Source organism: Thiocystis violascens DSM 198 (genome assembly GCF_000227745.2).
GTDB classification, from domain to species: domain Bacteria; phylum Pseudomonadota; class Gammaproteobacteria; order Chromatiales; family Chromatiaceae; genus Chromatium; species Chromatium violascens.
This window is the reverse complement of the sequence record NC_018012.1, coordinates 629,848-687,518: the sequence shown is the minus strand read 5'-3', so window position 1 is coordinate 687,518 and position 57,671 is coordinate 629,848. Positions and strand designations below refer to the sequence as shown.

Annotated in this window: 47 protein-coding genes and 2 tRNA genes (2 of these 49 only partly in view); 9 read left to right on the top strand and 40 right to left on the bottom strand. The window is 61.7% G+C overall.

Annotated features, from left to right (window positions below; translation table 11 throughout):
• On the bottom strand, positions 1-701 hold the 5' portion of the coding sequence (locus THIVI_RS03150) for a response regulator (RefSeq protein WP_245537363.1). The gene continues 442 nt to the left of window position 1, outside the view; the window shows 701 of its 1,143 coding nt (coding positions 1-701); its start codon is at positions 699-701; its stop codon lies off the left edge, out of view.
• 250 nt (positions 702-951) lie between these two features.
• On the opposite strand from THIVI_RS03150, the gene THIVI_RS03145 reads away from it, so the two are divergent.
• Together THIVI_RS03145 and THIVI_RS22490 are read left to right on the top strand one after the other, a co-directional pair.
• Entirely contained in the window at positions 952-1,791 is an 840-nt protein-coding gene (locus tag THIVI_RS03145; RefSeq protein WP_245537362.1) for a transporter substrate-binding domain-containing protein, read from the top strand.
• A gap of 35 nt (positions 1,792-1,826) precedes the next feature.
• On the top strand, positions 1,827-4,550 hold the full coding sequence (locus THIVI_RS22490) for a response regulator (RefSeq protein ID WP_014777193.1): 2,724 nt from the start codon (positions 1,827-1,829) through the stop codon (positions 4,548-4,550).
• Here THIVI_RS22490 and THIVI_RS03135 read toward each other — a convergent pair.
• Complete coding sequence (locus tag THIVI_RS03135; RefSeq protein WP_014777192.1) at positions 4,547-6,220, bottom strand: methyl-accepting chemotaxis protein; 1,674 nt, start codon at positions 6,218-6,220, stop codon at positions 4,547-4,549. The genes THIVI_RS22490 and THIVI_RS03135 overlap by 4 nt on opposite strands.
• A gap of 293 nt (positions 6,221-6,513) precedes the next feature.
• Positions 6,514-7,461 (bottom strand): GGDEF domain-containing protein, encoded by a 948-nt coding sequence (locus tag THIVI_RS03130; protein ID WP_014777191.1) that lies wholly within the window; start codon positions 7,459-7,461, stop codon positions 6,514-6,516.
• A gap of 251 nt (positions 7,462-7,712) precedes the next feature.
• On the opposite strand from THIVI_RS03130, the gene THIVI_RS03125 reads away from it, so the two are divergent.
• Positions 7,713-8,921: an ATP-grasp domain-containing protein gene (locus tag THIVI_RS03125; RefSeq protein WP_014777190.1), complete on the top strand. Its 1,209-nt coding sequence runs from the start codon at positions 7,713-7,715 to the stop codon at positions 8,919-8,921.
• Positions 8,918-10,021 (top strand): phosphoserine transaminase, encoded by a 1,104-nt coding sequence (locus THIVI_RS03120; RefSeq protein ID WP_014777189.1) that lies wholly within the window; start codon positions 8,918-8,920, stop codon positions 10,019-10,021. Before THIVI_RS03125 ends, THIVI_RS03120 begins: the two co-directional genes overlap by 4 nt.
• 27 nt (positions 10,022-10,048) lie before the next feature.
• On the opposite strand, the gene THIVI_RS03115 is transcribed toward THIVI_RS03120, so the two are convergent.
• The 21 genes from THIVI_RS03115 to htpG all read right to left on the bottom strand — a co-directional run bounded on the left by THIVI_RS03115 (position 10,049) and on the right by htpG (position 33,040).
• A complete protein-coding gene (locus tag THIVI_RS03115; protein WP_041447215.1) occupies positions 10,049-11,158 on the bottom strand; it encodes an IS5 family transposase in 1,110 nt (369 codons plus the stop codon).
• A gap of 68 nt (positions 11,159-11,226) precedes the next feature.
• Complete coding sequence (locus THIVI_RS03110) at positions 11,227-12,210, bottom strand: VWA domain-containing protein (protein WP_014777188.1); 984 nt, start codon at positions 12,208-12,210, stop codon at positions 11,227-11,229.
• A gap of 261 nt (positions 12,211-12,471) precedes the next feature.
• Complete coding sequence (locus THIVI_RS03105) at positions 12,472-14,193, bottom strand: acyl-CoA dehydrogenase family protein (protein ID WP_014777187.1); 1,722 nt, start codon at positions 14,191-14,193, stop codon at positions 12,472-12,474.
• A 7-nt stretch (positions 14,194-14,200) separates the two neighbouring features.
• Entirely contained in the window at positions 14,201-15,220 is a 1,020-nt protein-coding gene (locus tag THIVI_RS03100; RefSeq protein ID WP_014777186.1) for an electron transfer flavoprotein subunit alpha/FixB family protein, read from the bottom strand.
• 6 nt (positions 15,221-15,226) lie between these two features.
• Positions 15,227-16,117, bottom strand: coding sequence for an electron transfer flavoprotein subunit beta/FixA family protein (locus THIVI_RS03095; protein WP_014777185.1), 891 nt, complete (start codon positions 16,115-16,117; stop codon positions 15,227-15,229).
• 406 nt (positions 16,118-16,523) lie between these two features.
• Positions 16,524-18,446: a SurA N-terminal domain-containing protein gene (locus tag THIVI_RS03090; protein WP_014777184.1), complete on the bottom strand. Its 1,923-nt coding sequence runs from the start codon at positions 18,444-18,446 to the stop codon at positions 16,524-16,526.
• Positions 18,447-18,522: 76 nt separating this feature from the next.
• Positions 18,523-18,599: transfer RNA gene (locus THIVI_RS03085), tRNA-Asp, on the bottom strand.
• Positions 18,600-18,630: 31 nt separating this feature from the next.
• A tRNA-Val gene (locus THIVI_RS03080) sits at positions 18,631-18,706 on the bottom strand.
• A 13-nt stretch (positions 18,707-18,719) separates the two neighbouring features.
• Positions 18,720-18,992, bottom strand: coding sequence for an HU family DNA-binding protein (locus tag THIVI_RS03075; RefSeq protein ID WP_014777183.1), 273 nt, complete (start codon positions 18,990-18,992; stop codon positions 18,720-18,722).
• Between the two features lie 214 nt (positions 18,993-19,206).
• Entirely contained in the window at positions 19,207-21,660 is a 2,454-nt protein-coding gene (gene lon / locus THIVI_RS03070) for an endopeptidase La (protein WP_014777182.1), read from the bottom strand.
• Between the two features lie 208 nt (positions 21,661-21,868).
• Complete coding sequence (gene clpX, locus THIVI_RS03065; RefSeq protein WP_014777181.1) at positions 21,869-23,143, bottom strand: ATP-dependent Clp protease ATP-binding subunit ClpX; 1,275 nt, start codon at positions 23,141-23,143, stop codon at positions 21,869-21,871.
• Between the two features lie 188 nt (positions 23,144-23,331).
• The gene (gene clpP / locus THIVI_RS03060; RefSeq protein ID WP_014777180.1) at positions 23,332-23,976 is read right to left on the bottom strand and encodes an ATP-dependent Clp endopeptidase proteolytic subunit ClpP; all 645 of its coding nucleotides are present in this window, start codon (positions 23,974-23,976) and stop codon (positions 23,332-23,334) included.
• A gap of 88 nt (positions 23,977-24,064) precedes the next feature.
• Positions 24,065-25,360: a trigger factor gene (tig, locus tag THIVI_RS03055; protein ID WP_014777179.1), complete on the bottom strand. Its 1,296-nt coding sequence runs from the start codon at positions 25,358-25,360 to the stop codon at positions 24,065-24,067.
• A gap of 128 nt (positions 25,361-25,488) precedes the next feature.
• Complete coding sequence (hemN, locus tag THIVI_RS03050; RefSeq protein ID WP_014777178.1) at positions 25,489-26,874, bottom strand: oxygen-independent coproporphyrinogen III oxidase; 1,386 nt, start codon at positions 26,872-26,874, stop codon at positions 25,489-25,491.
• Between the two features lie 64 nt (positions 26,875-26,938).
• Entirely contained in the window at positions 26,939-27,262 is a 324-nt protein-coding gene (locus THIVI_RS03045; RefSeq protein WP_014777177.1) for a hypothetical protein, read from the bottom strand.
• Positions 27,259-28,182, bottom strand: coding sequence for a 50S ribosomal protein L3 N(5)-glutamine methyltransferase (gene prmB, locus THIVI_RS03040; protein ID WP_014777176.1), 924 nt, complete (start codon positions 28,180-28,182; stop codon positions 27,259-27,261). The genes THIVI_RS03045 and prmB overlap by 4 nt, the downstream gene beginning before the upstream one ends.
• Before the next feature lie 187 nt (positions 28,183-28,369).
• Positions 28,370-28,855 carry an Rrf2 family transcriptional regulator gene (locus THIVI_RS03035; protein WP_014777175.1) on the bottom strand — a complete coding sequence of 162 codons (486 nt, stop codon included), beginning with the start codon at positions 28,853-28,855 and terminating at the stop codon, positions 28,370-28,372.
• 166 nt (positions 28,856-29,021) lie between these two features.
• Complete coding sequence (locus THIVI_RS03030; protein ID WP_014777174.1) at positions 29,022-29,471, bottom strand: DUF1249 domain-containing protein; 450 nt, start codon at positions 29,469-29,471, stop codon at positions 29,022-29,024.
• 190 nt (positions 29,472-29,661) lie between these two features.
• On the bottom strand, positions 29,662-30,033 hold the full coding sequence (gene trxA / locus THIVI_RS03025; protein WP_014777173.1) for a thioredoxin: 372 nt from the start codon (positions 30,031-30,033) through the stop codon (positions 29,662-29,664).
• A 255-nt stretch (positions 30,034-30,288) separates the two neighbouring features.
• The gene (gene adk, locus THIVI_RS03020) at positions 30,289-30,948 is read right to left on the bottom strand and encodes an adenylate kinase (protein ID WP_014777172.1); all 660 of its coding nucleotides are present in this window, start codon (positions 30,946-30,948) and stop codon (positions 30,289-30,291) included.
• Positions 30,949-31,120: 172 nt separating this feature from the next.
• The gene (gene htpG / locus THIVI_RS03015) at positions 31,121-33,040 is read right to left on the bottom strand and encodes a molecular chaperone HtpG (protein ID WP_014777171.1); all 1,920 of its coding nucleotides are present in this window, start codon (positions 33,038-33,040) and stop codon (positions 31,121-31,123) included.
• 300 nt (positions 33,041-33,340) lie between these two features.
• Between htpG and THIVI_RS03010 the strand changes: the two genes are divergently transcribed.
• Positions 33,341-34,975, top strand: coding sequence for an alpha-D-glucose phosphate-specific phosphoglucomutase (locus THIVI_RS03010; RefSeq protein ID WP_014777170.1), 1,635 nt, complete (start codon positions 33,341-33,343; stop codon positions 34,973-34,975).
• Between the two features lie 158 nt (positions 34,976-35,133).
• On the top strand, positions 35,134-35,436 hold the full coding sequence (locus tag THIVI_RS03005) for a YhbY family RNA-binding protein (RefSeq protein WP_014777169.1): 303 nt from the start codon (positions 35,134-35,136) through the stop codon (positions 35,434-35,436).
• A gap of 78 nt (positions 35,437-35,514) precedes the next feature.
• Here the strand turns inward: THIVI_RS03005 and THIVI_RS03000 are convergent, their stop codons facing one another.
• Both THIVI_RS03000 and THIVI_RS02995 read right to left on the bottom strand, forming a co-directional pair.
• The gene (locus THIVI_RS03000) at positions 35,515-36,366 is read right to left on the bottom strand and encodes an ATP-grasp domain-containing protein (protein ID WP_014777168.1); all 852 of its coding nucleotides are present in this window, start codon (positions 36,364-36,366) and stop codon (positions 35,515-35,517) included.
• A 5-nt stretch (positions 36,367-36,371) separates the two neighbouring features.
• A complete protein-coding gene (locus THIVI_RS02995) occupies positions 36,372-38,447 on the bottom strand; it encodes a molybdopterin-containing oxidoreductase family protein (protein ID WP_014777167.1) in 2,076 nt (691 codons plus the stop codon).
• A gap of 190 nt (positions 38,448-38,637) precedes the next feature.
• Here THIVI_RS02995 and THIVI_RS02990 point away from each other — a divergent pair, with 190 nt between their 5' ends.
• The gene (locus tag THIVI_RS02990; RefSeq protein WP_014777166.1) at positions 38,638-40,395 is read left to right on the top strand and encodes a S8 family peptidase; all 1,758 of its coding nucleotides are present in this window, start codon (positions 38,638-38,640) and stop codon (positions 40,393-40,395) included.
• Positions 40,396-40,466: 71 nt separating this feature from the next.
• On the top strand, positions 40,467-41,606 hold the full coding sequence (locus tag THIVI_RS02985; protein WP_245537361.1) for an alkaline phosphatase family protein: 1,140 nt from the start codon (positions 40,467-40,469) through the stop codon (positions 41,604-41,606).
• 128 nt (positions 41,607-41,734) lie between these two features.
• On the opposite strand, the gene pdxJ is transcribed toward THIVI_RS02985, so the two are convergent.
• The 12 genes from pdxJ to rpoE all read right to left on the bottom strand — a co-directional run bounded on the left by pdxJ (position 41,735) and on the right by rpoE (position 52,616).
• The gene (pdxJ, locus tag THIVI_RS02980; RefSeq protein WP_014777164.1) at positions 41,735-42,499 is read right to left on the bottom strand and encodes a pyridoxine 5'-phosphate synthase; all 765 of its coding nucleotides are present in this window, start codon (positions 42,497-42,499) and stop codon (positions 41,735-41,737) included.
• Between the two features lie 70 nt (positions 42,500-42,569).
• Complete coding sequence (gene recO, locus THIVI_RS02975) at positions 42,570-43,328, bottom strand: DNA repair protein RecO (RefSeq protein WP_014777163.1); 759 nt, start codon at positions 43,326-43,328, stop codon at positions 42,570-42,572.
• A 14-nt stretch (positions 43,329-43,342) separates the two neighbouring features.
• Entirely contained in the window at positions 43,343-44,278 is a 936-nt protein-coding gene (gene era / locus THIVI_RS02970) for a GTPase Era (protein WP_014777162.1), read from the bottom strand.
• Positions 44,275-44,949 carry a ribonuclease III gene (rnc, locus tag THIVI_RS02965; RefSeq protein WP_014777161.1) on the bottom strand — a complete coding sequence of 225 codons (675 nt, stop codon included), beginning with the start codon at positions 44,947-44,949 and terminating at the stop codon, positions 44,275-44,277. Before rnc ends, era begins: the two co-directional genes overlap by 4 nt.
• Positions 44,946-45,335 (bottom strand): DUF4845 domain-containing protein, encoded by a 390-nt coding sequence (locus THIVI_RS02960; RefSeq protein ID WP_014777160.1) that lies wholly within the window; start codon positions 45,333-45,335, stop codon positions 44,946-44,948. The genes rnc and THIVI_RS02960 overlap by 4 nt, the downstream gene beginning before the upstream one ends.
• A gap of 69 nt (positions 45,336-45,404) precedes the next feature.
• Positions 45,405-46,256, bottom strand: a complete 852-nt coding sequence (gene lepB / locus THIVI_RS02955) for a signal peptidase I (protein WP_014777159.1) — start codon at positions 46,254-46,256, stop codon at positions 45,405-45,407.
• A gap of 224 nt (positions 46,257-46,480) precedes the next feature.
• Positions 46,481-48,283: a translation elongation factor 4 gene (lepA, locus tag THIVI_RS02950; RefSeq protein WP_014777158.1), complete on the bottom strand. Its 1,803-nt coding sequence runs from the start codon at positions 48,281-48,283 to the stop codon at positions 46,481-46,483.
• 302 nt (positions 48,284-48,585) lie between these two features.
• Entirely contained in the window at positions 48,586-50,016 is a 1,431-nt protein-coding gene (locus tag THIVI_RS02945; protein ID WP_157174347.1) for a DegQ family serine endoprotease, read from the bottom strand.
• 12 nt (positions 50,017-50,028) lie between these two features.
• On the bottom strand, positions 50,029-50,460 hold the full coding sequence (locus THIVI_RS02940) for a SoxR reducing system RseC family protein (RefSeq protein ID WP_014777156.1): 432 nt from the start codon (positions 50,458-50,460) through the stop codon (positions 50,029-50,031).
• Positions 50,457-51,440 (bottom strand): MucB/RseB C-terminal domain-containing protein, encoded by a 984-nt coding sequence (locus tag THIVI_RS02935; protein ID WP_014777155.1) that lies wholly within the window; start codon positions 51,438-51,440, stop codon positions 50,457-50,459. Before THIVI_RS02935 ends, THIVI_RS02940 begins: the two co-directional genes overlap by 4 nt.
• A complete protein-coding gene (locus THIVI_RS22485) occupies positions 51,424-52,005 on the bottom strand; it encodes a sigma-E factor negative regulatory protein (protein WP_052314943.1) in 582 nt (193 codons plus the stop codon). The genes THIVI_RS02935 and THIVI_RS22485 overlap by 17 nt, the downstream gene beginning before the upstream one ends.
• Before the next feature lie 32 nt (positions 52,006-52,037).
• Entirely contained in the window at positions 52,038-52,616 is a 579-nt protein-coding gene (gene rpoE, locus THIVI_RS02925) for an RNA polymerase sigma factor RpoE (protein WP_014777153.1), read from the bottom strand.
• A 238-nt stretch (positions 52,617-52,854) separates the two neighbouring features.
• Between rpoE and nadB the strand changes: the two genes are divergently transcribed.
• Entirely contained in the window at positions 52,855-54,480 is a 1,626-nt protein-coding gene (gene nadB / locus THIVI_RS02920; protein ID WP_014777152.1) for an L-aspartate oxidase, read from the top strand.
• A gap of 105 nt (positions 54,481-54,585) precedes the next feature.
• Here the strand turns inward: nadB and THIVI_RS02915 are convergent, their stop codons facing one another.
• Positions 54,586-54,813 (bottom strand): hypothetical protein, encoded by a 228-nt coding sequence (locus THIVI_RS02915; RefSeq protein WP_041446797.1) that lies wholly within the window; start codon positions 54,811-54,813, stop codon positions 54,586-54,588.
• Between the two features lie 269 nt (positions 54,814-55,082).
• Positions 55,083-57,671: the 3' portion of a bifunctional acetate--CoA ligase family protein/GNAT family N-acetyltransferase gene (locus THIVI_RS02910; RefSeq protein WP_014777151.1), read on the bottom strand. 90 nt of this gene lie beyond the right edge of the window; only the last 2,589 of its 2,679 coding nucleotides appear in the window; its start codon lies beyond the right edge, outside the window — the gene reads right to left on this strand; its stop codon occupies positions 55,083-55,085.

Genomic DNA, 57,671 nt, shown 5'->3' with positions numbered 1-57,671 from the left:
AGTTCGCTTCCCGGATGCAGCGACATCTCCACGGCGAGATTGATGAAACCAGCCAGGCCAACCTGATGGATGGCCCCCTCGAAGGTTTCGACCGAGTCCCTGCCTTGAATGTACTGTCCGCTATTGACCAGACTCAACACGCGAAAGACCAGCGCGGGATGAAACTGACATTGGCGCAATAATTTGGTTCTTGCTCCCGCGTCCAGCTCGCGAATCCCCTCGATCGCGCCAGCCAGCTCAGGGTCGATCGGCAACCCGAGGATACCCTGCGTCATTTGATACCCGACGAAATCCTCAATGGAGTCAACGGGCGCCTGCTGCTGCGCATCCGCGCTCGGCAGCGCCATAATCTCGGACAGACGCGCCATCACCTGCTTCGCGGCGAACGGCTTGACGATAAAGGCGTCGACCTGATGGGTGCGGGCCGCGAGAATCACCTCACGGTCGGCGTTGCCTGAAATCATCACGCAAACCGTCTTTGTTTCGGATCGTCGAATCTGTTTCAAAACGTCGATGCCGCTCATCCCCGGCAGCCCCCAATCGAGCAGCACCAGATCCGCGCCAGCGCTTTTCCATTGATCGAGCGCCGACAGCGCATCGGACGCGAGCACCACGGACGCCCTCGGCCACAGCCGCTTGACCAGTTGCACCAGCAATGCGCCCGTTGACGCATCGTCCTCGACGACCATCACGCGAATCACGAATCGCCCCCAGGGTTCAATTGTTTCATTATCAACTCATGATCATCATCCCAGACTTCACGGATTTTGACCAAACCCACGAAGAGGTTTAATTTGCTCATCGTCCTGGTTCCCGCCGCGCGCCGATGGAAATCAGCCCATTCCCCGCCAGCCATTTTTCCAGGCTCGCCCGGATTTCCGATGCAACTCTTCGAGGACGAACATGACCAGTGTGAACCGCTCGTTTTTAGCCGGATTGTTATTGATTGCGATGGCGTTCCCAACCTGGGCGGCCGATCTGAAGGACATCCAGGAACGGGGCGAATTACGTCATCTCGGCATCCGTTACGCCAATTTCGTCACCGGCGCGGGGGATGGCTTCGACGTGGAATTGATCCAGGGCTTTGCCCGGGAGATCGGCGTCGACTATACCCTCGTCTATTCGGATTTTTATAATGTGATCCGCGACCTCCTCGGCAAGGACGTGGTCCGCCAGGGCGACGCGGTCACGCTGGAAGGCGACTACCCCGTGAAAGGCGACATGATCGCCACGGGGTTCACTGTCCTGCCCTGGCGCGAGGCGGTCTTACTGTATTCCGAACCCACCTTTCCCTCCCAGGTGCTGCTGGTCGCCCGCTCCAACTCCAATTTCACCCCGATCAAGGGCAGCGACGACCTCGCCGAGGACATTGGCGAGACCAAGTCGCTCATCGGCAAAAACAGTCTGCTGGTGATGGAGCGCACCTGCCTGGACCCCGGAAATTATGGACTGAAAGGATCGGGGATCGATCTCAAGTCCTATACCAAGAGCACCAATCTGAACGAAATGGTCCCCGCCCTGCTCAACGAGGAAGCGGAACTGACCCTGCTCGACGTGCCCGACGCCATCCTCGACCTGCGCAAATGGGCCGGTCGGATCAAGGTCATCGGCCCGATTTCCGAACATCAGGAGTTGGCCGCCGCCTTCCCCAAGGACGCGCCCGAGTTGCGGGCCGCGTTCGACGCGTACCTGGTCAAGATCAAGGCCGATGGCCTCTACGATCAACTGGTCGACAAATATTACCCCGGCATTCGCCGTTATTTCCCTGACTTTTTCGCCCGCCAGGATTGAGGCCAAGCCCTGTTCATCCGCGGACGGATCAGGCAATGACCCTTCTTGGCCGACTCGCGCCACGCTGGCCGCTGATTCTGGCGGCCATCTTTTGCGTTTACACTTTTATCCTGCTCTGGAATGTCCACACGTCCCAGAGTCTGCTGCGCTCCGCGGCGGATGCCCGGCTGGTGGCGGACAGCCAGCGGCGGGCGGCGGCGATCGGCGATTTTATCGCCGCGCGGCGCGATGGCATCGCCGAACTGGCCGAACACCAGGATCTCGAAGCCTACCTGATCAACCGCGCCCTGGGCATGTCGCTGCAATACGGACTCAATGCCAATCTGGATGCCATCGAACAGCGTTTTCGCCAGAAGGTCGCCCAAAAGACGCTCCGCGGCGCGCCCATTTATAGCCGCATTCTGTATCTCGACGAACACGGCGAGGTGCTCGCCGACCTCAACCCCTCGGCGCCTCCCGTCATCCTGCCGTCCGGATTCGAGACTGCGGTCAAGGTCTTGATCGACTCCGAACACAGCCAGATCGTCACCAGCTCGCCGGTGTTTCACAAAGGCGTTTACAGCGGCGTGGTCGTCGCCGTGGGCGATCTGAAACAGCTCGCCTGGCTGTTGATTTCCAGCGGGACGGACGACCAAGAGGACGTACCCTATCAGGAACTGCTCCTGTCCGCCGATGGACAGGACATCACGGCACCCGGCAGCCGCCTGACGCTCGGGCGCGACGTCGCACGGATGCTGGCCCGATTGCCGGAGAACACCCTGGCGCCCGTGAGCACACTGACCAAGACCAGCGCCACCTTGACCGACAAACTGGCCCTGCGCACGGTCGTGGCGGAGACGCCGCTCTCGCTGGTGACTCTGATCGCCGAGGACAGTGTCTATGGACACATCAGTTCCCGCCTCTTTCTCTCTTCGCTCAGCGCGGTTCCGTTCATCCTGCTGTTCGCCGCCATTGCGATCGACCGCCTGCGTCGGCGCGCCCTTCAATTACAGGCCGAATACGCCGAATCCGACCGGCTGCGCGACGAGTTCCAGCGTCACAATCAGGTGCTGTCGGCTGAAATCGCCCGCCGCGAGGCGTTGGAAAGCGAGCTTCGCGACAATGCCAACCGCCTGGAACAGATGGCGGCCGAACTGCAAGCCAGTGTGCTGAGAGCCGAGGACGCCAGCCGCGCCAAGTCCGATTTCATGGCCACCATGAGTCATGAAATCCGCACCCCCATGAACGGCATCATCGGCATGACCGAACTGACGCTGGACACGGAATTGACGGACGAACAGCGCGATTGCCTCAACATCGTGAGAATGTCCGCCGACGGTCTTCTGACCATCATCAACGACATCCTCGATTTCTCGAAGATCGAGGCCGGCAAGCTCAACGTAGAATCCATCGATTTCGATCTCCATCGCTTGATCAATGAGGTGATGAAGACCCTGGCGGTCAAGGCGGACGAAAAGCATCTGGAGCTCCTGTGCGAGATCGACTCCAAAGTGCCGCGGGCGGTATTCGGCGATCCTGGGCGTCTGCGCCAGATCCTCACCAATCTCCTCAATAACGCGATCAAATTCACCGAAACAGGCGAAGTGGCGCTACGGGTCGTGCTGCAGGAGACCGTCGTCGATCGGCTCAACCTGCATTTCGCCCTGCGCGATACCGGAATCGGTATCCCGCCCGAACACCAGGCACGCATCTTCGAGGCTTTCTCGCAGCAGGACACCTCCACCACCCGGCGTTTTGGCGGAACCGGATTGGGACTCACCATTTCCAGGCGACTGGCGGAACTGATGGGCGGCCGCATCTGGGTGGACAGCCGTCCCGGCGAGGGCAGCACCTTCCATGTGGTCCTCTGGCTGGGTCTGAGCACACGCGAGGCGCTCTCGCCCCCGCCCCAGGATCTGCGGGACAAGCGCGTCCTGCTGGTGGACGACAATGCGACCAACCGCCGCGTGCTGGGGAAACTGGTGGTGCAATGGGAGATGCGACTGACCGAGGCGGCGGATGGACGCGAGGCGCTCCAGGTTCTGGAGGCCAATGCGTCCACCCCCTTCGATGTGCTCTTGATCGATTATCACATGCCGAGGATGGACGGCTTCGAGCTGGCCGCGGCGCTCAAACAGGATGCGCGTTTCCGCGATCTGAAGCTGATCATGCTCTCCTCGGCCTCCGTTCGGGGGCTTGGGATGCGCTGCCGGGAACTCGGCATCGACGCCTTCCTCACCAAGCCAGTGGCGCGCCACGAACTCCTGAAGGCCATCCATGCGCTGCTGGGTCGCACCGATCGTCAACCGGATCCGGCACCCCTGATCACCCGTCACTTGCTACGCGAGGGTGATGGCCCAACCGCGCTGAAAATCCTGCTCGCCGAGGACAATGCCGTGAACCAGAAGCTGATGCTGATGGTTCTGAGCAAATGGGGCCATGAGGCCACGCTCGCCCAGAATGGTCAGGAGGCGGTCGACTGGAGCGCGCGCGCGCCCTTCGATCTCATCCTGATGGACATGCAGATGCCTGTCATGGGCGGACTGGAGGCCACCCGCCGGATCCGCGACCGCGAAGCGACCGCGCCGACCCCGAGTCGCATCCCCATTTACGCCCTCACCGCCGCCGCGCTTCCGGAGGAGCGCGCGGCGGGCCTGGCCGCGGGTCTCGACGGTTATCTCACGAAGCCGCTCAACAAAAAGGAATTGCAGGATCTGCTCTCCGAGGCGATTTCCTGGAAAGTTCATACCAAACCCACACAAGTAGAAATCGCACCCTAAATCCTGAACTGCCCCACCCGCTCCTGTAACTGCGCAGCCAGACCGGCCAGTTGCACGCTGGCCGTGGCGATCTGCGACGAACCGGCCGAGGTTTGATCCACCGTCTCCGAAATCGTATGGATGTTGCGATTAATCTCTTCCGCTACCGCCGTCTGTTCCTCGGCGGCGCTGGCGATCTGCCGGTTCATGTCATTGATGCTGGTAATCGAGGTGCTGATGGTATGCAGCGACTCGCCCGCCCTGCGCGCCTGAGCGACACTTTCGGTTGCCTTGGACCGTCCCTTCTCCATCACCTGCACCGCCCCGGCCGAGCCGCTCTGCACCCGCTCGATCTTCTCCTGAATATCCAGGATCGAGGACTGGGTGCGGCTGGCCAGGGTGCGCACCTCGGCGGCCACCACCGCGAATCCGCGTCCCTGCTCGCCGGCGCGCGCCGCCTCGATCGCGGCATTGAGCGCCAGCAGATTGGTCTGCTCGGCCACGCCCCGGATCACATCCAGCACCGCCCCGATCTCCTTGCTATCCTCGGACAGCCGCGCGATCACCTCCCCGGCGGATTCCACCTCGCGAGCCAGCGACTCGATGGCCGCGATCGTCTGCATCACCACCTCGCTCCCCGCATCGGTCTCTGAGTCGGTGTCCTGAGCGGCACGGGCCGCCGCCGCGGCATGGCGCGCCACCTCCTCCACCGTCGCCGTCATCTCGTTCATCGCGGTGGCGACCTGATCGGTCTCGGACTGTTCCAGCTTCACCTGCTCGCGCATTTCCTCGCTGGTCGCCGAGAGTTGCTCGGCCGCCGCCGCCACCTGCGCGCTGGCCGTCGCCACCTCGCGCAGCACGCGCTGCATATTCGCCACCATGCGCGCGAAGGCGGCCAACAGACTGGTCGTGTCATCCTTGCGCAGGTCGATCCGCGCGGTCAGATCGCCTTCCGCGACACGGTTGACCACCTCGACCGCATAGGCGGGTTCCCCGCCAAGCTGAAGCAGCGTGTCGCGCGTCAGATACAAACCAAGAAACACCGCCAGCAGCAGCCCCAGGCCCATCCCGACCGCAGTGAACTTCACCATTCGACCCGCTTCCGCCAGGGCTTTCCCGACTGCGGCATTGGTGGCCTGATTGTTGAACGCCACCATCGTATCGATCAGAACGCCCACGCGATCCGAGATCAACATCATGTCCGTGACCAATCCAACAAATTCCGCGTAAAGGGGGTCATACTCTTCGGGGCCGGTCGCCTGAATCATGCCCGCGAGGAGTTGATCCAACCGCACGTAGCTCGCGCGCCAGGCCGCGTATTCAGTCATGAAGACCTCGTAGACGGTTTTCTCGTCGGCGGACTTCGGCAGTTTTTCATACGCGGCCAGGGCCTCCTCGACATTCTTCCAGGACGCCAGGCGCTGACGCGAGACCAGTTCCAGAACCTTGCGCGTCTCCGGCGACCAGACTGCCTGTCCCTGTACCTCAAGCGTCTGCGTGCGCACCTGCAGGCGCTCGATATTCATGCGATCCAACTCGATAATGGACGGTAGGCGGACCAGGCCGATCGACTCGATGTGCTCCCGCATGTCCAACTCGCCCTTGATCCCGAGCAACCCGACGATCAGCACGAGCATCGCGATCGACAGAAAACCGGCCTGCAACTTCACACTCAGACGAACCTTTCTCATGACAACGTTTTCCTTTCGATAAGGACTGAATCCGATGAATCCTGTGTACCGATGGTTGCGTTTTTCAGACGGACCGAATCAGGACAAGCACCAGCAAAACGCATGCATCCCTTCGTCGATGAGGTAAAGATGCACGAACGTCGCAAGAGATTTCGTCAGCGTCGCGTCAAGATCATCGATTGCCATGAAAAAGCGCCCGACAGGCGCCTTTTCATTCCCCGCACAGGAAGGCTCGAAGCCATCGAGCGTGGTGTGAGTCTACTGCAATTTGACCGGCCACGAGCGACCTCATCCTAGGACACGCAAAAGGAATCGACCTGCTTGCAATCGGGGGTTCCCGAGCCCGCCAGTACCCGATTGCAGCCAGCGCGCTTGGCGGCATAGAGCGCGCTATCCGCCTGATGATAGAGTTGATCGAGATCCATCCCATGGCGATACGTCGCGACCCCAATGCTGACACTGGCATTGACCTGCTCCCCGGTCACGGTCGCGATCGTCAGTTTCGCCACCGCGCACCGGATCCGCTCCGCGCATTCCATCGCGTCGGATAGATCGGTTCCTGGCAGCAGCACCACGAATTCATCGCCGCCGATCCGCACGCACAAATCCGCCGTGCGTGTCACCGCGCGCAGGGTATCGGCAAGGGCGCACAGCAGGCGGTCGCCCACCGGATGGCCATGGTTGTCATTCACGGCCTTGAAGCGGTCGAGATCCATCACCAGCATGGACAGCGGGTGTTTGTGACGGATGTTATCCGCCAGCCACTGCACGCCCTGCAAGGTCAGGGCACGACGATTGCCGAGACCGGTCAGCGGATCGCGCTCCAACTGTTGACTCATGTCATAAAAGCGCAGGGCGTTATGCAGCGATTGAGCCGCCAGCCCCAGCAAACCCTCGATGCGGATCTGATCGGTCTCTGAGAAACGGCGGCCGCGCATCAGTTTCAGCGTCCCCATCTCCTGCCCGTTCAGGGTCAAGGCATATTCCAGCCGATGACGATCAGGCTTCCCGCCCGACAGCTCGAGATCGGATTCCGCATGCCGGTACTCCCAGCCGCTCTGGGCAACCAGATCGTAGAGGAAACCGCTAAGCGTGTTCAGAACCTGGTCAAGATCCAGCGACGCCGTGATCGCCTGTAAAAACCGGATCGGATCGATGGACTCCGACTGTTGACGCACCGTCTGCTCGGCCGAGGTCACGAGGGTCAGATGCGGCGTATCGGCTTGGCTGGTCAGATTCACGGGAGTACCCCAAAGGTGTTGATCCTGCCCTTGGTTTAGCCAAAGCCGTGCCAGACATAAAACAGTCTATTTAATAATGAATTAGCGATTTCGCAAACCAAAAACGACGGAATTCTGACGGTTCGTGATAGAAGGGAGCATCAGCCGAAGCGTCGTCAACCCGTGACCGCCGATATTTTGTCGGTTCTGGCTTGCACCCGCGCGGGGGCCAGCGGACAATCGAACCTTATCCGGAATCGGAGCGCACCGTCATGCAGGCATCCCTTGGCCTTGCCAACTTGATGCGCCGCCATTTGGCGGGCGAGGACTTGACGCCATTCGGCCGATCCCTGCTCGCACGGGCGACGCAAGACCCGAACGATGCAGCCTCACTCTTCGATGCCGCCATCATTTTGCAGTTTCTCGGCAATCCGGCCCTCGCGCTACAACTGCAACGGGAGGCGCTCAAGCTGTGCCGGCACTACGTCATCCCCGCCGCCTTGCCAGCCCGGCTGCGCCTGCTGGCGCTCATGGCGCCCGGCGAACTCATGGCGAATGTCCCCATCGAGTGTCTGCTGGAAAACTCCGATATCGAGCTTCATCTGCATTACGCCATCCCTGGCGAGACCGCTCCGGCGGATCTCCCCGAGCATGACCTGCTGTTCGTCGCGATCGGCGAATCGGAGGCGAATCATCGCCTGCTGACCGACTGGCTGCCCCATCTGGGCATCTGGCCGAAACCCATCCTGAACAACCCGCGACACGTCGCCCGCGTTGCCCGCGATACCGCCGCTCAGCGCTTGCAGGGATTGCCCGGGATCGTCATGCCACCGACCTGGCGCATCGCTCGGGAGACGTTGCGGCAACTGGCCGATCACCGCGCGCCGGACCCCAGCCTGCCCGCCGAACTCGACTTCCCGCTCATTCTCCGCCCGCTCGACTCGCACGCCGGTCACGACCTGAGCAAAACCGACACCCCCACGCAGCTCGCCGAGCAACTCCAGGTACTGCCCGACGACGAATTTTTCGTGGCGCCCTTTATCGACTACCGCAGCCCCGATGGACACTTTCGCAAATACCGCGTGATCCTCATCGCCGGCACGCCCTATGCGTGTCACATGGGCATTTCCAGCCACTGGATGATCCATTATCTCAACGCCGGAATGGCCGAAAGCCCCGCAAAGCGGGCCGAGGAAGCCGCGTTCATGGCCGATTTCGAGCACGCCTTCGCCGTCCGGCATGGACCGGCGCTCGCCGCTATCGATCATGCCATCGGACTGGATTATCTCGGCATCGACTGCGCCGAACTGCCGGACGGACGCCTGCTGATCTTCGAGGTCGACCACGCCATGGTCGTTCATGCCATGGATCCGGTCGAACTCTTCCCCTATAAACAGCCGGCCATGCGGAAAATCTTTATGGCCTTTCGGTCCATGCTGCTCCAGGCAGCCGCGTCCGCGTCATCCGGCACCTGTCGATGAATCATCTGAATTTTTCCGGCGGACCCGGTGTCCTGCCCGCCACGGTGCTTGCCGAAACCCAACAGGCCATCGAGTGCGTCCCCGAGGTCGGATTGTCGATCCTGGGCATCAGCCACCGCTCGGACTGGTTCGCGGGCGTCGTCGACGAAGCCGAGCGCAACATCCGCCAACTGCTCCAACTCCCCGAGAGCCATGCCGTGCTCTTCCTGCAGGGCGGCGCCACGCTCCAGTTCTCCATGATCCCCATGCTGCTGCTGCGCCATCGCCGCCAAACGGCCGACTATCTGCGCACCGGCTACTGGAGCGCCAAGGCGATTCCCGAGGCGCGCCTGGAAGGCGATGTGCGCGTTCTTTGGGATGGCGAGCCCTGGGGCTTCCGGCGACTGCCCCGCCCTGACGAACTCGCCTATTCCGACACGGCGGCCTACCTGCACTACGTCTCCAACGAAACGGTCGAAGGCATCCAGTTTCACGCCATCCCCGGACTCGACCGCGTGACGCGCGTTTGCGATATGTCATCGGATTTTCTGTCGCGTCCCTTCGACCCCGAGCGTTTCGATCTGATTTATGCGCACGCCCAGAAGAACATCGGTCCCGCAGGCGTCACCGTCGTCATCCTCCGGCGCGATCTGCTCCACCGGGCGCCCGACGGACTCCCTACCCTGCTCGACTACCGCACCCATCTCAATGCCCATTCCATCTATAACACTCCGCCAGTCTTCGCCATCTATGTCGTGCTGCTGGTCACCCGCTGGTTGCTGAACGACATCGGCGGACTGGACCGGATGGACGCCATCAACCGTCAAAAAGCCGCCAGTCTCTACGAGGTGATCGACGACAGCGACGGTTTTTATGACGGCTGGGCGGCGCGCGAGGATCGTTCGCTGATGAATGTGGTCTTCCGATTGCCGACCGCCGACTTGGAAGCGGCCTTTCTGCACCAGGCAACCGATCAAGGCTTCAGCGGACTCAAGGGACATCGCTCGCTCGGCGGAATCAGAGCCTCCATCTATAACGCGATGACACCGGAGGCGGTCGACTCGCTCTGTCGTTTCATGTGGGAATTCGCGGACGCCAACCATTCCACCGGAGAATTTTGAGCATTCTCTTAGAGGGTGTAGACAAAATCAAACCGTTGTGGTCAACCGCCGCAGCAGGATGCGCGCCTCCGCCAGCCAAACCCAGGTTTCGGAGACCGCTGGCAGACGGTCATGATGCATGATCAATCGACGGGCACGCTCATTCCACGCATGGGTGCGCTCGACAACCCAGCGCTTCGGCAGCGGAACGAAGCCGTCGGCGTTGGCGATCACCACTCGGTCAGGCGCCCCGTCCACGTGCCAGGAGCCAACGCTTTTGTTGGCTGGATGGCGCACGACTTCCACGCGGATCGCGTGGGTCTGCTCGGTGGTTTGGGCAAATTGACCGGCGTAGGCGCTATCGACAAACAGCGTGTTGATCTGGGGGTACTTGGCGGCCGCGTCAGCGACGGCGCCCGAGGCGGCATCGCGGTCCTGAAGATTGGCCGCGACCACGCTCACCGCCAACACGAACCCCAAGGTATCGACCACCAGGCTGCGCTTGCGCCCCTTGACCTGCTTGCCCGCATCAAAGCCGCTCGGTCCACCCTGCGGCGAGCCGCGGGTCGATTGCGCATCCAGCACCGCCGCCGTCGGCGCGATCTCACGCCCCTCGCGTTCGCGCCATTGCCCCCGCAGTCGATCATGCATCTGCTCAAACTTCCCAGCCGCACTCCAACGGCGAAACGTCTTGTAGACATTCTGCCAAGGCGCGAAATCGTGCGGCAGCATCCGCCACGCGCACCCCGTGCGCACCACGTAGCAACACGCCTCCAGGATGCTCCGGCGCGACACGCGGGGCGGTTGACCCCGCCCGCCCGGCATCTCAAAGAGAGCGGCGACCAAGTCCCACTCCGCATCGGTCAGACAACTTGGGTAGCTTTGGTCGGGGTCGTGGCGACGATGCGCATCCGTATACCCATACCGACGCGGCGTTGCGCGCGCTTGCGCCTCGAGACCACTCTCGCCCCGGAGGCGCGTGACGCCCGCCTCCCGCAAGGACTTGCGAATCGTTGCTTCATGAGCCTCGATTCCCGTCCGTGCCGCGAGTTCCCGGGCAATCTCTGACAGCGTGGAGGTCGGGCGATCCGTGACAATTTGACGCAATACCGCTTGCTCCGCCTCGTGAATCTTGGGGGGACGACCAGCTTTCGACATCAGCGCACACCAGCTCAGTTGTAGACTGGTATACAAATAGCAGCTCAATTATTTTTGTCTACACCCTCTTAGACGCGCCCACGCCGAGCGGACGCGACGGCCAGCCCGACCGTGAGCAACAGGGCGGCGGAGGCAGGCCAGACAAAGAGTGCGCGCTGGGGTCGAAAGGTGCGTTCGTCGCGTTCATTGGGTTCCAGCCGATCCAACTCCGCATACACCGTCTCCAGTTCCTCCCGATTCGTCGCCGAAAAAAACCGGCCGCCGGTGAGCTCGGCGATCTGTTTGAGCGTCGCCGGATCGTAGTCGCTGCCTTGGCGCATCAGGCGGATCCCGAAGGGCGTCCGAATCCCCATCTCGCCGCCGCCAATGCCGATGGTATGGATGCGCACGCCAGCCTGCGCGGCGAGTTGCGCGGCGACCAGCGGATCGAGCGTGCCGGCGGTATTTTGGCCGTCGGTGAGCAGCACCAGAACGCGCTGGCCCTCGGGCTGTTCCCGCAAACGCTTGACCGCCACCGCAATGGCGTCACCGATGGCCGTTTCACGTCCGGCCAGGCCAACCACCGCCTCGTTCAGCAGGGTGTCGACTGTGGCCCCATCGAAGGTCAGCGGGGTCTGAAGATACGCCTGAGTCCCGAACAGGATGAGCCCAAGCCGGTCCTGGTCGCGTCGTTTCACGAAATCCGTCGCCACCGCCTGCACCGCCGCCAGCCGGGTGACCGCCCGGCCATTCAGTTCATAGTCCTCCTGTTCCATGCTGCCGGAGATATCCAGGGCCAACATCAAATCCCGTCCGGCAATGGGCAGACCGATGGGTTCGCCGACCCACTGCGGACGCGCGGCGGCAAGTACAAGCAGGATCCAGACCAGCGCCGCCAGCAGCAGCCGCGGCCAAGACGCGCCCGCCGAGCGCTCGACCGTCACCGCCGGAAGTTCGGCATAGAACGGCAGGCGCAGAGCGGATCCGATGTGAGCGCGGGCACGCGGGAGCCGAGTCGTCAGGAACGGCAGTGGCAATGCGAGCAGCACCCAGGGCCAATCCAGTGTGATCATTGGAGTGTTTTCGGTCTATCCAGGGGGAATGGGTGTGTCGCCCGCCAGACGGGCCAGAGGCCTATCCCCCGCACGTCAGGCGATTGCTGGAAAAGTTCATAGCCACAGATTGCATCCGTCCGTGGTGACATTGAAGCCGTTCGTGGTGAGTTTGTCGAACCACGAACGGCTTCAATGTCGCGCCTCGGAGCGCGATTTTCCGCTCATCTCATTCGACCCTTCGGCTCCCGCCCAGGGCTTAAGGACGAACGGAAACCTGGATCAGATCAGGATTTCGTCGGCGTGGAGCAGGTCGGCGAACTGATCTTTCTTGATCACGTCCCAATTCCGGCGTGCCTTGGCTGACGCGCCGATGATATAGCGGCGGGCGATGAAGACCTTGCGGCTATCCTCTTCCGCCTCGTCCATCAGCAGCCAGCCGGTGTACAGATAGGAATAGATTTCCACCAGTTCCTTGGCGGCGATGCTCTGGAAATGCTTGTCGGTTTTGTCGGTCACATATTTCAGCGCGTCCAGGAACAGCACGCGCATTTCCTTCAGTTCATCGGCCAGACGCGCCAGACTGCCGGACGTCTCCTTTTGCTCGCGGGCGGTGAAATCCTCGGCGAAGATGTCGTTGATCACCCCGCCGGTAGCGGCGACGATCTGAAGTTGCGAGGTGCCCTCGTAGATGTTGGTGATACGCGCGTCGCGGGTCAGTCGCTCGACATTGAATTCCTTCATGTAGCCCGTGCCGCCATGGATCTGCAGAGCGTCATAGGTGACCCGGTTGGCGTTCTCGCTCAACACGTACTTAGCCATCGGGGTGAGCAGCGCGGCGACTCGGGTCGCTTCCTTGAGCTTGGCGCTCTGCGCGCTGGAATCCTTGCCCTCGGCCTTGAGTTCCTCGACCTTCTCTTCGAGTTTGTTGCGCAGGTCGACCCAGTGGCAGGCGGCGTAGAGCAGCGAGCGATCGCTCTCCAGGGTCACGCGCATGTCCATGAGCAGATTGGTGATGACGGGGATCGCGTAGATGCTCTTGCCGAATTGCTCGCGCGCCTTGGCGTAGCGCAGCGCCTCGTCATAAGCCGCCTGAGAGATGCCCAGACCCTGGGCGGCGACGCCGAGGCGCGCACCGTTCATCATGTCCATGACGTACTTGATGAGGCCGAACTTGCGCTTGCCGATGAGCTGCGCCGGGGTATCGTTGAACTGCAACTCGCAGGTCGGCGAGCCATGGATCCCGAGCTTGTTCTCGATGCGCCGCACGACGACGTTATCCTTGCCGTAGCAGGCGAACAGACTCAGGCCGCGGCCATCCTTGGTGCCGGGCTCCGAACGGGCCAGGACCAGCAAGATCTCGGCGTTGCCGTTGGTGATGAAGCGCTTGACGCCCTTCAATCGCCATTGCCCGTCATCGTCCTGATAGGCCAGCATGTTGACGGCCTGCAGGTCGGAACCCGCGTCCGGCTCGGTCAGCGCCATCGCGCCCGTGGCCGCGCCGCTGGCGAACTGCGGCAGGAACTCCTGACGTTGCTCCTCGGTGCCGTATTTGTTGATGGTCTCGGCGATGTCCTGCAAACCGAACAGGTTCATCAGCGACGCCTCGGCACGGGAGACCATTTCGATCGCCATGGTGTAGAGGGTGGTGGGGATGTTCAGACCGCCATAACGCCGGGGCAGCGTGAAGCCCATCAATTCAGCCTGGGTCAGCAGACTTAGCGCCTCCTGAATGCCCTTGGCGTAGGCGACCTTGCCGTCGGCGAAATGGCTCCCCTCCTCGTCCACGGCGGCGGCCTGGGGGGCCACGTTGTTCGCCGTGATGTCGCCGACGATCTCCAGTACCTTGCGATAATTATCCAGGGCGTCCTGATAGTCGACCGGGGCGAAGTTGTAGTCAGTGGACTCGGTGTAGCCGTGCTCGGCGATGTCGACCACCTCCTGAAGCTTCAGGCGGTCGAAATGAAAGAGTAGATCGGTGTTATCGGTGAAATAGTTGGCCATGGCTCGACTACTTTAATTTGTGCTTGTAGGCATCGATGAGCTTCGGAATCACGTCCATCACGTCACCGACGATGCCGTAATGGCAGACACCGAAGATCGGCGCGTCGGGATCGTCATTGATGGCAATGATCTTGTTGGAGTCGCTCATGCCGGCCCGGTGCTGGATCGCGCCGGAGATGCCGCAGGCGATATAGAGTTTGGGCCGCACGGTGACCCCGGTCTGTCCGACCTGCCGGACATGATCGATGAAACCGGCGTCCACCGCCGCGCGCGTGCCGGCGACCTCACCCCCGATGACATGGGCCAACTCATAGAGGATCTGGAAGTTCTGAAAGTTGCCCATGCCGTAGCCGCCGGAGACGATGATCGGGGCGGCCTTGAGATTGACTTTGCTCTCTTCGTGATGCTGCTCGATGATGCGCACGAGCTGGTCGGCAGCGTCGGGCGTATAGGGGACGGGCGTGATGCGTCCGGCGACCGGCTGCGCCAGCGGGATCTTTTCCATCACTCCCTCGCGCACCGTCGCCATCTGGACCGGGGCATCCGGACAGATGATGGTGGCGATGATGTTGCCGCCGAAGGCCGGGCGAATCTGCAGGAGCAGTTGGGAGTAATCCTTCCGCAGATAGGTCACGTCGGAGATCTGCAGATCCGTGCAGTCCGCGGTCAATCCGCTGCGGGTATGGGAGGCGACCCGGGGCGCTAGATCCCGACCGATGAAGGTGCCGCCGAACAGCACGATGCGCGGTTGATGCTGGTCGACCAGCTCGCTCACGAGACGGCTGTAGGGCAGCGTGTTGTAGTGTTTCAGTTCGGGGTGATCCGCCAGCAGAACTTCGGTGGCGCCGTACCGAAAGGTCTCCGCGGCCAGGGCCTGCAGGTCATGACCGATCAGCACCGCCTTCAACTCGCCGTGCAGGCTTTCCGCCAGCTTTCTGCCCTTGGAGAGCAGTTCGAAGCTCACATCGGCGGGCTTGCCCTCGCGCTGCTCGATGAACACCCAGACCTGTTGTTGATTTTCGCTCATAAAGGCTTATCCGAAGATGTGATCTTCCATCAGTTTATCGATCAGCGCGTGCATGCCGTCCTTGGTGGGGGGGATGATTTCATGCGCGCCGCCGCCCAGGATCACCGACTCGATCTTGTGGACCTTGGTCGGCGACCCGCCGAGACCACAACGCTCGGGATCGACATCGAGTTCGTCGGCGGTCAGGGTGGGGATAAACAGGCCCTTGGAGACATACTCTTCCTTGAGCTGATCGAGATAGAGCAACGAATTGCCTTCGATCATCTTTTCGAGTTCGAGCAGGGTATGGGCGTTCTTGTAGGCCATGACCCGCTTGGCCATGAAGGGCCGGGGCGTGGCGGCGTCCTTGATCACGGTGATCAACAGGGGCAGCGTGCCTTCCAGAATCTCGAAGCCGCGGTCCACCTTGCGCTTGACGGTGATCTTTTCGCCATCAGCCTGGAGGATCTCTTCGGCATAGGTGATTTGGGGCAGTCCCAGTTTTTCGGCGGTCTGAGGGCCGACCTGGGCGGTGTCGCCATCGATCGCCTGCCGGCCGGCGAAGACGATATCGTAGGGTGCCAGTTGACGCAGCGCCTCGGACAGCACATAGGAGGTCGCGAGGGTATCGGCGCCGGCGAATTTGCGGTCGCTGATCAGGATGGCCTCATCCGCGCCCATGTAGAGACAGTCGCGCAGCAGGTCCGAGGCTTTCAATGGCCCCATGGTCATCACGCGCACGGTGCCGCCGTAACGGTCCCGCAGTTGTAGTGCCAATTCGAGGGCGACTTTGTCCTCGGGATTGAAAATGGTGGGGAGTTTACTGCGGTTGACGGTTCCGTCCGGCTTCATGACCTGACCGGAGATATTGGCCGTGTCGGGAACCTGTTTAACCATTACGATGGAATGGTAGCTCATGCTCTGCCTTGTCACATTCGTCTGGAAGCGTTGGGGACGCGGTCACGGCAAGGCCCGGCGCTCGGAGAACGCAGGGCTGCGATGACGACATCGCCCGGAAGGTGGTTCGTGTCGAAGTCCAGCCTGACTCAAGACAGCCGACATCGAGAGTCGGCAGTCAAAAGTCGGGGCGGTTGAATTGGGACTCCCTGAGTGTCGACGCTCGCCACCGCCTGAAAAAAGGGGCGCGAAATTCTAACCTTGATCTTGTCGACCGGCGCGATTCGCGCGGGGCATTCAGGGTATGAACTTCAAGGACTCCGAACCCATGTTGACGGATACGGATCCGAAATTCAACCGCATTACGAGGGGTAGGCGAGCTTCCTGCCCTGGCTGGACAGGCCAGGATGGCCTATCCACGACAGAATCAGAGATCTTCCACGGAACTGGCAGCCTTTCGCTCGATCTTCGCGCGACTTTCCATGTCTCTCAGCATGTCGGCATAGAGTTGCCGCGCCATCAATTGAGACAGCATGGAGGCCTCCGGCGCCGTCTGACCGGCATCCTCCGATTCGACCTCTCCATCCTGTACGCGGATCAGTCGCACGACCGCCGCGTCACCATGATCGAGCGCAGCCGTCCCGACGCTGATGGATCCCTCGCTTGGCGCCGGCAATGTGAAGGCCGTGTCGAGGATCGGCGCGGGCACGCTGGTCGTCTGCCGATCCACAAGCCCTGGCTCCTCCAGCTTGAGAGTCCCAAGCGTCGCCGCCCAGTCCGCCCCATCGCGTAACTTTGCGGCGGCGGACTCGGCGGCCATCTCGGCGGCCAGCCGGGCTTTTTCCCTGCCGATCTCGGCCACGATCTCCTCGCGCACCTCGTCCAGCGGTTTGGTTGCCGCGGGACGATGTTCGACAAACCGCAACACGATTGCCTGGAGCGAATCGCGCTCCGGCTCGATCAGGTCGCTGTTGTTGCCCTCGACAAGCACCTCATTGCTGAACGCGGCGGCAAGCACCTTGGGCTGGCCAAGGATTCCCTCGCCGCCCTCGCGACCGATCCAGTCGCTCTGCTGGATGGCAAGACCCAATTCCTCGGCAGCCGGTTCCAGACTGTCCGGCGATTCGTAGACGAGATTCGCCAGTCGTTCGCCCAACTCGTAGAACAGGGCATCGGCGCTTTGCTTGGCGAGTTCCGCGCGTAATTGCTCGCGAACTTCCTCGAACGGCTTGACCACCGAGGGCACGATTTCGTCCACCCGGATCAGGTGATAACCGAATTGGGTCCGCACCGGCTCGCTCAGTTCTCCCGCCGGAAGCGTAAACGCGACCTGCTCGAAGGCAGGGACCATGACGCCCTTCTCGATCATGCCGAGCGAACCGCCCTTCGCGGCACTGCCGGGATCGTCGGACACCTGTTTCGCCAATTCATCGAGGGATTCGCCAGCCAGAAGACGATCACGAACCGCCTTGATCTCGGACAACACCTGGTTGGCCGCGGCCTCATCCGCATCGCTCGGGACACTGAGCAGCAGATGACTGACCTTACGACGCTCCGGTTGAGTGAAACGCGCCGGATCGTCATCGTAATGACGGCGCAGTTCCTCTTCGCCGATCTCGGCTGTGCCTGACAGCGTGCTCGCGTCGAGGATCAGGTAGTCGAGTTTGACTTGTTCGGGCGTCTGAAAGCGTGCCGCATTCGATTCGTAATAGGCCGTGATCGCGGTCTCGTCAATCGGCTCCGCGGACGCAAAATCGGCGACGGGGAAGCGCGCATAGGTCAATTCGCGCTTCTGTTGCGCGAGGCGCTGATACTGCGAGAGTTCGGATCGAGTGACGAATTCGCTGCCGGATACGGCGCGGACCAACTGGGTGCCGGTCATCTGCTGGCGCAATCGAGACTCGAACAAGGCGGGCGTCATTCCCTGGAGTTCAAGGATGCGCTCATAGGCCCCCTGATCGAAGCGCCCATCCTGCTGGAACGCCGGCTCGGAGAGCACCTGAATCTGGATTTCGCGATCCGACACGCGAAGACCCAGGCGCCGCGTCACATCCAGCAACAGTACCTCGCGAACCATCTCGTCGAGCACCTCGGCGCGGAGTTGCTTGTCATCGAGGGCCGCAAGGTCATAGGCCGCGCCGAGACGCTCCCGGAGTTCGATTCTGGCCTCCTGAACCCGCCGATCCAACTCGCGGGCGGGAATCTCCACGCCGTTAATTTTTGCCACGACCGGCTCTCCCCCGACACCCAGATAGGACTGAATCCCCCACAGAGCGAAGGGCACGCTGATCAGAACAACGATGGCCCAGGCAATCCAACCCTGAGCGCGATCCCGGATGGTTTGAAGCATGGCGATAGGTAGAGATAGCGAGTGGGACTTGGAAAAAAGAACGGGGTACCCAATGGGTACCCCGTTCTATCCGAGATGGCGGAGCGGACGGGGCTCGAACCCGCGACCCCCGGCGTGACAGGCCGGTATTCTAACCAACTGAACTACCGCTCCAAAGATCTTATCGATTTCGATCTGAAACTCTTGGTGGGTGCTGCAGGGATCGAACCTGCGACCCTCGCCTTGTAAGGGCGATGCTCTCCCAGCTGAGCTAAGCACCCTTCAAGCGAGCGACTATTGTACGGCGTCCTTCAGCGCTTTGCCAGCTTTAAATGAAGGCGTTTTGGATGCCTTGATTTCAATGGGGTCGCCAGTCTGAGGATTCCGCCCGGTGCGGGCGGCCCGCTCCTTGATCGAAAAAGTCCCAAAGCCGATCAGCGAAACCGTACCGCCCTCCTTCAAGACGATGGCGATTTCATCGGTCATTGCGTCCAGGGCACGCGCCGCAGCGGCCTTGGAGATATCGGCGGCGTCCGCCATTTTTTCGATGAGTTCCGATTTATTCATTTATTTCCCCTATTAACTGACTGAGTGTTCGAGAGTCCAGCGGCGCGCCCAACGTGAGCAGCCCACAAGAGCTTGGCTATCAAGGAGGACCAGGATGCCTTTCAAAGGCATCCTGAAACGATGCCGCATGCTAAGACGGAGACAGCGCGAGGGCAACCGACTTTTTCACCCTTCATCTCGATATCCAAACGAGGCAGGCCATGTCAAACGCGGTTTAATGATGCAGCCGCACGGCTTGATAGCGCGCCAGATCGGCGGTCGACTCATGACTATCGGCATCGACCGTCACCGGATCCTCGCCGTCGATCTTGAACCCAACCGCCTCTGGACGCTCCGTCAGCGCCAATTCAAGCACTTCATCGATCCAGCGCACGGGATGGATTTTTAGATGTTGCTTGATGTTTTTCGGGATTTCAGTCAGATCGCGCTCGTTTTCCAGCGGAATGATCACCGTCTCGATGCCGCCACGGTGCGCGGCCAGCAGTTTTTCCTTCAAACCGCCGATCGGTAAGACTTCTCCACGCAGGGTAATCTCACCGGTCATGGCAACACTCGAACGAACCGGGATCTTGGTCAGGGCGGAGACCAGCGCGGTGCACATCGCCACGCCCGCGCTCGGTCCGTCCTTGGGGGTCGCGCCCTCGGGCACATGGATATGCACATCGAAGTTCGTGTGGAAGTCCGGCGGCACACCGAGCGCGTCGGCGCGCGAGCGCACCACGGTCATGGCAGCCTGGATGGACTCCTGCATCACATCGCCCAGTTGGCCGGTGTAGCTGAACTTGCCCTTGCCAGGAACGAGCGCGGACTCGATCCGCAGCAACTCGCCGCCCACTTCGGTCCAGGCCAATCCGGTGACCTGCCCGACCTGATCGTGCTCGTCGGCGCGACCATAGCGAAAACGCTGGACCCCGAGATATTTTTCGAGCGTTTTGGAAGTCACCGTCGTTGGCGTATCCCGCTTCTTGAGCAAAACCTCCTTCACGACCTTGCGGCATATCTTGGAAATCTCGCGCTCCAGATTCCTGACCCCCGCCTCGCGGGTGTAATGCCGGACGATGTCGCGCAGGGCGCTCTCGCGAATCACAAGCTCGCCCGCCTTGAGACCGTTGTTTTGGGTCTGCTTGGGAACCAGGTAGCGCTCGGCAATCGCGACCTTCTCGTCTTCGGTGTAGCCCGAGAGTCGAATCACCTCCATGCGATCGAGGAGCGCGGGTGGGATATTCAGGGTATTGGCCGTGCCCACGAACATCACCTCGGAGAGATCGAAATCCACCTCCAGATAATGGTCGACGAAGGTATGGTTCTGCTCCGGATCCAGCACTTCGAGCAGCGCGGAAGCCGGATCGCCCCGGAAATCCATCGCCATCTTGTCGATCTCGTCGAGCAGGAAGAAGGCGTTGCGCGATCCGGCCTTGGACAGATTCTGAATGATCTTGCCCGGCAGAGCGCCGATATAGGTCCGGCGATGACCGCGAATCTCGGCCTCGTCGCGCACGCCGCCGAGCGACATGCGCACGAATTTACGATTGGTCGCGCGCGCGATCGACTGCCCCAGCGAGGTCTTGCCAACGCCCGGCGGTCCGACCAGACAGAGGATCGGCCCTTTCAGCTTGCGCACGCGCTGCTGCACCGCCAGATATTCCAGGATGCGTTCCTTCACCCGCTCCAATCCATAGTGATCCTTATCCAGAACCGCCTCGGCGACCTGGATGTCATTGTGAATCCGGGTGCGTTTTTTCCAGGGGACGCCAACCAGGGTATCGATATAGTTGCGTACCACGGTCGCCTCGGCCGACATCGGCGACATCAGCTTGAGTTTATTCAACTCGGCCTGCGCCTTGTTCTTGGCTTCCCGCGGCATGCCGGCGGCCTGAATTCGCTTGGCGAGATCCTCGATCTCGTTGGGCGCGTCCTCAAGTTCGCCAAGCTCTTTCTGAATCGCCTTCATCTGTTCGTTCAGATAGTACTCGCGCTGATTCTTCTCCATCTGGCGCTTGACGCGCCCGCGGATGCGCTTTTCCATCTGCAGGATGTCGTTCTCGGACTCCATCAGGCCCATCAGATGTTCGAGCCGGCCCTGCACGTCGATCATCTCCAGAACGCGCTGTTTCTCGTCGAGCTTGAGCGCCATGTGCGCGGCCATGGTATCGGCGAGCCGGCCGGCGTCCTCGATGCTGGCCAGCGAGGTGAGCACCTCGGGCGGCACCTTTTTGTTGAGCTTGACATACTGATCGAACAGGGTCATCGCCGAGCGCATCAGCACTTCCTGCTCGCGATCATCTGCCTCCAGGGTCTCGTCCATGGGCTTGATGATCGCGGAAAAGGAGTCTTCCGTGGTGACAAACCGGCTGATGAGCGCACGCTGATTGCCTTCCACCAGCACCTTGACGGTTCCATCGGGCAGCTTGAGGAGTTGCAGGATATTCGCCAGGGTTCCGATTTCGTACAGATCCTTGACGCCGGGATCGTCCACATCGGCGCTCTTTTGCGCGATCAGGAGGATCTGCTTGTCAGTCGTCATGGCCCCGTCGAGCGCTCGAATGGATTTATCGCGCCCCACGAAAAGCGGAATCACCATATGGGGATAGACAACGACATCCCGCAACGGAAGCACCGGGACTTCCTGGGAAGAGACGGTCGAGGAAGCAGTATTCTGTAGCGCCATGGATACCTGTACTCGTTCAAACGACCGTCCACGGGGTTGGCGATGCGAGTTGTCTGGGTCAGCGACCGGCGAATCGCCACCGCGGATGTCGGTGTGATGGGAATAAGGAAAGGGTCGGGGCGATAGGCGGTGAGTTCAACGACCGCTCGTGCCCGACCTTGAGTCACGCAAACTGATGCGCTAGACGTTCTGCTGACCGGGAAAACGCTCAATCCGCCACGGCGGCCTGCTTCTCGACGCCTTCATAGATGAGGAAAGGCTTGTTATCGCCGGCAATCACCGAAGCGTCGATCACGACCTTGCTCACATGATCCATGGAGGGAAGGTCATACATAATATCGAGCAGCACCTGTTCCATGATGGTCCGCAAACCGCGGGCACCGGTCTTGCGCTCCATGGCCTTGCGCGCGATCCCGCCCAGCGCGTCGTCGCGGAGTTCCATGACGACGCCTTCCATCTCGAACAACCGCGCGTACTGTTTGACCAAGGCATGCTTGGGCTCGGTCAGAATCCGCATCAGCGCCGGCTCGTCAAGCTCTTCGAGCGTCGCCATGACAGGCAGGCGGCCAACGAATTCCGGAATCAGCCCGTAGCGAATGAGATCCTCGGGCTCCACCGCGCTCAGGAGTTCGCCGATCTGACGGCTGTCGTCCTTGCTGTGAACCTCGGCCGAGAAGCCGATTCCCGTCTTGCGCGAACGGTTCTGGATGACCTTGTCGAGACCGGCGAAGGCGCCGCCCACGATAAAGAGGATGTTGGAGGTATCGACCTGGAGAAATTCCTGCTGCGGATGCTTGCGACCGCCCTGCGGCGGCACCGAGGCGACGGTACCCTCGATCAATTTCAGCAGCGCCTGCTGGACACCTTCGCCCGACACGTCGCGGGTGATCGAGGGGTTGTCCGACTTACGCGAAATCTTGTCGATTTCGTCGATATAGACGATGCCGGTCTGTGCCTTCTCGACATCGTAGTCACACTTTTGCAGCAGCTTCTGGATGATGTTCTCGACATCCTCGCCGACATAGCCCGCTTCGGTCAGGGTGGTCGCATCGGCAATGGTAAAGGGCACATTGAGCAGGCGGGCCAGGGTCTCGGCGAGCAGGGTCTTGCCCGATCCGGTTGGCCCGATCAGCATGATGTTGCTCTTGGCAATCTCGATGTCTTCCTTGGCCTCGGCCACTTCAAGACGCTTGTAATGATTGTAAACGGCAACGGAGAGAACTTTTTTGGCCTTCTCCTGCCCGATCACGAACTCATCCAGACGCGCCTTGATCTCGTGCGGCTTGGGCAGGTGGCTGGTGGTCTCGCCAACGTTTTCCTGCATCTCCTCGCGGATAATGTCGTTACAGAGTTCGACGCATTCGTCGCAGATAAACACTGAAGGTCCGGCGATGAGTTTGCGGACTTCATGCTGGCTCTTGCCGCAGAACGAACAGTAAAGCAGTTTGCCTTCGTCGCTCTTGCCGTGATTGTTTCCACTCATCGAAGATGGGTCTCCAGTGGGTCGTTTGAGGACGCAATACCAGCAGTCCCGATCGATGCCTGCTCAATCATAACCATTTGGACTTATATGGCAAGTTCGTTAATGAACGCTTTGTTGCGCGTCACAAATTCGCACACTTGGCGCGCCTGTACGGGGCGCCAAGCATGCTGTCGTGAAAAAAACTCGAATCAGGCTTTGACCGGCGCGGGTCCACGCTCGTTGATGACCTTATCGATCAATCCGTATTCCTGAGCCACTTCTCCGCTCATGAATCGATCGCGCTCGGTGTCCTCGGCGATCTTTTCGATCGGCTGTCCCGTATGCTCGGACAGGATCTGATTGAGTTTGTCTCGGATATAGAGGATTTCGCGGGCATGGATATCGATATCGGTCGCCTGGCCCTGGAAGCCGCCCAGGGGTTGATGGATCATCATGCGCGAGTGCGGCAGACAATAGCGCTTGCCCTTCGCTCCGCCAGCGAGCAGGAGCGCGCCCATGCTCGCGGCCTGGCCGATACACATGGTGCTGACATCGGGGCGGACGAAGCGCATGGTGTCATAGATGGCGAGACCGGCCGTCACCGAGCCGCCGGGGGAATTGATATAGAGGTGGATATCCTTATCCGGATTCTCTGACTCCAGGAACAGGAGTTGCGCGACCACCAGATTCGACATGTGGTCCTCCACCTGACCGACCAGAAAGATGACGCGCTCTTTCAAGAGCCGGGAATAGATGTCGAACGAACGCTCGCCGCGCGCGGTCTGCTCAACGACGATCGGTACCAGCCCGAGCCCTTGGGGCTGCCAGTCGGTACGGCTCTGAGGATTGGTCATGATAGTGGTCTTCACCTGTAACTGAATGATTGCGTGCGCAACGAACCGTTTGGCGATGCTCGCTCGGTTCGCGCGCGACGCGTGACGATCAGAGTTCCGGCGTCGGGTTCGTCAATTCCGCGAAATCGACGGTCTCGTCTTCGACCGTGAGCTGTTCCATCATCAGCTCGACGATTTGATCCTCAAGGACGACCACCTCGACCGCACCAAGACGTTCGCGATCACTGTAATAGTAGTCGACCACCGCCTGCGGCTGATCGTAGGTGGATGCCATCTGCTCGATGATGTCTCGGACCCGTCCGGCATCGACCTTGAGGCTGTGTTCGTTGACGATCTTGCCGAGAATCAACCCCAGCGCCACGCGCCGGCGCGCACCCGCCTCGAACAGCGAAGGCGGCAGATTCAGCTTCGCGCCTCCGAGCGACTGGGCCATCTTCCCGGCCATGGCGTTCATCTCGTTCTCGACCAGCGCGCTGGGCAGATCGAGCGGATTGGCCTCGACCAGCAGATCCATGACCCGTTCCTTAATGCGGGCATTGAGCCGCTCTTTCAATTCCCGCTCCATATTGGCGCGTACGTCGGCCAAAAAGCGGTCCAGATCGCCGTCCTCGACACCGAACGCCTTCGCGAACTCGGCGTCGACAGCCGGCAAGGCGGGTTCGGTCACGGCATCCAGGGTGACCTCGAAGCGGACCGGCTTGCCGGCCAAGTGGGCGGCCTGATAGTCCTCGGGGAAGGTCAGGTCAAGCGTGCGCTGTTCGCCGACGCTCGCGCCGATCAGCGCCTCCTCGAATCCTGGGATCATCCGGCTGGCGCCAAGCTCGATGGTCAAACCGGTCGCTGATCCGCCATCGAAGGCTTCGCCATCCACGGTGCCGGTAAAGGACAGGGTGACCTGATCGCCGCTCTGACAGGGGCGCTCGACCGGCGTCCAGGTCTTGCGCTGAACGCGCAGCCGCTCGACCATCGCATCCAGATCGGCGTCCGTCAGCTCGCACAGGGGACGCTTCAGGCTCTTGCCCGCCAGGGACGCGAGTTCGAACTCGGGCATCACCTCGAAGACCGCCGTATAGCTCAAGCGTTTTTCGTCCAGATCGATCTCCGGCTCGATCCGCGGCATCCCGGCGGGACGCAGGGACGCCTGAGTCAGCGCATCCTCGTAACTGGACTGCACCATCTCGCCGAAGACTTCCTGATGCACCTGACCCGCAAAGCGCTGCCGCAGCACCTTCATCGGCACCTTGCCCGGACGGAAGCCGGGCAGCCGAACAGTCCGCGCCAATTTCTGCAAACGCTTGTCGACTTCAACCTCGACCTGCTCGAACGGCAGATCGATCTTCATCCGTCGCTCAAGCCCCTCGCCCGCTTCCACCGAAACTTGCATTCATTCTCTCCCGTGGGCACCGGCCGAAGCTCCGGTCCGTACCTTGCTGAATTCTGACGCGGACAACGCGCCCGCACCGTTAAAAGCCGTCCAGTATAGCCCGCGGGCGATCAAGGCTCCAAGCGCCATCAGATCACCCTGGAGAAACCGATCGGCCCCGTTTTGGTCGCCAGATAGGCATCGAAGGCCATGCAGATGTTGCGCACCAGCAGGCGTCCGCGCGACAGGATGCGGATCTGGTCCGCGCCGATCTCCACCAGACCATCCTCGGCCATGCCCTGGAGCTTCGCCAGCGCATCGGCGAAATACTCGGCGAACCGGATGTCCCAAGCGGCCTCGGCGGCACGGATATCCAATTGGAAGTGACAGATCAGCTTGGTGATCATGTCGCGCCGGATCAGATCGTCGCGGTTCAGTTCGATCCCGCGGAACACGGACAGATGCCCGGCGTCAATGTCGGCGTAATACTCTTCGAGTTCGCGGCGGTTCTGGCCGTAGGTGTTGTCGATCATACCGATCGAGGTGACGCCGATGCCGATCAGATCGCAGTCGGCATGGGTCGAATAGCCCTGGAAATTGCGGTACAGCGTCCCCGCCTGCTGGGCCAGCGCAAGTTCGTCGTCGGGACGCGCGAAATGGTCCATGCCGATATAGACATAGCCCGCTTCGGTCAGACGCGCGATGGTCGATTGAAGGATGTCCAGTTTGACCTCGGGGGCCGGAAGATCGTCGTCCTTGATCCGGCGCTGAGGCTTGAAACGCTCCGGCAGATGCGCGTAATTGAAGATTGACAGACGTTGCGGATTGACCTCGATCACCCGGTCCAGGGTCTTGCCGAAACTTGCGACCGACTGGAAGGGCAGACCGTAGATCAGGTCGATACTGGTCGAGCGGAAGCCCTCGGCGAGGGCCGCGTCGAGTACCGTCATGGTCTGCTGCTCGGTCTGGAAGCGGTTGACCGCCGCCTGCACCCGGGGGTCGAAGTCCTGCACGCCCAGACTCATGCGATTGAAACCGATGCGGCGCAGCAGCTTGACCGTTGATGCATCGGCCTCGCGCGGGTCGATCTCGATCGAGAATTCGCCGACATCGTCGCCGGCCAAAGTGAAGTGACGGCGCGTCACGTCCATCAGCTCGGTCATCTGATCGTGGCTGAGGAAGGTCGGCGTGCCGCCGCCCCAGTGCAACTGCTCCACCTGACGCGAGCGGTCGAACAGCGCGGACTGCATCTCCAGCTCACGATAGACGCGCTCCAGATAGGGCGGCGCCAGCGAGCGATCCTTGGTCGCGATCTTGTTGCAGGCGCAATAGAAACAGACCGTATCGCAGAAGGGGATATGGAAATAGATCGACAGCGGGCGTCCGCTCGCGTTACTGCGTGCGCAAGCGGCCTGGTAGGCCGTCTCATCGAAAGACTCGGCGAACTCCACCGCGGTCGGGTACGAGGTATAGCGCGGACCGCTCTGGTCGTAGCGACGAATCAACTCAAGATCAAAGGAAACACCTTGCTCCACCGTTCAATCCTCCAGCCGCGGGGCGCGCGTCTGGCCCCCGAACGGCATCGTTCGTAAAGCCTGTTCAGGCATCATCCCCGCCCACGTCGATTCCCCGCCGATGGGTCTCGTTGATCTGTTTGAGCAGGGTATGGAATGGAATCTCTTCCGCGTACTTGCCGGCCAAGTCCATGAACGGCAGATCCTCGCGTCCGAAGGCGTAACTTCCGTCCTTCATGGCGGTATAAATGGCCTTGATGCCGGCTTCGAGCGGGTCGAGAAAGGCTGGGAAGGTCGCCAGATCCTCGCTTTCGTATTCCAGGCAATCGCGCAGATCGTCCACCTCGAAGACGGCCTGACGCACCCACTCGACATACTCGTCGACGCTCCGCGCCCGTCTCAGGCTCATGTAATGAACGCCTCCTCGAATTGCGGTTGGTACTCGACAAGTTGTTCGCGCAGCAGCAGAAACACGCCCTCCCCGCCACGCTCGAATTCGAGCCAGGTGAAGGGAACCTCCGGCAAACGCTGCTGAAGGGCGGGGGCCGAATTGCCGACCTCGACGATCAGAATGCCGCCCTCGGTCAGATACCGAGCGGCGTCGCTGAGGATGCGGATCACGAGGTCGAGTCCATCCTCGCCGCCTAGCAGCCCCAATTCCGGCTCGTTGTGATATTCGGCGGGGAGTCCCGCGAATTCGAGCCGGGAGACATACGGGGGGTTGGAGACGATGACGTCGTACTGACTGCCCGTCAGCGCGGCGAACAGATCGGATTCCAGCACCCGAATCCGCTCCCCGACGCCAGAACGCTCGACATTGCGGCGAGCGACCTCCAATGCCTCCGGCGAAATATCCACCAGATCCACATCCGCATCCGGAAGATAGGTCGCAGCCGCGATGCCGATGCAACCGCTGCCGGTACAGAGATCCAGGACGCGGCCAACCCGCTCGCTGTCGATCCAGGGGTCGAAACCGGCCTCGACCAACTCGGCGATCGGCGAACGGGGCACCAGCACATGCGGATTGACCGAGAATTCCAAGCCGGCGAACCAGGCGCGTCCGGTCAGGTAGGCGGCGGGAACCCGCTCCACGACCCGCCGCTCGATCAGATCACACACCAGCACCCGTTCGGCGGGCGTCAAACGGCAATCGTAGAACCCCGTGGGCAATCCGGGTTCCAGATGCAGACCGCTCAGAACCAACTGCGCGGCTTCATCGATGGCATTGTCGGTGCCGTGCCCAAAAAAAAGACCTGCCGCATTAAACCGGCTCGCGCCCCAGCGCACGAAGTCTTGAATCGTGATCAAACCGTCCGGCTGTTCTGCCATAGCGAATATCGATCAGGTTGGTCCTTGGCCAGATAAAGAGATGACGCGGCGATGACCGCGACATGCAGATGAGCGGGCAAGCATAACACCGCTGGGGGGATGTTTTCAGCTTGACCTTGATGAGCGAATACTTTTTTGCGGAGGGCGGGCCTTGAGAAACCCGGCGCGGCCAGACCATCGCGGAGATTCACGCAGCCCGGCGTTTTCTGTCCCGCTCCAGACCAGGATCCGGCTCGGTCTTCTCGACCTTCAAGGGTGCCGGGACTTGCCGTTGACCGCGATCAATCAAATCCTGGAGCGTGATCGCGTCCAGGAAACGAAAAATTTCATCGCTCAACTGATCCCAAAGATGATGCGTCAAGCAGCGTTGTCCATCGTGACAATTCTCACGCCCTCCGCAGCGAGTGAATTCGACCCATTCGTCCACGGCGCAGATAATGTTGGCGACGGTAATCTCCCCCGCCGTTTTCCCGAGATAGTATCCCCCACCCGGCCCGCGGACGCCGCGCACGAGTTTTTTCGCGCGCAAGGCCGCAAACAATTGTTCGAGGTACGAAAGCGAAATCCCCTGGCTCACGGAGATGTCCGCCAATGTCACCGGACCTTTGCCTGAATGCAGCGCAAGTTCAAGCATGGCGGTCACCGCATATCGGCCTTTCGTCGAGAGTCTCATAATTCGGGTGCCTGTAGCGTGTCTGTGGTGGTCGAGTCGGTTGGCGTTTCAAACGCCTTGTCTTATCGACTAAATTAGTCAACATTTTTGCCATTTCAAGACGGCGCTTGTGGATTTCAGAGGGGAGAGCATGGGCGCCCGCCACGCATGGCATGCCGAACGGATATCAGGTGCAGAAAGGCGTGGACTCGACAAACCCCAGAGGTGGCACGGAAACTTCGCGATGCTGAAAGCAATGTCCCTGACGAAGGCAAAACGTCAGCCATTTTGCGAGGAAAAGGTTTGCCTGCCACTTGTCCGCGAGCGCGGGATGCTGATAGCCGCCCCGCAGCGGCAACACCGATTGACGCAAATCAAGAACCTCAACCTGCCGCGCATCGTGGTAGACCCGCAGACGTGCGTTGGGTTCGGGGCGTGGATCCGTGGAGCCGGGAAGATGGAAAACGTGGGTCAGACGTAGCTGCGTGGTGTAAGGGGCCTGCTCCTCGACCTCAAGGTGCAGATCGACGCCACCGGAACGACGCGAAGTGAGTCGCCCCGCGGCATCTCGAAGCCCCGGAGCCAGACGCAGCAACCGGCCGTGGTTCTCCTCGCACAAACTCATCAGGGCGCCCACATTCGGACGCTCCAAGAGCAGGCAAGCCGCAGGCGAGAGGTGAGATGAGTTCGGTGTCATCTGGATTCAAGGCACTCGATGGGACGCCGCCGAATCCGTGGCGAACCTGATGACGTCAGTCACCGCGCCATCTAGTGAATTCGGATCCACCCGACGTGAATAATGGACATCCGACCGCGAAATCGCGCGTCTAGGCTTGATTGGCTGCTTGTTCGGCAATCTGGCGTTTCACGTCGACCATGTCGAGTTCCCCGGCCTTCGCGAGAAGATCGCGGAACGACCCCTCCGGCAAGGCGCCAGCCTGGGAGAAGATAATGACCTGCTCACGAAAGATCATCAGGGTCGGAATGGATCGGATCTGAAAGTGCGCCGCAATCTCCTGATGCTCTTCCGTATTCACCTTAGCGAAGATCACGTCGTCGAAATCTTGCGAAACCTTCTCGTAAACCGGCGCGAACGAACGACAGGGTCCGCACCAGGGCGCCCAGAAATCAACGATCACAAAGTCGTTGTCCTGGATGGTCTGTTCAAAGTTGGATGTTTCGAGTTCAACGACGGCCATGAGCGTTTCCCGTAAAAAAAGATGGCGGACATCTTACCAGAATGGGGTGCTCCCTGTGTTTTTCCATGACCGCCCCGCCGTCAACCGCGCCCGGCGCGGTACGCGCCGGGCGGGCAGCGCCAGTCAACGGCCGCCTGAAACAGTCGATGAAACGCCGTTTAAGGTGATTCGCCGAAAACAACCCACCCACGGAGAGGCGGCGAATGGACCGATCGCACCGACGCCGCCGATCATGCCGAACATGCCGAACGCGGTTTAAACGGCATCGAGTTGCCCGAGGATTCCTTCGCGAATCTCCTCGACGGCGCCGATTCCATGCACCTTGATATATTTCGGAGCGCCCTCGCCGCCCCGGTTGGCCCATGAGGAATAGTATTCGATCAGCGGCTCGGTCTGATCGTGGTAAACCTTCAGGCGTGCCTTGACGGTTTCTTCCCGATCGTCCTCGCGCTGGATCAAGGGTTCGCCCGTCTCGTCGTCCAGGCCCTCTTGGCGTGGCGGATTGAAGACGACATGGTAGGTCCGGCCGGAGGAAAGATGCACCCGGCGCCCGGACATCCGGCGAATGATTTCCGCGTCCGGCACATCGATTTCGACCACCGCGTCGACAAATACGCCCGCTTCCTTCAGCGCATCCGCCTGGGGCAAGGTACGCGGGAAGCCGTCGAACAGATAGCCGGTCGCACAATCGTCATCGGTGATGCGTTGCTTGACCATGCCCAGGATAATGTCGTCGGAGACCAGACCGCCCTCGTCCATGATCTTTTTGGCCGCCTGACCAAGTTCGGTGCCCGCCTTGACGTGTGCCCGGAGCATATCGCCGGTGGAGATCTGCGGAATGTTGAAATGTGCCTTGATGAAACCGGCCTGGGTGCCTTTGCCGGCACCGGGGCCACCGAGCAGAATGATGCGCATGCGATATGTTTCCTCATTGGTTGAAAAGGGTCGGTGGCCGGAGTGTGCCACGGGTTCGCTGGCGCGACTACTCGTCACGCATCGCCAAAATTGATCGCCGAAGCGCGGGAGCGGGCTTGAAACCCGCTCCAATGGATGGGCGTTTCGGACATTGCCCAAACGGCAAGGCGTCTCAGCCGCCCGCCATCATCATCTTCATCATCAGACTGTTCAGCCGTGCGACAAACCCGGCCGGATCGTCGAGTTGGCCACCCTCGGCCAGTTGCGCCTGATCGAACAGAATCATCCCGAGATCGCTGAAACGCCCTTCGTCGCTCTCCGACTCCAGCCGTTTGACTAGGGGGTGATCCAGATTGACCTCCAGCGTGGGCTTGCTCTCGGGCGCGTTCTGACCGACTGCCTTGAGGACGCGCGACAGGTTGGCGCTCATGTCGTGCTCGCCGACCACCAGACAGGCGGGAGAGTCGACCAGTCGGGTGCTGGGACGCACCGCCTCGACGCGCTCGCCGAGCGCCGTCTTGAGCCGTTCGAGCAGGGAGCCGTGTTCGGCGGCGGCTTTTTCCTTAGCTTCTTTCTCTTCCTTGTCCGCCAGTTCGCCGAGATCCAGATCGCCCTTGGTCACCGACTGGAAATGTTTTTCCTTGTACTCGGTCAGATGGCTGACCAGCCACTCATCGACCCGATCGGACAACAGCAGCACCTCGACGCCCTTCTTGCGGAAGACCTCCAGATGCGGGCTGTGGCGAGCGGCGGTCGCGCTGTCGGCGGTGATGTAGTAGATCTTGTCTTGACCTTCCTTCATGCGCTCGATATAGGCATCGAGCGATTCGCGCTGGGCGTCGTCCTCGCGGTGGGTACTGGCGAAACGCATCAGACTCGAAAGGCGTTCTTTGTTGGCAAAATCCTCGGCCGGGCCTTCCTTGATGACGCGCCCGAACTCGTCCCAGAACGCGCCATATTTCTCGGCATCGTCAGCCGCCAGGGTCTCCAGCAGACCGAGCACGCGCTTGGTGTTGGCCTGACGGATGGTGTCGATCTTGCGGTTGTGTTGCAGAATCTCGCGCGAGACATTCAGCGGCAGATCATCCGAATCCACCACGCCCTTGACGAAGCGCAGATAGTGCGGCATCAGCTTGTCGGCCTCGTCCATGATGAAGACGCGCTTCACATAGAGCTTGACGCCGTGCTTCTGATCGCGATCCCAGAGATCCCAGGGCGCCTTTTTCGGCAGGTACAGCAGCGCTGTGTATTCGTTGGTGCCCTCGACCCGGTTGTGAGCGTAGGCCAGCGGCGGCTCGAAGTCGTGCGAGACGTGCTTATAGAAGTCGTGATACTCCTCCTCGGTAATCTCCGACTTGTTGCGCATCCAGAGCGCCGTGCCGCGGTTGACCTGCTCGTATTCGGGCGGCTCGTCCTTTTTCGCCTCGGCCTCCTCGCCGTAGAACTCCTTGCGCATCTCCACCGGCAGGGCGATGTGATCGGAGAACTTGCCGATGATGGAACGCAAACGCCAGCTATCCAGAAATTCCTTTTCCTCCTCTTTCAGATGCAGGATAACATCCGTGCCCCGCATGGCCTTCTCGACCGTTTCGAGCGTATAGCTGCCGCGTCCATCGGACTCCCAGCGCACGCCATGCTCGGCGCCCAGGCCCGCCCGGCGCGAGATCAGCGTTACCTTGTCGGCGACGATATAGGCGGAATAGAACCCGACGCCGAACTGGCCGATGAGCTTGCTGTCCTTGGCCTGATCGCCGGACATGCTCTCGATGAAACGGCGGGTGCCCGAACTGGCGATGCTGCCGATGGTCTCCATCACCTCGACACGGCCCAATCCGATGCCATTGTCCGAGATGGTCAGGGTGCCGGCGTCCTTGTCCATTTCGACCCGAATGCGCAATTCGGTATCGCCCTCGTAGAGCCCGTCGTCGCTCAATGCCTCGAAGCGGAGCTTCTCGGCGGCGTCGGAGGCATTCGAGACCAACTCGCGCAGAAAGATTTCCTTGTTTGAATACAGGGATCGAATCACGAGATCCAGCACCTGGCTGACCTCGGCCTTGAATTCCAATGTTTCCTTATGCGCTTCGACGATCATGTTGTGTGGTTACCTTCTGTTTCGATTGAGTTGAATCTTGAAACCAATGGCGCGAAGCGGTCTTCGACGCCAATCCGGTTATTGTCGCACGGGCTTCGGGGGATACAATGTCTGACTTCGATTGCCTCGCCTCACCGGCCGCCGTCGGTTACCGCGAGGCTTGGGCCACCCAAGATATCGCATATCATCACTCGACGCGGTTTTAAGCGATAGGACCGACGCGTTCGCGCATACCGCCTCACGACGCCCGCGCTGCTCCGCTCAGTGTAGGCAATCCGATCACTAATCAAGGGTTTGAAGATGGAACCACAGATCATCGCCACCACGCCTTTCGATGGGCAACGTCCCGGAACATCTGGTCTGCGCAAAAAGGTCAAAGTTTTTCAGCAGCCGCATTACCTGGAGAATTTCGTTCAGGCGATCTTCGACACTCAGCCTGAGTTGAACGGCGGCGTGCTGGCGGTTGGCGGCGATGGACGTTTTTATAACCGCGAGGCGATCCAGGTCATCCTGCGCATGGCCGCAGCGAATGGCGTGCGCAAGACGCTGGTCGGACGCGGCGGCATCTTTTCGACCCCCGCCGTTTCCTGCGTGATCCGCAAGTACAAGACCCAGGGCGGCATCGTGCTGTCGGCGAGCCACAATCCCGGCGGCCCCGACGAGGATTTCGGGATCAAGTTCAATTCCGCCAATGGCGGCCCCGCGCCCGAATCGGTCACCAACGCCATTTTCGAGCGTACCTGCACCCTCGACCGCTATCTCACGCTCGATACGCCGGTGCTCGATCTCGACCACGACGGCAGTTTCATGCTCGGCGCGATGGAGGTCGTGGTCATGGATCCTGTCAGCGACTATGCCGCGCTGATGGAATCGCTGTTCGATTTCAACGCCATCCATCAGATGTTCAACTCCGGCCTGTTCCGGATGCGCTTCGACGCCATGCACGCCGTCACCGGCCCCTATGCCGTCGCCATCCTGGAAAAACGGCTCGGCGCGCCGCCCGGCACGGTGATGAACGCGATCCCGCTGGAGGATTTCGGCGGCGGACATCCGGATCCGAATCTGGCCCATGCCCAGGAACTGGTTGCCCTCACCGAGGGCTCCGACGGACTCGATTTCGGCGCCGCCTCCGATGGCGACGGCGACCGCAACATGATCCTCGGCAAGAATTTTTTCGTCACCCCAAGCGACAGTCTCGCGGTGCTGGCCGCCAATGCCCACCTCACGCCGGGCTATAAGACCGGCATTCGTGGCATTGCCCGCTCCATGCCGACCAGCCAGGCCGCCGACCGCGTCGCCGAGCAGATGGGCGTGGAATGCTTCGAGACCCCGACCGGCTGGAAATTCTTCGGCAATCTGCTCGACGCCGGGCGCATCACGCTCTGCGGCGAGGAGAGCTTCGGCACCGGCTCGGATCATGTCCGCGAAAAGGACGGACTCTGGGCGGTGCTCTTCTGGCTCAATCTGCTCGCCATGCGTCAGCAATCAGTGGCCGACATCGTCAGCGACCACTGGCGCCGTTTTGGGCGCAATTACTACACCCGCCACGACTACGAGGGCGTGGATCTAGCCGGCGCCGAGGGGCTGATGGACCATCTGCGGATTCTGTTGCCCGAGCTGCCCGGCAGACAGCTTGGCGACCAGACCGTCAGCTACGCCGACGATTTCGCCTATACCGACCCCATCGACGGCAGCGTGTCCAGCAAGCAGGGCATCCGGATCGGTTTCGAGAGCGGCGCGCGCATCGTCTTCCGGCTCTCCGGCACCGGCACCGAGGGCGCGACGCTGCGGGTCTATCTCGAATTCTACGAGCCGGACCCGACCCGTCATCACCGCGACACCCAGGAGGCGATGGCGCCGCTGATCCTGATCGCCCGCGAACTGGGACAAATCGAGACGCGGACGGGGCGCAGCGAGCCGGACGTGGTGACTTGATCGAGGATCCGTCCCTTCATTGAAATCGCGACGAAGAGCGACCTATCCTTTCACCGTAACCTGATCCGTCAGACGATTCACCATGCGCGGAGAGACGCGGTTTCCATTGCGAGCGATGGAGACCGCGTCGCCTCCGATCAATAACCGATGAACACCACATGACCATTACCGAAAAACAGAAGCGCTGGCTCAAAAAGCAGGTGCACCATCTCAATCCCGTCGTCCTCGTCGGTCAGCACGGGCTTACCGAGTCCGTCCTGGCCGAGATCGAGATCGCCATGAGCCACCATGAGTTGCTCAAGATCCGCATCAACGCGGGCGACCGCGAGGCACGCGACGCAGCCATTGCAGTCATTCAGGAACGCACTCAGGCCAATCTCATCACCCGCATCGGCAATGTCGCCGCCTTTTACCGTGCAAATCCGGACAAACGCGAGCCGATCGTTTTGCCCAAACTGTAAACCGCGTCTTGAGCACTCTGCGTTGCTTGCGCATCGGCTCGGTCTTACAGGAGCCAGCCGCGCCGGTGCTGGCGCGGTTTACGCCGTCTGATTGTTGCGTGTCAGTCCCAATTGGCCGCACAGAGTCAGACCCAGGGACTTATCCCGACAGCGCAGAATAGCCGACCGATCAGGGGTGTGGAGATCCGGTTGGATCTTCACCCCAAGCGCGGAAATCCGCGCTTGCTGCTCAAGACTGAGTTCCTTGGCGCCAAAGACCGAGATTACCAATCCACCTGGAATCGGCGGCGGCGGCGCGCAAGACTTGTCGTCCACGAGTGCGACCCAGGCGGACAGGAACTCGGGACCGTAGAAGTCGAAAAAGCCGTTGGAGCCGCGCAGATGCGCCTCGATGGGCCGCCCGCCGATCAGTTCCAGATTGCATAGCCCCGTATACCCCCGCAGATGATCCGCCACCCACCGCGCGAGCACGGGCTCCAACTCCGGCAAAGGCACGCCCACGTCCCAATAGATCGGACGTTCGTGGTGTTTCTCGTCCGATCCGCGCGTATGGGCAAACCAGATCGCACGGCCATCACGTACCAGACAATCGCTGCTCGTATGGGTGCCTTGGAGCCGCTCGCACCAGAAACTGCCGGCCTCTGGTGGAACGGCGTCGGCGGCCACCGCCCGGGCGCGCACCGCCATGCCGGCGAGATTGACGATGGGCTTGACGAAGACCAGGGTATCGGGGGCGATGCCGCAGTCGCGCGGATCGACCCCGCAGGGCGCCGCCTTCAGCCCGGCGTCGAGCGCCAGCGTGAGTTTGTCGTACACCTGTCGGTGCTGGGGATTCAGCCGCCAGGCGGCGGCATCGCTGACCGCGACCTCGCGCCGGGGTTGCGGCTGGAACAGAGACTCGCGTTCGGGCAGAACACCGATGAAGGGCATGACGTTTAAAGCCGCTCCACTTCGCATAATCCCGACTTGAACGGCGGAAATCCGCTGATCGGATCGAGATGGCGGTCATCGGTCAGCTCGTTGATATTGGCGCTATTCCAGCCGTGCGCGCAGTGCACCACGCCGGGCTTAATGCGGTCGGTCACGCGGGCGACGAAGCGCACCTCGCCACGCGGCGAGCGCACCCTGACCGACTCGCCATCCGCGATCCCGCGCGGCTCGGCATCCGACGGATGGATTTCGACCAAGGGGTCGGGAACCGCGCGGCGCATGCGTTCCATGCGCTGATGCTGAGAGTGAGTGTCGAACTTGGTCCGCGCCCCGCTGGTCAGGACCAGCGGATAGTCGCGGGCGATCTCGGGGGTCGACAGCGGACTCTCGGCCGGCTCGCGATAGAGGGGCAATCCGTCATGGCCGGCCGCGCGCAATTCGGCCGAATCGAATTCCACCTTGCCGCTGGCGGTCGGGAAACCGCGCAGTCGATAGAGTCGATCCGCGTCCAGAAAGCCATGTTCGACCAGATCCTCGATCGCTTGCGCATAGACCGTCACGCCATCGGGATTCGCGAACACCTCCTCGCGGATCTCCTCCGGGATGCCTTCCGCCGCCTCGCTCCAGGAGGCTTCCAGGTCGCCCTGCCAGAATTGATCGCCCATCCCGAGACGTACGCCGAGTTCCAGAAAGATGGCGCCATCGGGCCGCGCCTCGCCCTTGGGCGCGACCACCGGACGGCGATAGCGCAACTCGCCCTGATAGGCGCAGCCCGGATAGGCGATCAGCGCGGGCCGTTCCAGATTGGTCGCCGCCGGCAGGACGATGTCGGCCTGAAGCGTGGCCGGATTATGGAAGAAATCGGTTACGGCGAAAAAATCCAGCGCGCCCAACGCCTGTTCCATGCGCTTTGAATTCGGCCACATGGCCGTGTTGATGCCCATGGCGAGTAACGCCCGCACCCGCTGCGGCCGACCGTCGAGGATACAGTCCGGCAACAGCATGCTCTGTCCCGCCGGCCAGTATTTCGTCCAGACCGGATAGACCTCGTCGCCGATGCGCGGCGGGAGATGTTTGCGGCAATAGTCGAACAGCTCGATCGGCTTGGGCATGAACTTGTCGTTGAAGAAGCGGTTGCCGCCCTCGCGATCCAGATTGCCAGTCACGGCCGAGAGCAGAATCACCGCCCGATGGTTCTGAAAACCGTTGCTGTGCTGCACGGTCGCGGTCGGCGACAGGGTGATCTGGGCCGGCGCGGTGGTCGCGAAGAGTTCGACCGCCGCGCGCAGATTGGTCTCATCGATGCCGCAGATCGTCGCCACCCGCGCGGGCGTGAAGTCGCGGACATACTCGCGGAAGGACGCGACGCCAGTCGCCCATTCGTCCAGAAAGGCTTGATCCTGCCAGCCGTTCTCGAAGATCAGATGATGGAACCCGAGCGCCAGGGCGCCATCCGTGCCAGGCCGGATGCGCAGATGGATGTCGGCCTGATCGACCATTGGGGTACGACGCGGATCCACCACGATCATCCGCCGACCCGCCTTGAGCGTGACCAGCCCGTGCGTATCGAACGGCGGAATGGAGCCGCGCGGATTGGTCGACCAGATCAGATGACAGCGCGTCTTGGGCGAGATCACGGTCGAGGTGGTTTTGATCTTGTAGCCGAAGGTCACCTTCTCGGCGACCATGGTCGCGGAGAAACAGCAGCCGCTTTCGGTCAGATAATTGGGCGAGCCGAAGGCGTGCGCCAACCGCTGAAGCTGGGGCCGCGCTTCCTTGGTATAACCGGCGAAAAAGGCCACTGCCGGCGCGCCATGCGTGGACTTGACCGCGGCGAGACGCGCGGCGATGGTGTCCAACGCCTCGTCCCAGGAGATTCGCTCGAAGGCGCCGCTGCCGCGCGGTCCGACCCGCTTGAGCGGATACAGCAGGCGCTCGGGATGATTGCGCCGATCGATCTGCACATAACAGCGCGGACAATCCGGACCCTTGACGCCGATCGGCTCGCCCGCCTCGTCGAGTTCGACCTCGATGGCGCAATTGGCGTCGCATTCATAGCAGGTGCTTGGTTTGAATGACATCTTGGCGTTCTCAAATGACGTGCGAGGAAGGCGAATAAAGACGGTTTTTTCTCTTTTTCATTCATGCGGTTCCAGAAAACCGTGACACGGGTCACGCCGCAAGCCGGAAAGGTATGCCATCCTTTGCGGAAAAGTAAGGATGAATGTTGCCATCCCCGTTTCCCGACCAGCAGACATTGGATCCTTGACGATGAAAACCAAGCATCAGCATCGAATTGGACAATTGCTCCTCTCGCTCCTGGGCCTGGTGCTGGTTTTCTCCGCGCTGGCCGGTACGCCATTGGATACCATGGATCCGGCGGTCACCACGCAGGATTGGGAATCTTTCATCGACCCTCTCATGACGACGAACGCGCCTGCCGCCGAACTGGCGCAACGGCGCGATGGATTGCTGGAGCAGGCTTTTGAACGGGGTGCGGTTCCGGTCATCGTGCGCTTGAAAGCGCACTCCAATTCACGTCCCATCTCGCGGACAGCGCTGTCGGAAAGCCAGCAGCGCCTGCTCGACCGACTGGGGCTCCAGGATGGGCGGGATCGCGTCGGATCGCGTGTGAAGCGGTTCGATCGCGCGCAGGGACTCGCCATGCAGGCCGACGCGATCGACGTGCAGGATCTGCTCGACGACCCCGAGGTTCTGGATGTCTTTGAAGACAAAGCCTATTCGCCCGCGCTGATCGAAAGCCTGCCCCTGATCGGCGCGACAGGCAATAGCGTCTTTGCTGGGTATAGCGGTCAGGGGCAGGTCATCGCGATCCTGGATACCGGCGTGGACAAAAACCACCCCTTCCTCGCCGGGAAAGTGGTCTCGGAGGCCTGTTATTCGTCAAGCTACAGTTCTCAAGGCAGCACGTCGCTGTGCCCGGGAGGCGCGAGCGAGTCCACCGCGGTCAATTCCGGACTCAATTGCAATGCCGGCATCGACGGTTGCAGTCACGGCACCCATGTCGCCGGGATCGCGGCGGGCAGGGGCGCGAACTTCTCGGGCGTGGCCAGGGACGCCCAGTTGATCGCCATTCAGATCTACAGCCGATTTCCCGCCCGCGAATGCGGCGGGGCGCGCTGCGTGATGGCCTACACCTCCGACATCATCAAGGGGCTCGAACGGGTTTACGCGCTCCGGAACAGCTATCCGATCGCCGCCGCGAATCTCAGCCTGGGCGGGGATGTCTCCACCACGACCTGCGACCGGGATCCGACCAAACCGATAATCGACGCACTGCGCGGCGTCGGGATCGCCACCGTCATTGCCAGCGGTAACGGCGGCTACACCAACGCCATCGGCGCGCCTGGCTGCGTCTCCACCGCGGTGACCGTCGGCAGCACCACGAAGTCGGACGAGATGTCCTCGTTCTCGAACAACGCCAGTTTTCTGGATCTGCTAGCGCCGGGAAGCGTCATTTATTCATCGATCATCGGCAATGGCTTTCAGACCTGGAACGGCACGTCCATGGCCGCGCCGCATGTCGCGGGCGCCTGGGCCGTCCTGAAATCGGCGCGGCCAACGGCCACTGTTGACGCAATCTTGACCGCGCTCCAAGCCACGGGCGTCCCGATCAACGATGCCGGCCTGGTCAAGCCGAGAATCGAGATCGCCGATGCCATTGACTTGCTGAATACCGCGAGCAAAGCAGAAGGCGGCGATTCCTCAATGCCTTCCGCAATCCCCGCCGCACCCACGATCAATACCGCCAGTCACATCAACTCCAGCGGGTTCACGGCCAACTGGAGCGAATCGGCGGGAGCCGACGGCTACCGACTGGATCTCTCCACGACAAATAACTTCCGCCGTTTCGTGAACGGCTACCGGGATCGGGACATGGGTGACGGAGCAAGCGCGCGGATAACGGGTTTAGTGGCTGGAACGATCTACTTTTATCGGATCCGCGCCTACAACGCGAGCGGCGTCAGCGACAACGCGATGATCCGGGGTGTCATCACGAAGAAATGATTCTCGGATCAGGGCTATCGACTAGAGCGGTGCAGACACCCGATTATCAGGGCGGTGGAATCGTCAACCTGATGAGCAGCATCCTCCAGGCGCGTGGCGGACATTCCGGTTACCCCGTGCTGGATGCGCTGCCGGTCGCGGAACTGGCGCGAGCGACTAACCTCATTCTGCTGGTCATCGATGGACTTGGCGCCGACTGGCTCGCCCGTCACTCGCCCAACGGCATCCTCAACCGCGCCCGACGGGGCACCCTCAGTTCGGTCTTCCCATCGACGACAGCGGCGGCCATCACCACCTATCTCACCGGCGACGCCCCGCTCCAGCATGGCTTGACTGGCTGGCATACCTATCTGAGCGAATTGGGCTGCGTGATGACCGTGCTCCCCGGCAAGCCCAGATATGGCGGCGTGCCCTATCGCCAGGCCGGCATCGATCCAGTCAAACTTTTTGGTCATGCGTCCGTTTTCGATCGCATCCAAACGCGGAGCGTCATCGTCTCGCCCCATTTCATCGCCCGCTCCGACTTCAATCTGGCGCATGCGGGACGCGCCAAAATACTCGCCTACGACGGTCTGCGGGATCTATTCCGCCAGACCCTGCGGGCGATCCGTCCCCCTCGTCGCTGGCGCCAGTCAGGTCCGTCGGAGCCGAATTATCTCTATCTCTATTGGCCCGCGCTAGACACCATCGGTCACGAGCACGGCATGGAAAGCACGGCGGCCGTCGCCCATCTGGTCGAGATCGAACAGGTGATCGAGGACTTTTCGAGCGCCGCCGCCGGCACCGACTCGCTGCTGCTGATCAGCGCCGACCATGGTCAGATCGATACCACGCCACAGGACAACATCGACCTAGCCGATCACCCCGAACTGGCGGACTGTCTGCTGCTACCGCTGTGCGGCGAGCCGCGCGCGGCCTTCTGCTACGTTCGCGCCGACCACGCAAGGGTCTTCGAGGACTACTGCCAACACAGACTGAAAGATCGTGTCGATTGCGTTCACAGTCGGCAACTAGTGGCAGATGGGTTATTTGGATTCGGCACGCCCCACCCACGCTTTATGGGTCGCGTCGGCGATTATTGCCTGCTCCCGCGCGGGAATGGGGTCATCCGCGATCACCTGCCCAGCGAAACGCCACACGCCCAGATCGGCGTCCACGGCGGTCTGAGCGAGGAGGAATTGATGGTGCCGCTCTGCGTTCTGGCGGTTTAGAGCAACAAAACAGCCCTCGATTTCTCGTTTAAGCGACGCAAGCCGAGGTCCGGTTGCGAATCAGGACAAGCGGCTGGTGTTGACCGAACGTTCGGTTGAGTTCTGTTCAGCCGCCAGTCGTCTCGCGGTCACCCCGAACGATCGGCGAGACGCGGCTGAATGATACGCTTCATGTCCCGCACGGCCTGATCCAGCCCGACGAACAGCGCCCGCGCGATGATGGAGTGGCCGATATTGAGTTCGCGCACGCCGGGGATGGCCGCGACCGCCTGGACGTTGTGATAGTCGAGTCCATGTCCGGCGTTGACCTCCAGGCCCAGCTCTAGCCCCAGCTCGACGGACTGACGGATGCGCGTCAGGGCATCCGCCCGCTCGCGTGGCGAGCCTGCATCGGCATAGTGTCCGGTGTGAATCTCGATCACTGGCGCCCCCACCGCGCGTGCCGCTTCGAGTTGCGCCGGTTCCGCGTCGATGAACAGCGAGACCCGAATACCGGCCTCGGCCAGCCGTGCGCAGAAGTCGGTCAGATGAATCTGATTGCCGACGACATCAAGACCGCCCTCGGTCGTCAGTTCCTCGCGCCGTTCCGGAACCAGACAAACGTCCGCGGGTTTGAGACGGCAGGCGATCGCACCCATCCCGGCGGTCGCGGCCATCTCCAGATTCATGCGGGTTTGCAGGATGTCGCGCAGCAGTTCCACGTCCCGATCCTGGATGTGCCGGCGATCCTCGCGCAGATGCAGCGTGATGGAATCCGCGCCGGCCTGTTCGGCCACCAGCGCGGCCTGAATCGGCTCGGGGTAACGGGTACCGCGCGCCTGTCGGACGGTGGCGACATGGTCGATATTGACGCCCAGCAGCATTTCGGCGGGGCGTTGAATGTCCGTCGGCATTGAGGTTTCCATCGCAGTTAAAGGACGTGTCGTCAATGGTCGTGCAATTGCGCCTGGCATGAGGCGCGGTTTATTGGGCGAGGGATTCGGTCGGGTTCCGGGCACCGTACCAGCGTTGATAGAGTTCGCGGCTGTTCAGCGGACGTTCGCCCAGATAGGGCGTCAGTATCCCGCGCAGCAGGATCCGCGCCTCCCGTCGCTGCGCGAGATCCAGATCCTCGCCCCGCGTCAGGGCCAGCAGGGTCGCGCCGGACAGCACCGGCCCCGTCTCGACCGCCGCCGCCCGGCGCAATCCCCGTTCCGCCTCGTAACGATAAGAGCGCTCCGCCAGCACGGGTTCCCGCCCGCCCGCCTCCCGATCCAGGGTCGGACCATAACCCAATTCGTCCAGCAGACGTAGTTCGAACCGACGCAGCAGCGTCTCAAGCTCGCCCCCCTCGGCCAGACGCGCGAGCGCGTCCTGATAGAAAGCAAAGAGCGGGTCATGAGCATCATGTCGGACGAGCAGGCGAATCAGCAGTTCATTGAGATAAAAGCCGCCCAGCAGGGCACGCCCCTGAAGTGTCATCGGGCGACCCGCGCCCTCGCTGCGGGTCAGGGTACGGACCTCGCCACGCCCAACCGCCGCGAGCCATAAGGGTTGAAAGGGTTGCAGCAGCGCACTCGCCGGATTTCGCGGTCGACGCGCGCCCTTGGCGATCACGGCAAAGCGCCCTACCCCGATCCCGAAGACCTCCAGCAGTAGACTGGTATTGGTATAGTCGCGCCGGTGCAGGACGAACGCCTGGAAGAGTCCATCGCGAGCAGGCGCGGGGACGAGTCCGCTCATATCGTTTTTAAGGTTTAATGGTCTTCGCTATACCCAAGACTGGCGATGGCCGCCTCGTCGCTTGACCAGCTCTTCTTGATCTTGACCCAGACCTCCAGATGCACCGGGCAGTCGAACAGCTTCTGCATCTCCTGGCGGGCCTGGCTGGCCGCGGCCTTGAGCGCTTCGCCCTGCTTGCCGATGATGATCGCTTTTTGACTCGCGCGCTCCACCCAGATCAGCGCATGGATCTGGTAGCGTCCGTCCACCTGCTCGAAGCGTTCGACCTCGACCGATGTCCGATACGGGAGTTCCTCGCCATAACGCTGCATCAACTGTTCGCGCACCAGTTCGGCGGCGAAAAAGCGTTCGGAACGGTCGGTGAGCTGGTCCTCCGGAAACAGCGGTTCGCCCTTCGGCAGGGCCGCCAGCACCGCTTGCTCCAGCGCCTCGACCTGATCCCCATGGGTCGCGGAGACCGGGATCAGGGCCACAAAGTCATGACGCTTGGACAGGGTTTGCAGATAGGGGAGCAACGCCTGCTTGTCGGCCACCCGATCGACCTTGTTGACCACCGCAATCACCGGCACGCCGGCCAGAGCGACCGCCTCCAGCGCCTTGGCGTCTTCCTCGGTCCAGCGCAGCGCCTCGACGACCAGCAGGGCCAGATTGGTGTCGCTGAGCGTCGTGCGCGCGGCGCGGTTCAGATAGCGGTTGAGCGCGCTGCCGCCGCGCTGATGGATACCGGGCGTGTCGACGAACAGGATCTGACCCTCGGGACGGATCTTGATGCCCAGGATGGAGTGGCGCGTGGTCTGGGCCTTGTGGGAGGTGATGGCCAGTTTCTGGCCAAGGATGCGATTGAGCAGCGTCGATTTGCCCACATTGGGACGGCCGACGATGGCCACATAGCCGCAATGTCCGGGCGCGGCGTCGGAGACACTCTCGTCCGGCATTTTCTGGTCGGTCATTTTTCGATTTGCTCCAACATGGCCTGGGCGGCCGACTGTTCGGCGCGCCGACGGCTGCTGCCCGTGCCGAAAGCGCACAGATTCCTGTCGGTCAACAGACAACTGACGGTAAAGATCTGATCGTGCTGATCGCCGCCGATCTCGGTCACGACATAGTCAGGCAGGGGCCACTTGCGCGACTGCAACCACTCCTGGAGACGGGTTTTGGGATCCTTGCCCGACTGCGCCGCGCTGGTGTCGTCGAGCCGCTCGGCGAACAGCCCCATGACCACGGTTTGCGTAACCGCGAAACCGGCATCCAGATAGACGGCGCCCAGCACGGCCTCCAGCGCATCCGCCAGGATGGAATCGCGCGCATGACCGCCGGTGCGCAACTCGCCCGCGCCCAGTCGCAGATAATCGCCAAGACGCAGACCGCGCGCCAGCCCGGCCAGCGATTCACGCTTCACCAGCGAGGCCCGCATGCGACTCAGGGTGCCTTCGTCGGCCTCGGGAAAACGTTCCCACAGCGCCTCGGCGATCATGAAACCGATCAGGGCATCGCCGAGAAATTCCAGTCGTTCGTTATTGAACGCCCCCGCGCTGCGGTGCGTCAGTCCCTGCTCAAGCAAATCTTCGCGTTTGAATGCATGCCCCAGGGCAAGCGCCAGCCGGCGCGGATCTGCGTTCACTGGGTTTTCACATCCACCTGGTAGGTGAACATCGCGACCGCATCGACATTGAAGAAGAGATGCACGCGCTGTTCGTAGTTGACCGTCACCTGATAGGTATTCTGCTCCAGCTTTTTGATGTCGAAATCCTTGGTGGTGATATTGGCCACGCTGTTGACATCCATGCGCTTGCCGATCATATCGGCGATCCCGCGCGCCCCGCCCTGAAGGGTCTCGGACTGCTCGGCCACGCTGGTCATGATGGAACGGATGGTCCAGAAGTTGAGATAGAGCGGTCCGAGCTTCAGCAGGAGCGTCATGAAGAAGGCGACCAGCCCCACGGTAAAAATGATGCCGAGCATCCCCATGCCACGCTGGCGCGAACCGAACCTCGACATTTTGTGCATTACAAATCTCTCCAAGGGTCTACAAGGCCGAATCGGCGCACCGGCGGCGCGGAGCAAGCCGGACGCGGTTTAATGAATCCCATCGCCCAGACGCGACCAGGCGATCGGCAGACCGTCGCGCTCGCTGTCCCAATGCATCCAGATCGCGAATGCCTTGCCGACCAGATTCGCGTCCGGCACGAACCCCCAGCACCGGCTGTCATTGCTGTTGTCGCGATTGTCGCCCATCACGAAATAATGCCCCGGCGGAACCCTGATCGGACCGAGCGCCAGCTTTTGACAGCCGAAGGGCAGATTCGGTGCGTTGGAGCGGGTCAGGATACGATGTTCGACTCCGTCCAGACTCTCCAGCGCCTCGCGCGCGCCGGTCATTTCGGTTCCGGAACCCTCGCCCGAGAAAGCGCCGATCGGCAGTTGGCCCATGGGCTCTCCATTGACGAAGACGGTCTTGTTCCGATAATCGATCTCGTCGCCCGGCAGACCGATCACGCGCTTGATGTAGTCGGTCTTGGGATCCAGGGGGAATTTGAACACGAGCACGTCGCCGCGCCGGGGCTCGCCGAGTTCGACGAATTTGCGATTTAGCACCGGCAGCCTTAGACCGTAGGCAAATTTGTTGACCAGGATGAAATCGCCCGTCAAAAGGGTCGGCATCATCGAATTGGATGGGATCCGGAACGGCTCCACAATAAAGGAACGTAGGATCAAAACCGCGAAAATGACCGGGAAAAAGGAGCGCGCGTATTCGACCAGGACCGGCTCGCGCACGAGAGGCCTGCCCTCATCGATCCGCGCCCCGCCAGCCATGGCTGCCTCGGCCAACCGACGCCGGCGCGGCGCGAACAGCAGCGCATCGATCAGCCAGATGCCACCGGTCAGAACCGAGGCCAGCACGAGAAAAGCTGGGAAATCAAACGTCATCAGCGAATCCTTATGGGGTTTTCAACCGTGTAACTTAAAACCGCGCCCAGAGCGAAATGCGCAATTTTCATTTTGTGTCTGGTTTTGAGGGTATTTTCGGCCTCCGTGGAGACGCGGTTTAAGTTTTTAATTTTTTGACACTTAAACCGCGTCGACTCCAACGCCCCAGATGAGTGCCAACCGAATTGACCACTCGAAACGACGCATACCGTAATGGACGCGGTTTAATTATCCTTGCCGACTTGCAGCACGGCAAGGAAGGCTTCTTGCGGGATATCCACCTTACCAACCTGCTTCATACGCTTCTTGCCTGCCTTCTGCTTCTCAAGCAGCTTGCGCTTGCGGGTCGCGTCGCCGCCGTAGCATTTGGCGGTCACGTTCTTGCGCAGGGGTTTGACCGTGGTGCGGGCGATGATCTTGGATCCGATGGCGGCCTGGATCGCGACCTCGAACATCTGGCGCGGGATGAGATCCTTCATGCGCACCGTGACGTCATGCCCACGGGTCTGAGCGGCGGCGCGATGCACGATGGATGACAGCGAATCGACCTTGTCGCCATTGATCAGAATGTCCAGCTTGACCAGATCAGACGCCTGGAAACGCTTGAATTCGTACTCAAAAGAGGCAAAGCCTCGGCTGCACGACTTGAGCCGGTCGAAAAAATCGAGCACCACCTCGCTCAACGGCAGTTCATAGGTCGCCTGCACCTGACCGCCCAGATACTGAAGCTGCTTCTGAACGCCGCGCTTCTCGATACAGAGATTGATGACCGCGCCGAGATAATCCTGCGGCACCAGGATATGGGCCTCGATGATCGGCTCGCGCACCTCGCTGAACTTGCCCGGCTCGGGCAGGTTGGCGGGATTGTCGATCTTGATCAGTTCGCCGTCGCTACGCAGTACCTCGTAGACCACGGTCGGCGCGGTGGTGATGAGATCCAGATCGTATTCGCGTTCGAGACGCTCCTGAATGATCTCCATGTGCAGCATCCCAAGGAAGCCGCAACGGAAACCGAACCCGAGCGCCTGCGACACCTCGGGTTCGTAATGCAGCGCGGCATCGTTGAGCCGCAGCTTGCCGAGGGCCTCGCGCAGATCCTCGTAGTCGTCGGAAATCACCGTGTAGAGCCCGGCGAACACCCGAGGGCGCATCTCTTTGAAGCCGGGGAGTTTGGGCGCCGGGTTTTCGGGGCGGGTAATGGTATCGCCCACCGGCGCACCGTCGATCTCTTTGATGCCGGCGACCATGTAACCGACTTCGCCGGCGCTCAGGACGTCGCGCTCGGTCTTCTTGGGGGTAAAGACGCCGACACCATCGATCTGCTGGGTGCGGCCGGTCGACATGATCAGGATCTTGTCGCGCCGACGCATCTCGCCGTTCATGACGCGCACCAGCGACACCACGCCCACGTAGGGATCGAACCAGGAGTCGATGATGAGCGCCTGCAGCGGGGCCTTGGGATCGCCGGTCGGCGCGGGAATGTGCGCGACCAGCGCCTCCAGCAGATCCGGGATGCCCTCGCCGGTCTTGGCGCTGACGCGCAGCGCGTGCTCGGCATCCAGACCGATGATTTCCTCGATCTCCTTGATCACCCGATCCGGCTCGGCGGAGGGCAGATCGATCTTGTTCAGGACCGGCAGTACCTCCAGCCCCTGCTCGATGGCGGTGTAACAGTTGGCGACGCTCTGCGCCTCGACGCCCTGGGCGGCGTCGACCACCAGCAGCGCGCCCTCGCAGGCGGCCAGCGAGCGCGACACCTCGTAGGAGAAATCCACATGCCCTGGAGTATCGATGAAGTTCAACTGATAGGTCTCGCCATCGCGGGCCAGATAGTCGAGCGTCACGCTCTGGGCCTTGATGGTGATCCCGCGCTCGCGCTCCAGATCCATCGAGTCCAGCACCTGACTGGACATCTCGCGGGCGGTGAGCGTGCCGCTGATCTGGATGAAACGGTCGGCGATCGTCGACTTGCCGTGATCGATATGGGCGATGATCGAAAAATTGCGGATATGGCTGATGTCGGTCATCGAGAATCTGGACGCCCTGGGGGCTCGTGAAGACAGTGGAAACAGGGGTCCATGACGGATGGTCGGGACGAGTACGCCAACCGGGGAAGCTGGAGATGGCCGAGACCGCCGAGCGTATCGCGAACGGACCTGCACGGGTTAACCGCGCAATAGTAACAGAACGGAGCGGATCGGCGCACCGATCCGCTTGGCGACGTGGGACGGGCCTCCGACCCTTTATTCGGCACGAGGAACCGCAAAGGCGCAAAGCGTTGTGCTCTTTGCGGTTCAACCGCTCTTTTTAGGCTAACCCGTCCCCCACTTCAGGTCTTCGGCATCTGGATGACGTAAAACATGCGGCTGTCGGCGCGCTGGATCAGCACCGCGACCGGGCGCCCCGGCGCCAGGGTTTCGAGGATTCGGTCAAACTCGCCCAGATCGTTCACGGGCTGGTTGTCGAGCATGAGAATGAGATCGCCCGCGCGCAAACCGGCCTGTTCGGCAGGTCCGGCAGCGACGCTTTCGACCAGCACGCCGCCCTGCTCGATCTCCAGCAACCGGCGCTGCTCGGCGGTCAGGTCGCGCACGATCAGACCGATTCGATTGGCGGACAGATCATGGCGCGGCGACTCTCCGCCCGCCATCTGCTCGTCTTCGGGAAGCTCCTCGATCCTGACGCTGAGATCGACCTTTTCGCCCCGCCGCAACACCTGAAGGGTCGCCGTTTCGCCAACCGCGGTCGCGCCCACCAAGGGCGGCAGCGTGCTGGAGGTCAGGACATCGCGGCCATCGAAACTCAGAATGACATCGCCTGGACGCAAACCCGCCGCCGCCGCGGGACTCTTGGGCAACACCTGCGCGACCAGCGCCCCGCGCGGCTGGGGCATGCCAAAGGATTCGGCCAGTTCGCGGGTCACGTCCTGGATCAGCACCCCCAGCCAGCCGCGGCTGACCTTGCCCTTGGTCTTGAGCTGATTGACCACATCCATGGCGACATCGATCGGGATGGCGAACGACAGACCCATGAAACCGCCGGTACGGCTGTAGATCTGACTGTTGACGCCGACTACCTCGCCGTTCAGGTTGAAGAGCGGACCGCCCGAGTTACCGGGATTGATGGCCACGTCCGTCTGAATGAAGGGCACGTAATTCTCGGTCGGCAGGCTGCGGCCCTTGGCGCTGACGATGCCGGCGGTCGCCGATGCCTCGAATCCGAAGGGCGAGCCGATCGCCAGTACCCATTCGCCCACCTGAAGTTCCTTCGTGGAGCCGATGCGGGCGACCGGCAGGCCCTCGGCGTCCACCTTCAACAATGCCATGTCGCTACGCTTGTCGGTCCCAATCAAGGTTGCGACGAATTCGCGGCGATCGCTGGTGCGCACCACAATCTCGTCGGCTCCATCGACAACGTGCGAATTGGTCAGGATATAACCGTCCGACGAGACGATGAAGCCCGAGCCGAGCGAACGCGACTGTAGCGCATCGTCTGGCGCGTCACCCTCTTCGCCGAAAAAATGGCGGAAAAAATCGTTTAACGGGCTGTCTTCCGGCAAATCCGGAACGGAAAATCCGCGCGGGGCCGTCAGTGATTGAGCCGACTGCTTGGTGCTGATATTGACCACGACCGGGCCATTCTCGCTCACCAATGACGTAAAGTCGGGCAGCTCGCGACTCAAGGCAATCCCTGGGGCCAGCGTCACAACCAGTAACGCGGTCAGGGCGAGCGACAGGGCAGGCATGGATACTTTTGTCATAGATTGATTTCGCTAATTGAATTCAAGCCGTCGCAGAATCAACGGCGTGGACGCGGTGGCTACACGATAGCCGCGCAGCCATCGCAACGCCAGTATCAGGCCAAGCAAAGCGCCGAACAAGCTCGCCGCCTCGCCATGGGCGCCACCCAGGGCTTCACCCAGGAGCGCACCCGCGAGCAAGGCCAGGATCGGCGCCAGATAGGCCGCCATGGCGGCTGCAAGCAGACCCTGCTCCGAGATGCCGACGAGCACGCGATCGCCCACGGCGGCCTGTATCTGGTTGAGCGCGGTCAGCTCGACGGCACGCCGTCCGAGGTAACGCTCCAGCAACGAGGTACCGCAGGCACCCTGGACGGTGCAGGTTCCGCACGCGCTCCGTCGCTCTGTCCTGACCTGGGCATAGTCCCCGGAGAGCGCCACCACCGTCCCCCGCTCCTCGATCATGGCGACCGACGAGCACCCGCGATGGCGGCTTGAACGGTTGCCGCGGGGACTTCGCCGATGACGGTCACCTGATGGCCTTCGACCTTTCCGCCCATGGCATGCACCGCGCCGATATTGGTCAAACCGTTCAGGCCGTCCTGGATGCCCTCCTCGACATAGATCGAATAGGCGGAGAGCCGATCCGTGAACAGAAAATGTTCGGCCGCAGAGCCATCCGGCTGCTGCATTGTAGTATGCATCACCAGCTGAAAACCCGCTGGCGGATCGTCGAACCGCCAGCGACTCGCCGATTCTGTCACGGGAGCATTTCGCACGGGTTGACCGACCAGTTCGGGCGCCACACCATCGGAAGGTTTGAAGACGATGGAGGTGAACATCAATTGCTCAAGCGGCTCCTCGTGCAAATCGATCAGGTCGGATTTCAACGGCAGGGCGGTTTCGCGATCGATGTGAAACCGATACCCATAACGGAGCTGGTCCCGCGGGATGATGCCGACGACATTGGTCTCGCGGCCCGCGACGCGCGCGACGCCCAAGATCGCCGTGCGGTAATAGCGCCCCAGAGCCGCGGGATCGATCCCGTCGGTGGCGAGAATATGGCCGCCGCCATGACGCTCGACCGAGAATGGATGGCCATCGGGGAGCGCGCACAGAACGCGATCCCGTTCCCTAGCCACCGCCCGCACCGGACCGCTTAACGACACCAGGCGTTCCTGGACCCGACCCTGCTCGACATGGTGCAGAAGATTGAGCGTTTCCAGCCGATTTTCATGCAGATACACCAGAGTCCCCTCGTAGTTCAGGGAGCGCAGGGCCTCTGCCATGCGTTCGAGAAGATCCCCGACCTGTCGCGCCGCATCGACGGGGGGCGCCTCATCCTCGCCCGCCGCGCTCATGGACAGTCCGATCGCGCCGAATCCACAGAAAAGGAGGATTCCACCCCACCACAGGGTCATCCGCACGTTAGCGTGGGATTTCATAACCGACGAATGTCGCATAATGGAGCATGCCCTTGGCCCCGGTCGCGGGAGCCGTCTCTTGGTGGGTCACCAGAAAGCGGTCGAGCTTATTGGCGAGATCGGGGCGATCCAGTTGCCAGCGCGCATCGACCGGACGGGGGAGCGACGCGCGAGCGATCAAAGGCGTTTCCCCGACCGTGACCCGCGGGTGCGTTGCCGTGTCCCGCAACAGAACCGGAGCCACGAAAACCGCAAGGAAAGCCACGCTGGCGGCAATCGCCACACCGACCAGCGGTCGATAGTGCGTTCGCGCCCGGCGGCCACGCGGTTGGAGCCGGGTCGGCTCGACCGCGAGCGTCCGGCGCACACGCTCGGCGACCGCCCGATGCGCCGGATCGCAATGCTCGCCACGAATCACATGGCCAATCAGGTGATAACGCTCCCAGGTCGCACGCAGGCTCGCATCCTCTGCCAGCGTATCCAACAGGCGCGAGGCGCTCAATGGGTCGAGTTCGCCATCCTGCAGCTCGGAAAGCCGTTGTCGTTGCCAGTCGGTCGGTCGCTGCTCATTGGTCATTGGATTCATGCCTGAGCTGAATATCGTCGGTGTTCAATTCTTTAATCCTCGAGCAAAGGCCGCAGCCGCTTGTCGATGACCTCCCTGGCGCGAAAGATTCGCGATCTGACCGTCCCGATCGGACACTCCATGGCCGTCGCGATTTCTTCATAACTCATTCCCTCAAATTCCCGCAGCAAGATGGCGGTCCGCAGATCCTCGGGCAACTCGTCGAGCGCGCGCTGTACCGTCAGGGCAATCTCATCGCTCAACAGGAGTCGCTCGGGTGTCGCCGACTCACGCAGGCGAGCGCCCATGTCCATCTGTTCGGCCAGTTCGGCCTCGACATCGTCGCCGGGCGGCCGGCGCCCCTGGGCGACCAGGTGGTTCTTGACGGTATTGACCGCGATCCGATACAACCAGGTATAAAAGGCGCTGTCGCCACGAAACCCCGGCAACGCGCGATACGCCTTGATGAAGGCATCCTGGGTGACATCCAGAACCTCGCTCGAATCCCGGATGTATCGGGAGATCAAGTTTGCTACCTTCTGCTGATATTTCAAAACCAGAAGGTCAAAGGCGCGCGTGTCTCCCGACTGAGCGCGCTCCACCAATTCATGATCGGCCTGGCGCTCAGACATGAGATCGTCCCGTTGGGCTTTCGACCATCGGTTCCGTTGGCATGGACAATTCACCGAAAAGGAAGTTCGTAAAAATGGACGATGTGCGCCGGGGCACACCGAATCATCGACTAAATCCTGATCCAGGTCGACGAAACGACACCGACTGGATGACACTGGGTCCGCGCGCGACGCCGCCGCCTGCTGCGTCGAGACCGTCGCGGACCGACCGATTTCCGCCTTGAAGCGAGCGCACTCCATGCCCGAACCGTTTTTTCGTCACGATGTTCTGATCCTCGGCAGCGGCGCCGCAGGCCTCAGCCTGGCGTTGCGTCTGCGCACGGATCTCTCCGTGGCGGTCATCTCCAAACGCGAGCTTGCCGAGGGCAGCACACTCTATGCCCAAGGCGGCATTTCCGCCGTCATGGACGCCCAGGATTCGATCGAATCGCACGTTCAGGACACCCTCAAGGCCGGCGCGGGACTCTGCGAACCGAGGGTGGTCCGGCACGTCGTCGAACGCGGCCCCGACAATATCCGCTGGCTGCTCGACCAGGGCGTCGAGTTCACGCGCGACGCGGAATCCAGCTCCACCGGCGGTTATCACCTCACGCGCGAAGGCGGCCACACCCACCGACGAGTGGTGCATGCCGCCGACGCCACCGGCTATGCGGTCGAAACCACGCTGGAGGCCAAGATCCGCGCCCGGCCCAACGTCACGCTCCACGAACAGCGGATCGCGGTCGACCTCATCACCTCCAAGCATCTCCCGGACCATCGGGATCACCGCTGTCTTGGCGCCTATATCCTCAACCGCGGCACCGGCCGGGTCGAGACCTTCCTTGCCCGCTTCGTGGTGCTCGCGACCGGCGGCGCCAACAAGGTCTACCTTTATACCAGCAATCCGGACGTTTCGACCGGCGACGGCATCGCCATGGCCTGGCGCGCGGGCTGCCGGGTCGCCAACATGGAATTCATGCAGTTTCATCCCACCTGTCTCTATCATCCGGACGCGCGCACCTTCCTGATCACCGAGGCACTGCGTGGCGAGGGCGCGCATCTGTTACTGCCCGACGGCGAACGCTTCATGCCGCGCTTCGACCGCCGCGCCGAACTGGCGCCCCGCGACATCGTCGCGCGCGCGATCGACCACGAAATGAAGCGACTCGGCGCCGCCTGTGTCTATCTGGACATCTCACACCGGCCCGCCAACTTCATCGTCGAGCACTTCCCCACCATCCACAAGCGTTGTCTGGAATTGGGGATCGACATCGCTCGCGAACCCATCCCGGTCGTCCCCGCCGCCCACTATACCTGCGGCGGCGTCATGGTCGACGCGCATGCCCGCACCGATCTCGCCGGTCTCTACGCCAGCGGCGAGACCGCCTACACCGGACTGCATGGCGCCAATCGCATGGCGAGCAATTCGCTGCTGGAATGTCTGGTTTATTCGGAGTCGGCCGCGCTGGACATCGAGCGGCGCATCGCCGATTGTCCAGAGCCGCCCGAGGTGCCCGATTGGGACGAAAGCCGGGTGACCGAACCCGACGAGGAGGTCGTGGTGACGCACAACTGGGAGGAACTGCGCCGTTTCATGTGGGACTATGTCGGCATCGTGCGCACCAACAAACGGCTGCGGCGCGCCAAGCGGCGGGCCGACCTGCTGGCGCAGGAGGTCATCGAATATTACAGCCACTTCCGGGTCAGCAACGACTTGATCGAACTGCGCAATCTGCTCGAAGTCGCGGATCTGATCATTCAATCGGCGCTACGCCGGCGCGAGAGCCGAGGGCTGCATTACACCCTGGATTTCCCCCACAAGGACGCGACCCAGCGCACGCCCACCATTCTGATCCCGGACAGCTATCAACCGCGGCGCGAGTGATGCCTGCGGCCCTGCGGCCCTGCGGCCGGCGCGCGACACGGCGCCAGCCGAGCCGACGAACGATGACCGTCAAGCTGCTTCGGGCGGTGCCGGCCGATCTTTCCGTCAGACGTCAGGAGGGTTTTCGCGCTCCGCCGCTCTGGCGGTGCTCAGCATCCGTACCTGTTCGAGCCGTTGCCGGCAGCGCTCCCAATCGCCTTGAAGACACTCGGTTTTTCGACAATCGAACTCGCAGGGCGAAAGTTCGTCCGGCACCGATGCGCTCCAGATGCGGGAAAATTTATTCCAAATGCCGAGAATTCCCCCGGGTTTTTCTGTCGATGCCTTGGCCATAGTCTGGACTCGCAAAAATTGGCAAGGGAGGCGAGAAATACGGGACGCGCAATACACATTAAACCCCATCCCAGAACCTTAATCTGTCCTAAAGAACAGATAAAGCAATTTTTGCGCCAGAACAAAAAACGAAAGATAACTTTATTTAAAAACAAACGTTAAAGTTACCTCGCTCCGATTTCAGCAACCTCATATTCACGCGATTGCCAAGTAATTGTAAAGAAAACCGACACCCACAAGGCATCTGGGGAGGCGCCTCAACGAAAGCGCTACAAGACCTTGCTCACCAGCTTGATCGCCAGATCCTGCGGATCGCTCTCGATGCGGAAACCGAGCGATTTGACCAACGCCAACATCCGGTTGTTGGCCGTCAACACCTCGCCATCCATGACCCGAAACCCGCGCGAGCGGGCGTTCTGCATCAGCGAGCGCATCAGCCGGGCGCCGATCCCGAGATTGCGCCAGGTGTCCGAGACGACGATGGCGAACTCGCAGTCCTCGCCGCCCGGGCGGGACATGTAGCGAGCCACGCCGACCTCCACCTCGACGCCGTCGTTCTCGACCACGCCGATCAAGGCCATTTCGCGGTCATAGTCGATCTGAGTGAAGCGCACCAGCATCTCCGGCGACAGCTCCTTGATCGCCTGCATGAAGCGGAAATATTTGGTCTGCTCCGACAGACCGCGCACGAAATCTTGCTCCAGTTCGGCGTCCTCCGGGCGGATCGGACGGATCACCAGATCCCGTCCGTCGGGCAGTTGCGCGCGTTCGATCAGATGGCTCGGATAGGGATGGATAGCCATGTGGCCATAGGTCGGCTGCTGGGGCGGGCGATAGTCGACATGGATACGGGCATCGACCGCGATCACTTCCTTGTCGTTGCCGATCAGCGGATTGATGTCCATGCGGATGATCTCCGGCAGCTCGCAGACCATCTCCGAGACGCGCTGCAGGATTTTTGCCAGGGCGACGCGATTCATCGGCGGCATGTGCTGGAAGGCGCCCATCAGACGCACGATGCGAGTGTGATCGATCATGGTCTCGATGATGAAGGCATTGAGCGGCGGCAGACCCAGCGCCCGGTCTTCCAGCACCTCCTCCTGGGTGCCGCCGGCCCCGAAGCTGATCACCGGGCCGAAGATCTTGTCGCGGAACACGGTGACCATCAACTCGCGCGCGGCCCGCGTCGAGGCCATGTGCTCCACGGTGATGCCTTCGAGCCGCGCCTCGGGACGCAACCGCTTGGCGCGATCGACGATCTCGGTGAAGATCCGGCGTACCGACAGGGCGTCGTCGATGTTCAGCCGCACCCCATCGACATCCGATTTGTGCTCCAGATCCGGCGAGTTGATCTTCATCACCACCGGAAAGCCCAAGACCTCGGCGGCCATCAGCGCCTCGTTGGGCGTGCGCGTCAGGACCGCCTGCATGGTCGGGATGCGAAAGGCCGACAGGATCGCCTTGGCCTCCACCGTGCCGAGCGTCTTGCGGCCCTCGGCCATCACGCCCTCGATGATCAAACGCGCCCCCTCGACATCGGGCGGATCCTCATAGGACAGCGGCGCGGGCGACTGCATCAGCAGCTTCTGATTGCGGTGATGGGTGGCCAGGAAGGAGAAGGCTTCGGCCGCCGCCTCCGGGCTCTCGAACTGAGGCACGTCGTTCGCGGACAGCAGCGCCTGCGCTTCGACGACCCGCTTGCCGCCCATCCAGCAGGCCAGCACCGGCTTGCGGCTCGCCTTGGCCGCCTCAATGACCTGATTGGCGGTCGCGACCGGATCCCCGAAGACCAGCGGAGACAGGATACAGAGTACCCCATCGACTTCATCGTCCGCGAGACAGGCATTGAGCGCCAACCGATAGCGCTCGGGCGGCGCGTCGCCGATGATGTCGATCGGATTGCCGTGCGACCAGTACCCCGGCAGCCCCTGCTCCAGCGTCTGGCGCGTGGCATCGCTGAATTGCGCCAGTGTCAGTCCCAGTTCCACCATGCGATCAGCCGCCAGGACGCCTGGCCCACCGCCGTTGGTGATGATAGCGATGCGGTCCCCGGCCAGCCGGCGACGGGTGCCGAAGACCTGGGCGGCGGCGAACAACTGATCTAGATCAGAGACTTGAACCACGCCCGCGCGCTCGGTGACCGCCCGGAACACGTCCGGAGACCCGACAAAACCGCCGGTATGCGACTTGATCGCGCGCGTGCCGGCGGGATGCCGTCCAGCCTTGACGACGATCACCGGCTTGAGCCGCGCGGCGGCGCGCAGACCGCTCATGAAATGGCGGGCATGACGGATGCCTTCCACATAGAGCAAAATGCACTGAGTCTGGGTATCGAGCGCGAGGTAATCGAGGATATCGCCAAAGTCCACATCCGCCGCCGCGCCCAGCGACACCACGGCGGAAAAACCCACCTTGCGCCGTTCGGACCAGTCGATCATCGCGGTACAGATGGCGCCGGACTGCGAGACCAGCGCGACATTGCCCGGATGCGGCAGATCCTGACCCACGCTGGCATTGAGTCCGTGCTGCGGGCGCATCACCCCCAGACAATTCGGCCCGAGTACCCGGATGCGATTGCGCCGGGCCGCCTCGACCATTTTCTCCTGCAACACCTTGCCGCGTTCGCCGTGCTCGCCGAATCCGGCGGAATGGACCACCGCCACCTTGACGCCATAACCGCCGCACTGATCGAGAATCGCCGGAACCGCCTCGGCCGGGGCGGCGATCAGAGCCAGATCGATCTGTCTGTCGAGCGCCTTCAGATTCGGATAACAAGGTTCGTCGGCGACCTGGTCGTATTTTGGATTGATGGCGTAACAGTGACCCTTGAACCCGCCCGCCAGCAGGTTGCGAAACAC

Excerpts from the sequence above, each read along its gene's own strand:
- trxA (WP_014777173.1), bottom strand. The coding sequence starts at position 30,033 with ATGGCCGTCGTTGAACTCGAAACATCCAACTTTGAACAGACCATCCAG.
- THIVI_RS03010 (WP_014777170.1), top strand. The coding sequence starts at position 33,341 with ATGGAACCACAGATCATCGCCACCACGCCTTTCGATGGGCAACGTCCC.
- recO (WP_014777163.1), bottom strand. The coding sequence starts at position 43,328 with ATGAGCGGACTCGTCCCCGCGCCTGCTCGCGATGGACTCTTCCAGGCG.
- THIVI_RS03105 (WP_014777187.1), bottom strand. The coding sequence starts at position 14,193 with ATGGCCAACTATTTCACCGATAACACCGATCTACTCTTTCATTTCGAC.
- THIVI_RS22490 (WP_014777193.1), top strand. The coding sequence starts at position 1,827 with ATGACCCTTCTTGGCCGACTCGCGCCACGCTGGCCGCTGATTCTGGCG.
- THIVI_RS02945 (WP_157174347.1), bottom strand. The coding sequence starts at position 50,016 with ATGACAAAAGTATCCATGCCTGCCCTGTCGCTCGCCCTGACCGCGTTA.
- THIVI_RS02915 (WP_041446797.1), bottom strand. The coding sequence starts at position 54,813 with ATGGCCAAGGCATCGACAGAAAAACCCGGGGGAATTCTCGGCATTTGG.
- lepA (WP_014777158.1), bottom strand. The coding sequence starts at position 48,283 with ATGACCGACATCAGCCATATCCGCAATTTTTCGATCATCGCCCATATC.
- THIVI_RS22485 (WP_052314943.1), bottom strand. The coding sequence starts at position 52,005 with ATGAATCCAATGACCAATGAGCAGCGACCGACCGACTGGCAACGACAA.
- THIVI_RS02990 (WP_014777166.1), top strand. The coding sequence starts at position 38,638 with ATGAAAACCAAGCATCAGCATCGAATTGGACAATTGCTCCTCTCGCTC.
- nadB (WP_014777152.1), top strand. The coding sequence starts at position 52,855 with ATGCCCGAACCGTTTTTTCGTCACGATGTTCTGATCCTCGGCAGCGGC.
- THIVI_RS03120 (WP_014777189.1), top strand. The coding sequence starts at position 8,918 with ATGAATCATCTGAATTTTTCCGGCGGACCCGGTGTCCTGCCCGCCACG.
- THIVI_RS03145 (WP_245537362.1), top strand. The coding sequence starts at position 952 with ATGGCGTTCCCAACCTGGGCGGCCGATCTGAAGGACATCCAGGAACGG.
- THIVI_RS03125 (WP_014777190.1), top strand. The coding sequence starts at position 7,713 with ATGCAGGCATCCCTTGGCCTTGCCAACTTGATGCGCCGCCATTTGGCG.
- adk (WP_014777172.1), bottom strand. The coding sequence starts at position 30,948 with ATGCGCATCATTCTGCTCGGTGGCCCCGGTGCCGGCAAAGGCACCCAG.
- THIVI_RS02935 (WP_014777155.1), bottom strand. The coding sequence starts at position 51,440 with ATGAAATCCCACGCTAACGTGCGGATGACCCTGTGGTGGGGTGGAATC.
- THIVI_RS02960 (WP_014777160.1), bottom strand. The coding sequence starts at position 45,335 with ATGCACAAAATGTCGAGGTTCGGTTCGCGCCAGCGTGGCATGGGGATG.
- THIVI_RS03035 (WP_014777175.1), bottom strand. The coding sequence starts at position 28,855 with ATGAGACTCTCGACGAAAGGCCGATATGCGGTGACCGCCATGCTTGAA.
- THIVI_RS03090 (WP_014777184.1), bottom strand. The coding sequence starts at position 18,446 with ATGCTTCAAACCATCCGGGATCGCGCTCAGGGTTGGATTGCCTGGGCC.
- THIVI_RS02940 (WP_014777156.1), bottom strand. The coding sequence starts at position 50,460 with ATGATCGAGGAGCGGGGGACGGTGGTGGCGCTCTCCGGGGACTATGCC.
- THIVI_RS03005 (WP_014777169.1), top strand. The coding sequence starts at position 35,134 with ATGACCATTACCGAAAAACAGAAGCGCTGGCTCAAAAAGCAGGTGCAC.
- era (WP_014777162.1), bottom strand. The coding sequence starts at position 44,278 with ATGACCGACCAGAAAATGCCGGACGAGAGTGTCTCCGACGCCGCGCCC.
- prmB (WP_014777176.1), bottom strand. The coding sequence starts at position 28,182 with ATGGCAGAACAGCCGGACGGTTTGATCACGATTCAAGACTTCGTGCGC.
- lon (WP_014777182.1), bottom strand. The coding sequence starts at position 21,660 with ATGGCGCTACAGAATACTGCTTCCTCGACCGTCTCTTCCCAGGAAGTC.
- THIVI_RS03000 (WP_014777168.1), bottom strand. The coding sequence starts at position 36,366 with ATGCCCTTCATCGGTGTTCTGCCCGAACGCGAGTCTCTGTTCCAGCCG.
- clpX (WP_014777181.1), bottom strand. The coding sequence starts at position 23,143 with ATGAGTGGAAACAATCACGGCAAGAGCGACGAAGGCAAACTGCTTTAC.
- tig (WP_014777179.1), bottom strand. The coding sequence starts at position 25,360 with ATGCAAGTTTCGGTGGAAGCGGGCGAGGGGCTTGAGCGACGGATGAAG.
- pdxJ (WP_014777164.1), bottom strand. The coding sequence starts at position 42,499 with ATGCCGACGGACATTCAACGCCCCGCCGAAATGCTGCTGGGCGTCAAT.
- lepB (WP_014777159.1), bottom strand. The coding sequence starts at position 46,256 with ATGACGTTTGATTTCCCAGCTTTTCTCGTGCTGGCCTCGGTTCTGACC.
- THIVI_RS02995 (WP_014777167.1), bottom strand. The coding sequence starts at position 38,447 with ATGTCATTCAAACCAAGCACCTGCTATGAATGCGACGCCAATTGCGCC.
- rpoE (WP_014777153.1), bottom strand. The coding sequence starts at position 52,616 with ATGTCTGAGCGCCAGGCCGATCATGAATTGGTGGAGCGCGCTCAGTCG.
- THIVI_RS03110 (WP_014777188.1), bottom strand. The coding sequence starts at position 12,210 with ATGATCACACTGGATTGGCCCTGGGTGCTGCTCGCATTGCCACTGCCG.
- THIVI_RS03095 (WP_014777185.1), bottom strand. The coding sequence starts at position 16,117 with ATGAGCTACCATTCCATCGTAATGGTTAAACAGGTTCCCGACACGGCC.
- THIVI_RS03045 (WP_014777177.1), bottom strand. The coding sequence starts at position 27,262 with ATGAGCCTGAGACGGGCGCGGAGCGTCGACGAGTATGTCGAGTGGGTG.
- THIVI_RS02985 (WP_245537361.1), top strand. The coding sequence starts at position 40,467 with ATGAGCAGCATCCTCCAGGCGCGTGGCGGACATTCCGGTTACCCCGTG.
- htpG (WP_014777171.1), bottom strand. The coding sequence starts at position 33,040 with ATGATCGTCGAAGCGCATAAGGAAACATTGGAATTCAAGGCCGAGGTC.
- THIVI_RS03075 (WP_014777183.1), bottom strand. The coding sequence starts at position 18,992 with ATGAATAAATCGGAACTCATCGAAAAAATGGCGGACGCCGCCGATATC.
- THIVI_RS03115 (WP_041447215.1), bottom strand. The coding sequence starts at position 11,158 with ATGTCGAAAGCTGGTCGTCCCCCCAAGATTCACGAGGCGGAGCAAGCG.
- clpP (WP_014777180.1), bottom strand. The coding sequence starts at position 23,976 with ATGACCAATCCTCAGAGCCGTACCGACTGGCAGCCCCAAGGGCTCGGG.
- THIVI_RS03135 (WP_014777192.1), bottom strand. The coding sequence starts at position 6,220 with ATGAGAAAGGTTCGTCTGAGTGTGAAGTTGCAGGCCGGTTTTCTGTCG.
- THIVI_RS03100 (WP_014777186.1), bottom strand. The coding sequence starts at position 15,220 with ATGAGCGAAAATCAACAACAGGTCTGGGTGTTCATCGAGCAGCGCGAG.